At 75.5% G+C, this 41636-nt stretch carries 37 protein-coding genes, 2 pseudogenes and 1 other annotated feature; of the genes and pseudogenes, 18 read left to right on the top strand and 21 right to left on the bottom strand.

The features are described from left to right. Positions 1-182: 182 nt before the first annotated feature. The 4 genes from ACI8AC_RS19875 to ACI8AC_RS19890 are packed head-to-tail and all read right to left on the bottom strand — an operon-like array spanning position 183 to position 5681. Positions 183-974 (bottom strand): SDR family NAD(P)-dependent oxidoreductase, encoded by a 792-nt coding sequence (locus ACI8AC_RS19875; protein WP_456899561.1) that lies wholly within the window; start codon positions 972-974, stop codon positions 183-185. Between the two features lie 36 nt (positions 975-1010). Further along, positions 1011-2129 carry a carboxylate-amine ligase gene (locus ACI8AC_RS19880; protein WP_456899562.1) on the bottom strand — a complete coding sequence of 373 codons (1119 nt, stop codon included), beginning with the start codon at positions 2127-2129 and terminating at the stop codon, positions 1011-1013. Then, positions 2126-4099 (bottom strand): alpha-amylase family protein, encoded by a 1974-nt coding sequence (locus ACI8AC_RS19885; RefSeq protein WP_456899563.1) that lies wholly within the window; start codon positions 4097-4099, stop codon positions 2126-2128. The genes ACI8AC_RS19880 and ACI8AC_RS19885 overlap by 4 nt, the downstream gene beginning before the upstream one ends. Positions 4100-4109: 10 nt before the next feature. Continuing rightward, entirely contained in the window at positions 4110-5681 is a 1572-nt protein-coding gene (locus ACI8AC_RS19890) for an AMP-binding protein (protein WP_456899564.1), read from the bottom strand. Between the two features lie 86 nt (positions 5682-5767). On the opposite strand from ACI8AC_RS19890, the gene ACI8AC_RS19895 reads away from it, so the two are divergent. Continuing rightward, entirely contained in the window at positions 5768-6376 is a 609-nt protein-coding gene (locus ACI8AC_RS19895; RefSeq protein WP_456899565.1) for a TetR/AcrR family transcriptional regulator, read from the top strand. Between the two features lie 65 nt (positions 6377-6441). Beyond that, on the top strand, positions 6442-7395 hold the full coding sequence (locus tag ACI8AC_RS19900; RefSeq protein ID WP_456899566.1) for a S1C family serine protease: 954 nt from the start codon (positions 6442-6444) through the stop codon (positions 7393-7395). Between the two features lie 12 nt (positions 7396-7407). Here ACI8AC_RS19900 and ACI8AC_RS19905 read toward each other — a convergent pair whose 3' ends face one another. Further along, positions 7408-8199 carry a PIG-L deacetylase family protein gene (locus ACI8AC_RS19905; RefSeq protein ID WP_456899567.1) on the bottom strand — a complete coding sequence of 264 codons (792 nt, stop codon included), beginning with the start codon at positions 8197-8199 and terminating at the stop codon, positions 7408-7410. Positions 8200-8396: 197 nt separating this feature from the next. On the opposite strand from ACI8AC_RS19905, the gene ACI8AC_RS19910 reads away from it, so the two are divergent. Continuing rightward, positions 8397-9323: a GGDEF domain-containing protein gene (locus ACI8AC_RS19910; protein WP_456899568.1), complete on the top strand. Its 927-nt coding sequence runs from the start codon at positions 8397-8399 to the stop codon at positions 9321-9323. Here the strand turns inward: ACI8AC_RS19910 and ACI8AC_RS19915 are convergent. Then, positions 9320-10129 (bottom strand): SDR family oxidoreductase, encoded by an 810-nt coding sequence (locus tag ACI8AC_RS19915; RefSeq protein ID WP_456899569.1) that lies wholly within the window; start codon positions 10127-10129, stop codon positions 9320-9322. The two genes, ACI8AC_RS19910 and ACI8AC_RS19915, sit on opposite strands and share 4 nt — an antisense overlap. A gap of 87 nt (positions 10130-10216) precedes the next feature. On the opposite strand from ACI8AC_RS19915, the gene ACI8AC_RS19920 reads away from it, so the two are divergent. Next, entirely contained in the window at positions 10217-10852 is a 636-nt protein-coding gene (locus ACI8AC_RS19920) for a CAP domain-containing protein (RefSeq protein ID WP_456899570.1), read from the top strand. Positions 10853-10864: 12 nt separating this feature from the next. Here the strand turns inward: ACI8AC_RS19920 and ACI8AC_RS19925 are convergent, their stop codons facing one another. Then, the gene (locus tag ACI8AC_RS19925) at positions 10865-11053 is read right to left on the bottom strand and encodes a hypothetical protein (RefSeq protein ID WP_456899571.1); all 189 of its coding nucleotides are present in this window, start codon (positions 11051-11053) and stop codon (positions 10865-10867) included. Positions 11054-11111: 58 nt separating this feature from the next. After that, positions 11112-12083, bottom strand: a complete 972-nt coding sequence (locus ACI8AC_RS19930; protein WP_456899572.1) for a helix-turn-helix transcriptional regulator — start codon at positions 12081-12083, stop codon at positions 11112-11114. A 95-nt stretch (positions 12084-12178) separates the two neighbouring features. Between ACI8AC_RS19930 and ACI8AC_RS19935 the strand changes: the two genes are divergently transcribed. Continuing rightward, positions 12179-12742, top strand: coding sequence for a DinB family protein (locus tag ACI8AC_RS19935; protein ID WP_456899573.1), 564 nt, complete (start codon positions 12179-12181; stop codon positions 12740-12742). 1 nt (position 12743) lies between these two features. On the opposite strand, the gene ACI8AC_RS19940 is transcribed toward ACI8AC_RS19935, so the two are convergent. The 5 genes from ACI8AC_RS19940 to ACI8AC_RS19960 form a co-directional block, all read right to left on the bottom strand. Continuing rightward, a complete protein-coding gene (locus tag ACI8AC_RS19940) occupies positions 12744-13736 on the bottom strand; it encodes a hypothetical protein (RefSeq protein ID WP_456899574.1) in 993 nt (330 codons plus the stop codon). 69 nt (positions 13737-13805) lie between these two features. Next, positions 13806-14492 (bottom strand): hypothetical protein, encoded by a 687-nt coding sequence (locus ACI8AC_RS19945; protein WP_456899575.1) that lies wholly within the window; start codon positions 14490-14492, stop codon positions 13806-13808. Between the two features lie 259 nt (positions 14493-14751). Continuing rightward, positions 14752-15786 (bottom strand): L-glyceraldehyde 3-phosphate reductase, encoded by a 1035-nt coding sequence (mgrA, locus tag ACI8AC_RS19950; protein ID WP_456899576.1) that lies wholly within the window; start codon positions 15784-15786, stop codon positions 14752-14754. A gap of 28 nt (positions 15787-15814) precedes the next feature. Then, positions 15815-17011, bottom strand: coding sequence for a hypothetical protein (locus ACI8AC_RS19955; protein WP_456899577.1), 1197 nt, complete (start codon positions 17009-17011; stop codon positions 15815-15817). Beyond that, on the bottom strand, positions 17008-18198 hold the full coding sequence (locus tag ACI8AC_RS19960) for a type III PLP-dependent enzyme (RefSeq protein WP_456899578.1): 1191 nt from the start codon (positions 18196-18198) through the stop codon (positions 17008-17010). The genes ACI8AC_RS19955 and ACI8AC_RS19960 overlap by 4 nt, the downstream gene beginning before the upstream one ends. Before the next feature lie 145 nt (positions 18199-18343). On the opposite strand from ACI8AC_RS19960, the gene ACI8AC_RS19965 reads away from it, so the two are divergent. The 3 genes from ACI8AC_RS19965 to ACI8AC_RS19975 all read left to right on the top strand — a co-directional run bounded on the left by ACI8AC_RS19965 (position 18344) and on the right by ACI8AC_RS19975 (position 21807). Then, positions 18344-21046, top strand: a complete 2703-nt coding sequence (locus ACI8AC_RS19965; RefSeq protein ID WP_456899579.1) for a putative bifunctional diguanylate cyclase/phosphodiesterase — start codon at positions 18344-18346, stop codon at positions 21044-21046. Between the two features lie 78 nt (positions 21047-21124). After that, positions 21125-21379: a hypothetical protein gene (locus ACI8AC_RS19970; protein WP_456899580.1), complete on the top strand. Its 255-nt coding sequence runs from the start codon at positions 21125-21127 to the stop codon at positions 21377-21379. Next, positions 21376-21807, top strand: a complete 432-nt coding sequence (locus ACI8AC_RS19975; RefSeq protein ID WP_456899581.1) for a hypothetical protein — start codon at positions 21376-21378, stop codon at positions 21805-21807. Before ACI8AC_RS19970 ends, ACI8AC_RS19975 begins: the two co-directional genes overlap by 4 nt. Positions 21808-21812: 5 nt before the next feature. Here ACI8AC_RS19975 and ACI8AC_RS19980 read toward each other — a convergent pair whose 3' ends face one another. Further along, positions 21813-23189 (bottom strand): FAD-dependent oxidoreductase, encoded by a 1377-nt coding sequence (locus tag ACI8AC_RS19980; RefSeq protein ID WP_456899582.1) that lies wholly within the window; start codon positions 23187-23189, stop codon positions 21813-21815. Positions 23190-23250: 61 nt separating this feature from the next. Further along, positions 23251-25365, bottom strand: coding sequence for an AAA family ATPase (locus ACI8AC_RS19985; protein ID WP_456899583.1), 2115 nt, complete (start codon positions 25363-25365; stop codon positions 23251-23253). 99 nt (positions 25366-25464) lie between these two features. Between ACI8AC_RS19985 and ACI8AC_RS19990 the strand changes: the two genes are divergently transcribed. After that, complete coding sequence (locus ACI8AC_RS19990; RefSeq protein ID WP_456899584.1) at positions 25465-25620, top strand: hypothetical protein; 156 nt, start codon at positions 25465-25467, stop codon at positions 25618-25620. Positions 25621-26275: 655 nt separating this feature from the next. Here the strand turns inward: ACI8AC_RS19990 and ACI8AC_RS19995 are convergent. Next, positions 26276-26539 carry a hypothetical protein gene (locus ACI8AC_RS19995; protein WP_456899585.1) on the bottom strand — a complete coding sequence of 88 codons (264 nt, stop codon included), beginning with the start codon at positions 26537-26539 and terminating at the stop codon, positions 26276-26278. Between the two features lie 154 nt (positions 26540-26693). Then, positions 26694-27290: a sensor histidine kinase gene (locus ACI8AC_RS20000; protein ID WP_456899586.1), complete on the bottom strand. Its 597-nt coding sequence runs from the start codon at positions 27288-27290 to the stop codon at positions 26694-26696. A 2149-nt stretch (positions 27291-29439) separates the two neighbouring features. On the opposite strand from ACI8AC_RS20000, the pseudogene ACI8AC_RS20005 reads away from it, so the two are divergent. Beyond that, positions 29440-30694: pseudogene (locus ACI8AC_RS20005) on the top strand (IS3 family transposase). Continuing rightward, positions 29724-29852, top strand: a sequence feature (AL1L pseudoknot). (Overlaps the previous pseudogene by 129 nt.) A 29-nt stretch (positions 30695-30723) precedes the next feature. Beyond that, entirely contained in the window at positions 30724-31047 is a 324-nt protein-coding gene (locus tag ACI8AC_RS20010) for a hypothetical protein (protein WP_456899587.1), read from the top strand. 104 nt (positions 31048-31151) lie between these two features. Here ACI8AC_RS20010 and ACI8AC_RS20015 read toward each other — a convergent pair whose 3' ends face one another. Beyond that, positions 31152-31412 carry a hypothetical protein gene (locus ACI8AC_RS20015; RefSeq protein WP_456899588.1) on the bottom strand — a complete coding sequence of 87 codons (261 nt, stop codon included), beginning with the start codon at positions 31410-31412 and terminating at the stop codon, positions 31152-31154. Between the two features lie 267 nt (positions 31413-31679). Between ACI8AC_RS20015 and ACI8AC_RS20020 the strand changes: the two genes are divergently transcribed. The 7 genes and pseudogenes from ACI8AC_RS20020 to ACI8AC_RS20050 all read left to right on the top strand — a co-directional run bounded on the left by ACI8AC_RS20020 (position 31680) and on the right by ACI8AC_RS20050 (position 36886). Then, on the top strand, positions 31680-33578 hold the full coding sequence (locus ACI8AC_RS20020) for a hypothetical protein (protein WP_456899589.1): 1899 nt from the start codon (positions 31680-31682) through the stop codon (positions 33576-33578). 122 nt (positions 33579-33700) lie between these two features. Beyond that, positions 33701-33826, top strand: coding sequence for a hypothetical protein (locus ACI8AC_RS20025; RefSeq protein WP_456899590.1), 126 nt, complete (start codon positions 33701-33703; stop codon positions 33824-33826). A 6-nt stretch (positions 33827-33832) separates the two neighbouring features. After that, on the top strand, positions 33833-34384 hold the full coding sequence (locus tag ACI8AC_RS20030; RefSeq protein WP_456899591.1) for a diacylglycerol/lipid kinase family protein: 552 nt from the start codon (positions 33833-33835) through the stop codon (positions 34382-34384). Positions 34385-34742: 358 nt separating this feature from the next. Beyond that, positions 34743-34973, top strand: a complete 231-nt coding sequence (locus tag ACI8AC_RS20035; protein ID WP_456899592.1) for a hypothetical protein — start codon at positions 34743-34745, stop codon at positions 34971-34973. A gap of 915 nt (positions 34974-35888) precedes the next feature. After that, positions 35889-36296 (top strand): helix-turn-helix domain-containing protein, encoded by a 408-nt coding sequence (locus ACI8AC_RS20040; RefSeq protein WP_456899593.1) that lies wholly within the window; start codon positions 35889-35891, stop codon positions 36294-36296. A gap of 108 nt (positions 36297-36404) precedes the next feature. Beyond that, a pseudogene (locus tag ACI8AC_RS20045) lies at positions 36405-36641 on the top strand (transposase); the annotation flags it as partial. A gap of 44 nt (positions 36642-36685) precedes the next feature. Next, the gene (locus ACI8AC_RS20050; RefSeq protein ID WP_456899597.1) at positions 36686-36886 is read left to right on the top strand and encodes a hypothetical protein; all 201 of its coding nucleotides are present in this window, start codon (positions 36686-36688) and stop codon (positions 36884-36886) included. Positions 36887-37312: 426 nt separating this feature from the next. Here the strand turns inward: ACI8AC_RS20050 and ACI8AC_RS20055 are convergent, their stop codons facing one another. The 3 genes from ACI8AC_RS20055 to ACI8AC_RS20065 form a co-directional block, all read right to left on the bottom strand. Next, positions 37313-40192 (bottom strand): vitamin B12-dependent ribonucleotide reductase, encoded by a 2880-nt coding sequence (locus ACI8AC_RS20055; protein ID WP_456899594.1) that lies wholly within the window; start codon positions 40190-40192, stop codon positions 37313-37315. A gap of 93 nt (positions 40193-40285) precedes the next feature. Then, positions 40286-40843 (bottom strand): transcriptional regulator NrdR, encoded by a 558-nt coding sequence (gene nrdR, locus ACI8AC_RS20060; protein WP_456899595.1) that lies wholly within the window; start codon positions 40841-40843, stop codon positions 40286-40288. Between the two features lie 359 nt (positions 40844-41202). Continuing rightward, on the bottom strand, positions 41203-41547 hold the full coding sequence (locus ACI8AC_RS20065) for a hypothetical protein (protein ID WP_456899596.1): 345 nt from the start codon (positions 41545-41547) through the stop codon (positions 41203-41205). Between the last annotated feature and the right edge of the window lie 89 nt (positions 41548-41636).

Consider the following 41636-nt stretch of genomic DNA (forward strand, 5'->3'; position numbering starts at 1 on the left):
GCCGGCGCCGTGAAATTACCCGAGCGGGGGGCGGGCCCGCGCCGCCCGGGGCGGAACGGCCAGCCGCCCCGCGGCCCGGGGGCCGTGGCGCAGGTCGTGCACGCCGGGGCCGGGGGGCGCGGCCAGGACCGCGCGCGGACGGCTCTCCAGCGTGCCGCCCGCCGCCCGCCGCCCGGGGGCGCTCACCCGCCGGACCCCGGCTCGGCCATCTGCCGGTGCGCCTTGGACTTGAGCCGGTCCGGGATCAGCCCGGAGGCCACCGCCTGCACCCGCGACATCAGCGACCCGGCGAAGACCTTCTGCTCGCCCTTCATGAGGGCCGTGAAGCCCTGCTCGGCGACCTGGGCCGGGTCGTCCTTCGGGCCGGAGCCGATCCGGGTGTCCTGCAGCTGCGCGCGGTCGAAGAACTCGGTGTCGGTCGGGCCGGGCATCAGCGAGGTGACGGTGACCCCGGTGCCGGCCAGCTCCTCGACCAGCGCCTCGGAGAACGACTGGAGGAAGGACTTGGAGGCGTTGTAGACGGCCTGGAACGCCCCCGGCATGGTGGAGGCCACCGAGGAGGTGATGAGCACCCGCCCCTCCCCGCGGGCCACCATGTCGCGCAGCACGTGGTGGGCCAGCCGCACGGTGGAGACCACGTTGAGGTCGATGACCCCCATCTGGCTCTCGAGGTCGTCCTCGACGAAGGCCCCGCCCCGGCCCACGCCGGCGTTGAGCGCGGCGGCCGCGAGCGGGCGGCCGGTGGCCTGCACCGCCGACCACACGGCCTCGACGCCGGCGATGGCACGCAGGTCCGCCTGCACCGGGGTCACGGTCGTCCCGCCGGCGCGCAGGGAGTCCGCGGCCGCGCCGAGCTCGTCGTCCTCGGCGTTGAGGACGAGGTCGAAGCCGGCGCCGGCGAACTGGCGGGCCAGCTCCAGGCCGATCCCGCTGGAGGCTCCGGTGACGAGGGCGAGGGGGCGCTGGTCGGTCATGCGCGTTCCGGTACCCCGGAGGACGGCGGGCACGCCTCAGCCGGCCCGGCCCTCCGCGACGACCGCGGCCACCACGGCCCGGGGGTCGCCGGTCCGGGCGAGGACGCGGCGCTGGCGGGCCGCCGAGGTGCCGCGGCGCTGCAGCCCGGTGAGCAGCTCGCGGACCTCGGCCCACTCCCCGTGCCCGCGCAGGTCCTCCTCCAGCTCGGCCAGCAGCGCCGCGACCGCCTCCCCCGCCGGGACCAGCCGCCGGGCCACGGGGTCGAACAGCTCGCCGCCCAGGCCGTGCCGGGCCGCCCGCCAGCGGGCCGCACGCATCAGCTCGGGCCGGACGTCGGGCACCGGTTCCCCCCGGGCGGCCCGGCCGGCGAGCACCCGCACCAGCGAGCGCACCAGCGCCGCGAACAGCACGGCGTCGTCCACCAGGGTGCAGACGTCGCCCAGCCGGAACTCCAGGGTCGGCCAGCGCACCGAGGGCCGGACGTCCCAGTACAGGTGGGTGGCGTCCTTGACCACGCCCGAGGCGACCAGCCCCTCGACCAGGGCCCGGAACCGGGCGCCGTCCCCGACCGGCTCGGGCGCGCCGGCGTTGGGCCAGCGGGTCCACCACTGGGTGCGGAAGCTCTCGTAGCCGGTGTCGCGGCCGCCGTGGAAGGGCGAGCTGCCGGTGAGGGCCAGCAGCACCGGCAGGTACGGGCGGGCGCGGTCCATGACCGCCACCGCGGTGTCCAGGTCGGGGACGCCGACGTGCACGTGGCAGCCGCAGATGTCCTGCTGCAGGGCCAGCAGCGCCCAGCGGTCGACGATGTCGCGGTACCGGTCGTCGGGGGTCAGCTCCTGGTCGCGCCACGAGCCGAACGGGTGCGTGGAGGCCGGGAGCAGGGCCAGCCCGCCGCGGGCCGCCGCGGCGGCGGCCGCCTCCCGGGCGGCGACGACCCCGGCCCGCAGCTCGCCGAGGTCGCGGCAGACGACGGTGCCGGTCTCGAGCTGGGAGGTGACGATCTCCGCCTTGACCAGGTCGCCGGCCGCACCGGCCAGCGCCTCGGCCGCGACCTCCGGGCTGCCGGTGAGCGCGCCGCTGCCCGGGTCGACGAGGTGGAACTCCTCCTCCACCCCGATGGTCTCCCCCGCGGCCGGGGCGCCGGGAGCGCTCACGGCTCGGCGAACCAGGCGAAGCCCAGCCCGGGCACGAGCAGCCGGCCGTCCCGGACGCCCAGCGGGCCGTCGCTGCCGTGCACCTGCTCGAACGTCCCGAACCCGGTGACGGTGTCGGCGTCGACCTCCTGGGCCGTCGGCGCGAAGTTGGCCAACCCGACGAACGCCCCGCTCCGGGGGTGCTTGCGGTGCCAGGCCAGGACGGCGTCGCTGCCGGCGTCCAGGAGCCGGGACTCCGTGCCCCCGCGCAGCGCGAGCAGGGACCGGCGCACCTCCCCCAGCCGGCGCAGCGCCCCGAACACCCGGCCCTCCAGCGTGGCCGGGTCGTGCCTCCGGGCCGCGGCCGCCCAGTCCATCGGCGGGCGGTGCATCCAGCGGTTGTCCGGGGCGCGCTCGGGGTCCTGGAGGTAGCCGGCGTCGTTGCGCAGCGCCAGCTCGTCGCCCATGTACAGCAGCGGGATGCCGCCCCAGGCGTGGATGACCGAGTACAGCAGCACCAGCCGGCGGATCCCGGCCTCCAGCGCCGCGGGGTCACCGGACTCCAGGGCCGCCTCGATGCCGCACAGCGACGCGGCGGACCCGGAGACGCGGGCGTCGCCGGTGACCTCGTTCTCCTGGAACAGCGCGCCGCGGGCGGAGGACCCGGGGAAGCGGCCGGAGTAGAAGTCGTTGAGGAAGCGGCGGTGGGCGAACCCGTCGAGGCCGACCGCCGCGGCGTCGGAGTCGGTGACCGCCCAGCCGATGTCGTCGTGACCGCGCACGTAGGTCACCCACGTCGCGGTCGGCGGGACCGGCCGCATCCGGCCGAGCGCGGCCCGGGCCAGCCGGGCGTCACCGGTGGCCAGGCTGCTCCACAGCAGCACCATGAGCGAGTTGTGGTAGGCCAGCTCGCACTCGGGCCGGTACCGGTCGTGGCCGCCGAGGTAGGCCACCAGGTCGTCGGGCGAGACGATCGCCTCGGCCTTGAACACCACGCCGGGCGCGGCCAGCCGGGTGGCGGCGTGCAGCAGCTGCAGCAGCGAGTGCCCCTCGGGCTGGTTCTGGCAGGTGGTGCCCAGGCGCTTCCACATGAACGGGACGGCGTCCATGCGGAAGACGTCGACCCCGCGGTTGGCCAGCCAGGTGATCTCGCCCAGCATCGCGAGGGTCACCTCGGGGTTGGTGTAGTCCAGGTCCCACTGGTAGGGCCAGAACGTCGTCCACACCCAGCCGCCGGCACCGCCGCAGGCCTCGGGCACCCAGCTGAACGAGCCCGGCGCCCGGTCGGGGAACACCTCCGGGATGGTGGCGTCGTAGGCGTCGGGCATCGACCGGTCGGGGAAGGCGGTGTAGAAGCCGGCGTAGGCGGGGTCGCCGGCCAGCCAGCCCTGCGCCCACGGGTGCTCGCGGGCCGTGTGGTTGAGCACCAGGTCGATGCACAGGCTCATGCCGCGCTCGTGCAGGGCCGCGGCCACCGCCTCGAGGTCGGCCATGGTCCCCAGCCGCGGGTCGACCGAGCGGTAGTCGGCGACCGCGTAGCCGCCGTCGTTCTCCCCCTCGCGCGGGCGCAGCAGAGGCATGAGGTGCAGGTAGGTGGTGCCCAGCTCGGCCAGGTGGTCGAGGTGGTCGGGCAGCCGGTCCAGCGTGCCGCAGAACCGGTCGACGTAGCAGACGTAGCCCTGCATCCGCGCCCGCTGGTACCAGGCCGGGTCGATCTCCCGGCGGCGGTCCAGCCGGCGCAGCGCCGCGGGCCGCTCCCGGGCCGCCGCCACCGCCGCCCGCAGGACCCGCTCGAACAGGGCGTCGGCCCGCTCGCCGTAGAGGACGGCCAGCGGCTCGTGCAGGTCGTGCAGGGCGAGGTCGGCGCGGGCGAGGAAGGCGTCGGCCTCCTCCTCGCCGAGCGCGGCGCCGGCGTCGGCGGCCAGCACCGGTCGCAGCCGCTGCCACGCCTGCGACGCCGCCTCGCGACGCGCGGCCGCCGAGACCGTCACCGCGCCAGTATCACGGGCCCGCCCCCGCGGCGCCCGCCGCGACCGGTCCGCCGGCCGGTGCGCCGGCCGGTGCGCCGGCGAGGCAGCGGCGGGCGAGCTTGCCGGCCGGGGACCGCGGCAGCGCGTCGGCGAGGACCACCTCGCGCAGCCGCTTGTGGGGGGAGACCTGCCCGGCGACCCAGTCGGCGAGCGCGACCGGGTCCAGCGGACCGCGCGGCACGACGTGCGCGACCGGGACCTCGCCCTGCACGGCGTCCGGCCGCCCGGCGACGGCGGCGTCGACGACCGCGGGGTGGCTGAGCAACAGCTCCTCGAGCTCCGCGGGGGCGACCTGCCGCCCGCCGACCTTGAGGAGGTCCTTGAGCCGGTCGACCACGTGCAGGTCCCCGGCGTCGTCGACCCAGCCGAGGTCACCGGTGCGCAGCCAGCCGTCGGCGGTCAGCAGCTCCGCGGTGGCGGCCGCGTCACCGCGGTAGCCCGGGGTCACGCCCGGCCCCTGCACCCAGAACTCGCCGCGCTCCCCCGGCCCGAGGTCCGCCCCGGTCGCCGGGTCGACGACGCGCAGCCGGTTGCCCGGCGCCAGCCGGCCGACCGCGCCGGGCGGCGTCCCGCGGGACCGGTCCGGCGTCGGGATGGCCACGCTCGTCTCCGTCATCCCGTACCCCTGGGCCAGCACGGCCTCGGGGAAGCGCCGGGCGGCGCGCTCCTGCAGCGCGGCCGGGACCGGCGCTCCCCCGGCGGCGAGGAGCTCGACGGAGGAGAGGTCGTAGCCGTCGACCTGCGGAGCGGAGGCCAGTGCCACCAGCAGCGGCGGCGGGACGGCGAGGACGGTGACGCGTGCACCCTCGACGGCCTCCAGGACGGCCGGCAGCGAGGGCCGCGGCAGCGGGACGACGGCCGCACCGCGGACCAGCGGGGCGGCCAGCGTGACCACGAGGCCCATCACGTGGGGGAACGGGGCGAGCGCCAGCACGACGTCCCGGTCGGCGAGCCGGAGCCCCCCGGCGATCTGCAGCGCACCCGCGGTGAGGTTGCGGTGGGTGAGGACGACGGCCTTCGGCGGGCCGCTCGTGCCGCTCGACATGGGCAGTGCCGCGACGTCGTCCGGGCCCGGCTCCGGCGGCAGCGCGCCGCGCGCGGCCGGCGGCTCGGCGTCCAGCGGCAGGACCGCTCCCACCCCGGTGCCCTCGGCCAGGGTCTGCGCCCGCGTGACGAGCGCCGGGTCGGCGACGACCAGGGTGGCCCCGGTGCGGTCGAGCTGGTGGCGGACCTCCCGGTCGGCCGCCTGCGGCGGGACGCCGGTGACCGCGGCACCCACCCGCTGGGTGGCGAGGGCCACCTCGACCCAGGGAGCCGAGTTGGGCGCCCACAGCGCCAGCACGTCACCGCGCCCCAGGCCGCGTCGGGACAGCAGTACCGCCCACCGCGCGGCGCGCTCCCCCAGCTCGGCGCGGGTGGCCAGCACCTCCCCTGCCGGGGAGAGCAGGGCCGGCGCCTCCGGCCGGCGGGCCGCCCCCTCGGCCACGAGGCGCGGCAGCGAGCGGTCCAGGGGTGGCAGGTCGTCGTACGGGCTGGTCCACACGGTCCACCTCCGAGGAAGGAGTTTTACACGTGTCAAAGCCTGCTCGGCGCTATGACACGTGTCAAGACAGGTGGGACGATGGCCCCGTGGCGACCACGGATCTGTCGGGACCGACCCGGGCGCGGATCCTCACCGCGGCCTGGGACCGGGTCCGCCGGGAAGGGCTGGAGGCGGTGACCCTGCAGTCGGTCGCCCGTGACGCCGGGGTGTCGCGCCAGCTCCTGTACTTCCACTTCGGCAACCGGGCCGGCCTGCTCCTCGCGCTGACCCGGCACCACGACCGGACCAGCGGCCTGCCGGGCCGGCTCGCCGCCGCCACGAGGCTTCCGCCGGTGCAGGGGTACGTCGCGGTGATCCGCGCCTGGCTGGCCTACCTGCCCGACGTCCTGCCGGTCGCCCGCGCGCTCGAGGCGGCACTCGTCACCGGCGAGGCGGGGGGTGAGGCGTGGCGCGACCGCATGGGGGAGCTCCGCGAGGTGCTGAGGGCCGCGGTGGCACGGCTGGCCGACGCCGATCGGCTGCACCCCGCCTGGACCGTGGACGAGGCCACCGACTGGACGTGGGCGCGGGTGCAGCCCTCGACCTACGCCCACCTGGTCGGCGAGCGGGGCTGGTCGGCCGCCGACCACGCCGACCGCACGGTGTGCTCGCTGCTGCGGGACCTGGTGCCCGACGCGTGTTCGCCGTCGGCGTGACGGGCGGCACGGTGGGCCGCGGAGGCGTTCCCTGGAGCCTGTAATAGTGTAATCAGGAGGTCGCCGTGACCGTTCCCCCGGTGTCCGACACCACCGCCGCGCTGGACGCCTACTCGCGCGTCGTCACCGCCGTCGCGGCCGAGCTGACCCCGCACGTCGCCGCCCTGCAGGTCACGGGTCCGGGTGGGCGCGGGGGCGCCGGCTCGGCCGTCGTCGTCCCCGGGGAGCGGCTGCTGCTCACCAACGCCCACGTCGTCGACCGGGCGCGCCGGGGCCGGGCGGTGTTCGCCGACGGCAGCGAGAGCGACGTCGACGTGGTCGGCGCCGACCCCCTCTCCGACCTCGCGGTGGTCCGCGCCCGGGAGGCGACGCCCGCGCCGGCGGTGCTCGGCGACGCCGCCGGGCTGCGGGTCGGCCAGCTGGTCGTCGCGGTCGGCAACCCCCTGGGCCTGGCCGGGTCGGTGACCGCCGGCGTGGTCAGCGGGCTCGGCCGCTCGCTGCCCACCCGCGACGGCCGGACCGCCCGGGTGGTCGAGGACGTCATCCAGACCGACGCCGCGCTCAACCCGGGCAACTCCGGCGGGGCGCTCGCCGACGCGGCCGGCCGGGTCGTCGGGGTCAACACCGCGGTCGCCGGGTGGGGGCTGGGCCTGGCGGTGCCGGTCAACGACACGACCCGGCGGATCGTCGACGCGCTGGTGCGCGACGGCCGGGTCCGCCGCGCCTACCTCGGGCTGGTCAGCACCCCGGCGCCCCTGCCCGCCCCGCTCGCCGAGCGCACCGGTCGACGGCGCGGCCTGCGGGTGGTCGACGTGGTGCCGGGTTCCCCGGCGGACCGGGCCGGGCTCAAGGCCGGCGACCTGGTGCTGGAGGCCGGGCGGGCGCCGGTCGCGGAGGCGCAGAGCCTGCAGCGGCGGCTGTTCGCCGAGGCGATCGGGCGGCCGCTGCCGGTGACGGTGCACCGGCACGGCGCGATGGTCGACGTCATCGCCGTCCCCACCGAGCTCACCGGCGGGTGACGGCCGGGCCGGTCAGGCGGACGACGCGGCCGCCATCGCCTCCAGCGCGATCGGCGGCGGGGCGGAGAAGTCGAAGGCACGGAGCAGCACCGCGTGCGGCACGCCCATCGCCCGGCCCTGCAGCGCGGTGATCCCGGTGATCATCAGCCGGGGCGGCGGGTGCCCGGGGATGCCGGCGAGGTACTCGCCGTGCGCCTCCAGCGAGGCGATGCCGCGCTCGAGCGCCTCGCCGCTGACGTCGACCCCGTGCGTGGGCCGCGGGTCACCGCCGACGAGCAGCCACCGGGCCGCGTGCGGCTCCAGGCCCTCGTCGAGGAGGTCGGGGAACACCCAGCGGTTGCCGGCGTCCCGGACCGCGTCGAGGGCGGCGAGCCCGGCGACCCGGTGGTCGGCCTGGTTGAGGCCGGCCGCGAACTCGACGTCCCACGACCCGACGAGGACGGCATCGGGCCGGGAGCCGCGGATCACCCGCGCGATGTCCCGGCGCAACCCCAGCCCGTACTCCAGCACCCCGTCGGGGTGGTCGAGGAAGGTCACCTCGGAGACGCCGACCGCCTCGGCCGCGCGCAGCTGCTCCCGGGTCCGCAGCTCGCGGGTCCGGTCGGGAGGGCAGGCGTCCATGCCCGCCTCCCCGCGGGTGAGGAGGAGGTAGGACACGTCGATGCCGCGGGCGGTCCACGCGGCGACGGCCGAGGAGGTGCCGTACTCCACGTCGTCCGGGTGCGCCACGACGCAGAGCACGCGGGAGAAGGCGTCGTCGGGGAACGGCGGGACGCGCACGGCGGCCGCACCGGGTACGGACATGGCGGCAGGGTAGGCGCCGCCCGGTCCCCGGGCGGCGCGGCCGCGCCCCGGGGGCGGGATCCGCTACCGGTCCCCGGGCGTCGCGACCGGGTGCAGCCGCCGGGTGACGGGGGGACCGGGCGGAGGCGTCACCCGTTGGGGCGGGGTGCGGTGACGCCCCGCTACGGGCGGTCCCCCGTCCGGCCGATCCTCCCGCCGTGCGAGGGGGACGGACGGGCGCTGCCGCGCTGCTGGCGCTGCTCTACGGGGTGAGCGCGGCGCTGTGCGCGGTCGGCGCGCTGACGCCGATGTCCTCCCGCACCCCCGTGCCCCTGCTGTGGGCCCTCGCCGCCACCGGCACGGCCGGTGCCGCGCTGCTGTGGCTTCGCCGTGACCGGCTGGGCACCGGGGCGGTGCACACCGCGGTGCTCCTCATGTCGGCGCTGGTCGGGCTGCTCGCCTGGCGGTCGGCCACCGCCGTGGGCGTCGTGGGCCTCGGGCCGGCCATGGTGACCCTGGGGGTCTTCAGCGCCCACTTCCTGCCCCGGCGCACGGCCCGGCTGCACGTCGGCGCCCTGCTGGTCCTCGCCGGCGCGGGGGCGCTGGCGGCCGAGCCCTCCGGCTTCCTGCCGGCCTGGCTGACCACGTCGGTCACCGTCGTGGCGCTCACCGAGGTGCAGGCCCACATGGCCGGCGAGCTGCACCGGGCCGCCGGGACCGACCCGCTCACCGGGCTGGCCAACCGCCGGGCGTGGGAGGCCGAGGCCGAGCGCGGGCTGGCGCACGCCGCGCGCACCGGCGAGCCCCTGACCGTCGCGGTGCTCGACCTCGACGGGTTCAAGGCGGTCAACGACACGGAGGGCCACGGCGCCGGGGACGCCCTGCTGCAGGCCCTCGCCCGCCGGTGGAGCGCGCAGCTGCGCCGGGCCGACCTGCTCGGCCGCCACGGCGGCGACGAGTTCGTGCTGTGCCTCCCCGACACCGACGAGGGCCGCGCCCGCGACCTGCTGGCCCGGCTGCGCAGCAGCCACCCGGCCGCGTGGTCGGCGGGGGTGGCGACCGCCCGGCCCGGGGACTCCCTGGACGAGCTGCTGCGCCGCGCCGACGCCGAGCTGTACCGGCACAAGCGCAGCCGCACCGCCTAGGGACGGCGCCAGTCGTCCGAGGTGAGGTGCGAGCCGGCCATCGGGCCCATCTGCAGCATCCCGCCGTCCACCGACCAGGACGCCCCGGTGACGTAGCCGGCCTCCGGTGAGGCGAGGAAGGCGACGACCGCGGCGACCTCGCGGGCGTCCCCGGGCCGGCCCAGCGGGACGCCGGGACGCTCGTGGCCCGCCGCGGTGGGGTCCTCGTCCTCCTGGCCGGTCATCGGCGTGGCGATCTCCCCGGGTGCCACCGCGTTGACCGTGACGCCGTGCTCGGCGAGCTCGATCGCCGCGACGCGGGTGAGCAGACCGAGGCCGCCCTTGGCCGCGCAGTAGGCCGCCGCGCCCACCCGGGGCTGGTGCTCGTGCACGCTCGTGATGTTCACGACCCGCCCGCCGCGGCCGGCGGCCACCATCCGGCGGGCGGCGCGCTGCAGGCACAGGAAGGCGCCGTCGAGGTCGGTGGCCAGCACCTCCCGCCAGGTCGCGTAGTCGGTGTCGAGCAGCAGGCTCATGTGCCCGGTGCCCGCGTCGTTGACCAGGACGTCGACCCCGCCGAGGGCGTCGGCCAGGTCGTCGACGACGTCCGCGGCCCCGGGCAGCCGGGTCAGGTCGAGGTGGCGCACCTCGGCCCGGCGCCCCCGGGTGCGCACCTCCTCGGCGGTGGCCTCGGCGGCGGCCTGCTCGCGGTGCCAGGTGAGGCCGACGTCGCAGCCGGCCTCGGCGAGGGCGACGGCCACGGCCCGGCCGATGCCGGACTCCGACCCGGTGACGACGGCGGTGCGGGGCTGTGCGGGAACGGTCATGCCCCGATGCTGCGCAGCCGCCGGGGGGTCCGCAGGTCGACACGGGACCGCAACGCCGGCGCGGCGGGACACGGGTACGGGACGGGGATGACCGCACGCCGAGCCCTGCTCCCCGCCCTCGTGGCGGCCGTGCTGGCCGTCGGCGGCTGCGTCGCCGTGGAGGTCCCGGTGTCCGGCCCGGACACGGGGACGACACCCGGGGCCGGCACCACCGTCTCGCCGGCCCCGCAGACCTCCGTGGCCGCGTCGCCGGCGGAGGAGGAGATGGCGCGGGCGATCCTCGAGCGGGTCGGCGCCGAGCGCGAGGCCCGCGGGCTGGCGCCGGTCGAGTGGGACGAGGACCTGGCCGCCGTGGCCCGCGCCTGGAGCGCCGAGATGGCCGAGCGCGACCAGCTCGCCCACCAGGACATCCGGGCGCTGCTGCAGCGGGACCGGCTCTCGGGCTTCCAGGGCCTCGGCGAGAACGTGTTCCGGGCGACCGGGCCGGTTCCGGCCGGGACGATCCACGCCGGCTGGATGCGCTCGGACCACCACCGGGCCAACGTGCTCAACCCGGGCTGGGACCGGCTCGGCGTCGGCGTCCACTGCGCCCCCGACGGGTCGGTGTGGGCCACCCAGGAGTTCGGCCGGACGGCCGGGGCCGACCTCCCCGCGGTCGAGACCGGGACGCCGCCGCAGGAGCCGATCGCCCGCCCGGCCGACGACGGGCCGACCTGCGGCTGAGCCACCACGCGCTCAGGCGGCGCGGGCGGTGGCGAGCCGGGCGTCGAGGAGGCGGTCGACCTCGGCCACGGCGTCGGCCACCCTGCGGGTGTTCGGCCCCGACGGGCTGTGCGCGTGGGCGCTGCGGGCCACGCCGAGGGCGATGTAGGCGACGGCGATCTCCAGGTCGAGGTCGTCGAGGCTGGTGACGGTGCGGGTCATCGTGACCTCCCCGGGTCGGAGGGTGCTCCCCTCTCGGTGCTCCCTGGCAGGGCGGACGTTACGGCGGGGGTACGACGGAACCGGCCCGCGCGAACCGCCGTCCCCACTCGTGCAGCAGGTCGAGCAGCTCCGGCGGCGAGACCACGGTGACCTCGGCCCCGAGGACCCCGAGCGCGTGCGCCGGCCACTCCAGGGCGTCGGTCTCCATCCGCACCCGGCTGCGCCCGGGCGCCTCCTCCTCGACCCGGACCCAGCGGCCGATGACCTCGCGCACCCGGTCGGCCGGCGCGTCGACGAGCACCTCCACGCGGTGGGTGCCGGCCATCCCCCCGATCCCGGCCTGCACGAAGGAGACCGCGTCCTCGGCCGGCAGCCGACGGGGTGCGGCCCGGGCCCCGGTGGGCCGGGGCGCGGTCAGCCGGTCGAGCCGGAAGCTGCGCCAGTCGCCGCGGCCGAGGTCGTAGGCGACCAGGTACCAGCGGCGGCCGAGGGTGACCAGCCGGTGCGGCTCCACCTCCCGGGTGGAGGGGCTGCCGTCGGCGGCGGTGTAGTCGAAGGCCAGCCGCTCCGTGTCGCGGCAGGCCTGGGCCACGGTCGTGAGCACGGCCGGCTCGACCACGTCGCGGGGCCCGCTCCAGCGGGCCTGCTCGGTCACCGCCCCGAGCGCCTCCACCCGGCGGCGCAGCCGGGCGGGCATCACCTGCACCACCGTGGCCAGCGCGCGCACCGAGGACTCCGCCGTCCCGGCGACCGCGCTCTGCGCGGCCGTCCGCAGCCCCACGGCCAGCGCGACGGCCTCCTCGTCGTCGAGCAGGAGGGGCGGCAGGGACGCCCCGGGCGCCAGCTGGTAGCCGCCGTCGACCCCGCGCTGCGCACGCACGGGGTACCCCAGCTCCCGCAGCCGCTCGACGTCCCGGCGCAGGGTGCGCACCGAGACGCCGAGCCGGCCGGCGAGGTCGCCGCCGGCCCAGTAGCGGCGCTGCTGCAGCAGCGCGAGCAGGCGGAGGGCGCGGGCGGCGGGACCGGTCACGCCGCCCATCCTGCCGAGGACAGCGGACAGGACCTGGCACCAATGGTCCCTAGCGTCGTGCGCACGGACACCGATCCCCGACGCGGAGGCCTCCGATGACCCACGACACGACCACGACGACGAGCCCCACGACGGCGGGCCCCACGACGACGAGCACCACCGGCGAGCGGGCCGACCTGCTGGAGACGCTGGCGACGCACCGCTACTTCCTCCGCCACACCGTCCAGGGCCTCACCGAGGAGCAGGCCCGGCAGCGCACCACGGCCAGCGAGCTGACCCTCGGCGGCCTGGTCAAGCACGTCGCGCACACCGAGGCCACGTGGGCGGAGTTCGTCCTGCAGGGCCCGTCGGTCATGGCCGGGCCGGACGACCCCGAGCAGGTGGCCCGCTGGGCCGAGGAGTTCCGGATGGGTCCCGACGAGACGCTGGCCGACGTCCTCGCCCACTACGAGGAGGTCGCCCGGCGGACCGACGACCTGGTCCGCACGCTGCCCGACCTGGACGTCTCCCACCCGCTGCCCGAGGCTCCGTGGTTCGAGCCGGGCGCGCGGCGCTCGGCCCGCCGCGCGTTCCTGCACATCGTCGCCGAGACCGCCCAGCACGCCGGGCACGCGGACATCCTGCGGGAGTCCCTCGACGGCCAGAAGACGATGGGCTGATCTACCCGGCCTCGCCGCCGACCCCGGCCGGCCCGGCCTCCTCGACCTCGCGGAGCCGCTCCCGCGCCCGGTCCCGGGCCGTGGCGGCCCGGGTGGCCGCGCGGCGGGCGTTCGCCCGGTGCCGCTCGGCCTGCTCGAGGTCGGCGGCCACCCGGGCGGCCGCATCCTCGGCGCGGGTCAGCTCCCCGGCCAGTGCGGCGACCTCCTCGCGGAGCTCGTCCCGCCGGGCACCGAGCGCGTCGACGCGGCGCTGCTCCTCCTCCGCGGCGGCCACGGCCTCCTCGGCCAGGGCGGTGGCCTCGGTGAGGGCCTGCCGCGCCGCGTCGACCTCCCGGCGGCGCCGCTCCTCGGCCGCCCGCCGGGCCTCCTCCTCCCGTCGACGGGCCTCCTCCTGCTGCCGTGCCTCCTCCCGCCGACGGTCCTCCTCCCGCTGCCGGCGGGGGTCCGCGGCGCGCGGGTGCACCGGCGGCGGGGCGGGCACCACCCGCAGGTCCGGCCGGGCGCCGGTGGTGCCCAGCCCGCTGTACGACAGGGCGGTGGTCAGCCGGCCGGCCAGCAGCGCGGCCCCGGCGTCCGGGTCGGCGAGGGCGGCCCGGAGGGTCCCGGTGACCTGCGTCTCGACCGCGGCGCTGACCCGGTGCCCCCGCTCCCGCGCCAGCGCGGCCGCCTGCCGGGTGAGCGCGGCAAGCAGCGCGGACCGCTGCCGGTCCAGCGCCCGCAGCTGGTCGCCGGCCAGGCCCTCCTGCGCCTCGCGCAGCAGACCGCCCAGCTCGACGAGCCCCGCCACCTCGGCCCGCCGCTCGCGGGCCAGCACGTTGCACACCCAGGCGGCCGTCGAGGGGCGCGGCAGCCGCCCGACCGCCGCAGCCAGGGCGCGGTCGCCCCCCGCCCGCACCCGCTCCTGGGCCCGGCGCCGGGCGGCGGTGAACTCCTCGGGCGGGACGTCGTAGAGCTCGTCGGCGAGCGCGTCGAGCTGCGCGTCCTCGGGGCCCACGCCGCGAATGTGCCACGGGCGGGACACCTGCGCGCGCAGGTGTCCCGCCCGTGTGCGTTCCGGCGCGGATCAGCTGCCGTTCATCATCGAGCCGGAATCCATGCCCTGGATGATCGTCCCGAGGTCCCACTGCTGGAACGTCTGCTGGAGCCACCGGCCCCACATCCGGACGTCCTCGCCGTACTCGCCGCCCAGCACGCCCTGCCAGATCTGCTGCAGCTGCTCCTGGGCCTGCCGCGGCTCCATGCCGACGACGCCCTGCAGGTCGTTGCGCAGGTCCGCGGGCAGCTGGTCCAGGAACTGCAGCATCCGCTCGGCCCAGTTCTCGACCTGCTCGCCGTACTCGCCGGCCACGGCGTCGCTGAAGATCTGCTGCAGCCGGTCGGCGCGCTCGTCGGCCGGCAGGTCCTGCACGGCCTCCAGGTCCTGCCGCAGGTCCTCGGGCAGCCAGTCCATGTGGTCCGCCGGGACGTCGACGTCGCCTGCGGCGTCCTGCGCCGCGTCGCCCGCCGCGTCGGCGGCGTCCTGGGCCGCCCGGGCCGCCTGGTCCGCCGCGTCCTGGGCCGCCCGGGCCGCGTCCTCGGCCGCCTGCTGCGCCGTCTCCGCCGCGTCCTGGGCCGCCTGGGTCGCCTCGCCGACCGGGTCGGCCGGCGCACCCACCGCCGTGCCCGGCCCGAGGACCAGGGCCGCGGCGGTCAGGGTCGCCGCCCCGGCGCCCACGACGGCACTTCGTCGTCCGTTCCTGCGCAGGTTCACGTGTTCTCTCCTCGCACATCGGGGTTCGGGCGCCGCGGGGCGGCGCCGGTGTCCGCTGGGGTGCGGGTGAGGCCGCTGCTCGACCGGCTCCCGTTCTGCCCCACTCCATGGATGCCCAGCGGACCGACACGGACCGATGTCGAGACGATGACTCTCCGATGACGCCCCCGGCGACCGTCCGCGGCCGCCGCGCGGCGCCCGCGGGTCAGCCCCCGGTGCGGGAGCCGTGCCGTCAGCTCCCGATGCGGGAGCCGTGCCGTCAGCTCCCGGTGCGGGAGCCGTGCCAGAGGTCGATGCCGCCCTCCACCGCGTGCCGGTCGATGCGGGCCAGCTCCTCCTCCGACAGGTCGGGGGCCCCCAGCGCCGCCACGTTCTGCTCCAGCTGCCGCACGCTGCTCGCGCCGATGAGCACGCTGGTGACCCGCGGGTCCCGCAGCGCCCACACGAGCGCGAGCTGGGCCAGCTCCTGGCCGCGCTCGCGGGCGATGCCGGCGAGGGCCCGCACGTGCGCGAGGTTCTGCTCGCTGAGCAGCTCCGGCGACAGGGACTTGTCCTGGCTGGCCCGGGAGCCCTCGGGGATGCCGTCGAGGTACTTGCCGGTCAGCATCCCCTGGGCCAGCGGCGAGAAGGCGATGCAGCCGGCCCCGACGTCGGCGAGGGTGTCGAGCAGCCCCTCGGTCTCGATCCAGCGGTTGAGCATCGAGTAGGACGGCTGGTGGATGAGCAGCGGCGTCCCCAGGTCGGCCAGGATCGCCGCGGCCCGGGCGGTGTCCTCCGGCGAGTAGGACGAGATCCCGGCGTACAGCGCCTTGCCGGCCCGCACCGCGCTGTCCAGGGCGCCCATCGTCTCCTCGATGGGCGTCGTCGGGTCCGGCCGGTGCGAGTAGAAGACGTCGACGTACTCCAGGCCCATGCGGGCCAGCGACTGGTCGAGGCTGGCCAGCAGGTACTTGCGGGAGCCGCCGCCCTGGCCGTACGGGCCGGGCCACATGTCGTAGCCGGCCTTGGTCGAGATGACGAGCTCGTCGCGGTACGGCCCGAGGTCGTCGGCGAGGTGGCGGCCGAAGTTGGTCTCGGCCGACCCGTAGGGCGGGCCGTAGTTGTTGGCCAGGTCGAAGTGGGTGATGCCCAGGTCGAAGGCGCGGCGCAGCACCGCGCGCTGCCGCTCGAACGGGACGTCGTCCCCGAAGTTGTGCCAGAGCCCGAGGCTGATCGCGGGCAGGTCCAGGCCGCTGCGGCCGCAGCGGCGGTAGGTCATGGCGTCGTAGCGGCCCTCGGCGGCGGTGAACGGCATGCCGGGATCCTGGCAGTGACCCACCGGTTCAGCCGAGGGCGGGCTCCAGCCGGCGCGGGTCGGGGATGACGGCACGGCCGGCCGGCGACCGCAGGCCGGCGACCAGCGCCACCCCCACCAGGACCGCGGCCAGGATCCCGGACACCACACCCAGGGACACCCCCTCGAGCAGCAGCGGCAGCGCTGCCGTGGCGGCGGCACCACCGAGCGCACGGCCGGCCGTGGCCGAGGCCAGCGCCCCGGTGACCCGCTCGGGGTCCCGGTCGGCGGCCGCGGTGTCGAGGAGCCCCTCGAGCAGGGTCAGGCAGATCCCGGACAGCATCTGCGCCCCGCAGAGCAGGACGACGGAGACCGGGGCCAGCGCCCAGCCGGCCACCGTGCCCGCGGCGACGAGCGACCAGGTGCCGATCCCGACGACCGCCCGCCGCTGCAGGGCGCCGGCCAGCACGGGGGCGACCAGCGACCCCGCGGTGAACGCGATCGCGGCTGCTGCGACGGCCGTGCGGCCGTGCACCTCCTCGGTGAGGGCGACGAAGAGCAGCGTCGGGCCGGAGGCGAGCAGCATGAGGCCGCACCCCGCCAGCACGGGCGGGGAGAGGTCCGCCCGGCGCCGGCGTCCCGCGGGCACGGCGGCGCGGGGCACCGGGGAGCGCCCGGCCACGACCACGGTCGGCACCAGCGAGAGGACGTAGCAGCACGTCACGACCGCCAGGACGAGGTCGCGCGCGTCCGGCCCGAGGGGCAGCAGCGCGGCCAGCGCGACGCCGGCCGCCTCGGCGGCGGCGATCAGCGAGCCGTACCACGTCAGCGCCGAGGCCCCGGGGCGCGCCGCGGCGACCTCGGCGCGCATGGCGGCGTACCCCGTCCACGCGGTGAGGTTCATCGCCCCGACGCAGAGGGCGACGAGGAGGACCGGGGCGCCGCCGAGCACCAGCACGACCACCGCGGCCCGCAGCGCCATCTCCGCCCCCGCCGCCGTCCTGAGCAGGAGGCGGCCGTCCAGCCGCTGCGCCACCCGCCCCGCCACCGGGGCCGAGAGGGCGACCCCGACGAGCATGGCGGCGCTGCAGAGCCCGACGGCCGGCAGGCCGTGGACCTCGGCGACGCGGAGGACCAGCAGCGTCCAGGCCACCGACAGGCACAGCGAGTCCACGAGCCCGGCCGCGACGAGGGCGGCCAGCCGGCGGCCCCCGTCCGCGGGGGTCGGCCGCGGCGGTGCGGTCACCGGGACCTGCGGTACCAGGTCGCCGGCGGGGGGAACCCGTTGAACGAGGAGGCGTAGCTCAGCGTGTAGGCGCCGGCCGACGCGATGAACAACCGGTCGCCCTCGGCCATGGTCACGGGCAGGGCGGCGCCGTAGAACATCGTGTCCGAGCTGTCGCAGCTCGGCCCGGTGACGGTGTAGGCCACCTGCTCGACCACGTCGTGGTCGGCGCGCGAGGACCACAGCGGGAACCGCCACTGGCCGACCGACTGCTGGGTCTCCATGAAGCCGTTGTAGGCACCGACGTCGACGTAGAGCCACTCCTCCCCCGCCCGCTCCTCACGGCCGAGCACGGTGGTCACCATGACGGCGGTCTCGGCGACCATGTGCCGGCCGGGCTCGGCGACGATGAGCGGCGGCTGGTAGGGCAGCAGCTCGTCGAGGCTCTTCTCGACCACCTCGCCGATCTGGTCGATGGTCGGCACGGGGTCGCCGTAGCGGGCCGGGAAGCCGCCGCCGATGTCGAGCATCTCCAGGCGGATGCCGTCGCGCTGCAGCTGCCGCATCAGGCGGGCCACCGAGGCCAGCGCCTGCCGCCAGGCCGACGTCGCCACGCACTGCGACCCGACGTGGAAGGTGAGCCCGTAGGGCTGCAGGCCCAGCCGCGCGGCCTCGTGCAGCAGGGCCCGCGCGTGGTGGGCCTCGGCGCCGAACTTGCGGGACAGCGGGAAGACGCTGCCGCTGTCGTCCACGCGCACGCGGATGTAGACGGCGCTCCCGGGTGCCTCGCGGGCGATCTTGTGCAGCTCGCCCTCCGAGTCGGCCGAGAACCGCCACAGACCGGCGTCGGCCGCCGCGGCCACGTGCGAGGCCGGCTTGACCGTGTTGCTGTACAGCACACCGGCCGGGTCCACGCCGATGTCCAGGAGCATGTGCAGCTCGCCGAGCGAGGCGATCTCGAACCCGCCGCCGACGGCGTCGACGGTGCGCAGGACCTCGGGTGCGGAGTTGCACTTGACGGCGTAGTGGGGGCGCACCCGCGGCAGCGCCGCGCCGAAGCGGCGGAAGCGGTCGGCCACCAGCCCGAGGTCGCCGGCCAGGAAGGGGGTGGGGACGTCGAGCCCGGCCAGCAGGTCCGGCGGCAGGGTCTCCGGCCAGGCCGCCGGGACGGCGGGCGCCGCGGCCAGGCCGGTCAGCGACGGGGTCATGGGTGTACTCCTCGGGACAGGGGGCGCTCCGTGCACCCAGCCGGTCTGTCGGCCGGGCCGGGACCGCTGTTGAGCCGCCTCCTCACGAGGGGTGAGCCGCACGTCCGAGGCTCAGGTTGTCGCCGCCGCGGTCGATGTGGTCGCCATGACCATGAGCTCGACAGCACCGGGGCGTGCCACGGTGGCCGTCGTCTGTGCGGGCCTCCTCCTCTGGGCGGTGGCCCTCGTCGTCGTCCCCGCCGACGTGTCCGTGCACGTCTCCAACGCGGGCCTCACGACCGCCGCCCTGGGCGCCGGCGCGGCGGGGCTGCTGCGTGCCCGTCGGCACGCCGGGCCGGTCCGTCGGTACTGGGCCCTGCTGGGCGCGGCCTCGCTGTCCTGGGGCGCCGGCATGGCCGTGTGGAGCACCTACGAGTCGGTCCGTGGCGTGGAGGTGCCCTTCCCGTCGCTGGCCGACCTGGGCTATCTCGGGCTCCCCCCGCTCGCGGCCGCGGCGCTCATGGCCCTCCCCCTGCGGGCACCGACCTTCAGCGGCCGGGTGCGCACGCTGCTCGACGGGTTGATGGTCGCCAGCTCGTTGCTGCTCTGCAGCTGGGTGCTCGTCCTGGCCCCGGTCGTGGCGGCCGGCGGCGACCCCCTGGGCCAGGTCATCTCGCTGGCCTACCCGGTCGGGGACCTGGTGCTGATCACCCTGGTCATCTACACGTGGACGCGCGCCCGTCAGCGGGGCAGCCGGCTGCCGATCGCGCTGCCCCTGGTCGGCAGCGGCCTGGTCGCCTTCGCCGTCGCCGACTCCGGCTTTACCTACCTCACCAGCGCGGGCATCTACAGCTCGGGCAGCCTGATCGACATCGGGTGGGGCGCCGGCTTCTGCCTGCTCTTCCTCGCGGCGGCCCTCCCGGCCGGCACGGACCTCGAGGACGTCGACGAGGAGGCACCGGCGCGGCCGCTGGGCAACCTGCTGCCCTACGCGGCCGTCGGCCTGGCCGTGCTGGCCTCCACGGTAGAGCTCCTCCGGCACGGCAACGGCGACATGTTCTTCTCCTGGACCCGGACGGCGCTGCTCGTGCTGCTGGTGCTCCGCCAGGTCCTGACGCTCAACGAGAACCACCACCTCACCCGCGACCTGGAGCGGCGCGTCGAGGAGCGCACCGCCGAGGTGCGCGCGAGCGCCGAGCGGTTCACCGCGCTCGTGCAGCACAGCACCGACCTCGTCACCGTCGTGGACCGCACCGGCGTCGTGCAGTACCAGAGCCCGTCCAGCCGGCGGGTGCTCGGCTACGAGCCCGCCGACCTGGTGGGGCGCAACCTCACCGACCTCATGGCCGCCGCCCAGGCCGAGGAGCTGCTCGCCGTGCTCGCACGGTCGGCCGGTGGCGCCGACCGGCTGCAGAGCTTCCAGTCCACCTGGCGCAACGCCGGTGGCGGCGAGCGCAGGGTGGACATCACCGTCACCGACCTGCTCGACGACCCCGCCGTCGGCGGCCTGGTCCTCAACACCCGCGACGTGACCGAGCGGGTGGAGCTGGAGCAGCAGCTCACCACCCAGGCGTTCACCGACGCGCTGACCGGTCTGCCCAACCGCGCCCTGTTCAAGGACCGGCTGCAGCACGCGCTGTCGCGGCGCCTCTCCGCTCGGGATCGGGTGGCGGTCTACTTCCTCGACCTGGACGGCTTCAAGGCGGTCAACGACACCCTGGGGCACAGCGCCGGCGACGCCCTCCTGGAGGAGGTGGCGGTGCGGCTGCGCGACGCGGTGCGCCCCGGCGACACCGTCGCCCGCTTCGGCGGCGACGAGTTCGCGGTGCTGGTCGAGGACCTGCCCGCCGACGAGGACGGCACCGTGCTGGCCGGCCGGATCCGGGAGGCCCTCGAGGCGGCCGTGCACCTGGACGGGGAGGAGGTGCACGTCTCGGCCAGCATCGGCATCGCCCACCGGGAGGACGCCGGCACCGACGCCGAGCAGCTGCTGCGCAACGCCGACCTGGCGATGTACCAGGCCAAGTCGGGGGCCAGCGGGTCGGCCGTCTACGCCAAGGAGATGCACGAGGGCCTGGTGGCCCGCGTCCGGCTGGAGGCCGACCTGCGCCGCGCCCTGGCCGAGGAGCAGTTCGAGGTGCACTACCAGCCCATGGTCTCCATGCGGTCCGGTGCGATCACCGGCGTCGAGGCGCTGGTCCGCTGGCGGCACCCGGAGCGCGGGCTGGTGTCGCCCGCCGAGTTCATCCCGCTGGCGGAGGCGACCGGGATGATCCGCCCGCTGGGGCTCTGGGTCCTGCGCGAGGCCTGCCGAACGGCGATGGGCTGGCACCGGGAGGCCGGGGGCAGCCGGCCGCTCAAGCTCAGCGTCAACGTGTCCGCCCGGCAGCTGCAGCACCCCGACTTCCCCGGGGAGGTGGCAGCGGTGCTGGTGGAGAGCGGGCTGCCCGCGACCAGCCTGACGCTGGAGATGACCGAGGGCGTCCTCGTGGACAACGGGCCGGCGATGCTGGCCACGCTCGGTGCGCTCCGGGAGACGGGCATCCGGCTGGCCATCGACGACTTCGGGACCGGGTACTCCTCGCTGAGCTACCTGCACCGGTTCCCGGTCGACATCCTCAAGATCGACAAGAGCTTCGTCGAGCGGCTGTCGACCGGCGGGGACACCGCCCTCATCAGCACCATCCTGCGCCTGGGCAAGACGATGCACCTCGAGACGGCCGCCGAGGGGATCGAGCACCCGCAGGAGATGCTCCTGCTGCGGCGCCAGGGCTGCACCACCGGGCAGGGCTACCACTTCTCCCGGCCGGTCCCGGCCGACCGGATCCTGGAGATGCTGGTCGACGCACCGGTGCCCGTCGGCGGTTGACCAGGACGGTCGTGTGCAACCGGCCTCGGGCGGGTAGAGGGCCGACGTCCACCGCCCGACCGCACCCGAGGGGACCGCATGACCAGCAGCACCACGACCCGTGACGCCGCCACCGGCAGCCGCGACATCAAGTCGCACGAGACCACCAGCTTCGCCGACCTCGGCAAGGAGATGTGGTCCTACCTGACCGGCAAGGGTGCCGCCATCAACTACGAGTTCGTCGACATGACGGTCGAGGTGCCGCGGGAGACCGGGCCGGAGGCGCCGCGCGCCACCTGGAAGCTCAACGGCACGCTGCGCATCACGACCGCCGAGAACGCCAGCCGCGGATGACGCCGGAGCCCCGGGACGCCCTCGACCTGACCGCCGACCTGGCGGTCGAGGTCGACGGCGTCCCGGTGCAGGTCCGGGCCGCCGGGTCCGAGGTGCAGGTGACGGCCGGCGACGTCCGGAAGCTGTTCGCCGGGGTCCGCCTGGCCGCCGGCGCCGCCACCCAGGCACCGCCCGGACGCGCGGAGCTGTCACGGGTGGCCGACACCCTGGCCGATCACGGGCTGACCGCCCGGCTCGACGGGCCCGCCGGGCGGGTGCTCACCCTCGGGGCGGACGTCGACTCGCCGGCCGGCCGCACCCTGCTCGGCACCCGGCACGCCCGCCTGCACCCCGCCGGGGCGCTGCGCAGCTCGGGGGCCGCCGGGCCGGTCGCCGCGGCCGCCGTCCTCGTGGTCGTCCTGCTGGCCACCCGCCGCCGGCGCCGCTGACCCGGTCAGCCACCGAGCGGGACCGCCGGCCGGTCGGCCGGGGCCGGTGCGGGGGCGCGGCGGCCGGCCGCCCGCACGCCCCGCCAGACGCGGGCGGCGACGGCCGGGGCGAGGAGGTGCTCGGGCCGGTCCAGCAGGTTGAGCACCCGCAGGAAGGCGCGGCCCACGACCGGGTCGTGCTCGGCGGCGACGTGCAGCCGCTCCAGGTAGGCGTTGACCGCGCGCACCCGCGCCGTCCGCCGCCCCGCGACGCCCGGGAACCGCAGGTCACCGCCCACCGACACGTCCCAGGGGACGTCGACGACCGCCGCTGCGCGCCGGGCGAACCGCCGGCCCAGGCCTCCCCCGCCTCCGGCCAGGCAGTCCCGCAGGGCCAGCGCCTCGAGGGCGGCCACCGTCATGCCCTGGCCGTAGACGGGGTTGAAGCTCGCGATCGCGTCACCGAAGGCCGCGTACCCCTCGGGGAGCCCCGGCAGGGCCTCGTAGCGGCGGCGGGTGCTGACCGGGTAGCGGAAGCGGACCGGGTCCGACAGCGGCTCGGCGTCCCGGACCACCTCGGCGACGGCCGGGTGCGGGAGCGTGGCCGCGAACGCCGTCCACCCGACCGGGTCGAGGGGGGCGGCGTCCCCGAGCATCCCGCCGAGGGAGACGACCCAGCGGTCGCCCTCCTGGGCGATCATCACGCCGCCCCGCGGGTCGGCGGGAGTGGCCGCGACGACGGCGCCGTCCGGGCCGCCCGGGTCGCGGCGGAACCACCGCGTGGCGTAGGCGAGGTCGACGCGCACCCGCTCGACCGGCGGGGCGGGGCAGCCCAGTGCCGCCAGCCACTGCGGCCCGCGGGAACCGCGCCCGGCCGCGTCCACCACGAGGTCGGCGGGCAGCACCGCCGCAGCGCCGTCCGCGGTCCGGTGCAGCACGTGCAGCCCGGTGACCCGCCGGCCGTCGGCCGAGGCGGCCAGACCGGTGGCGTCGCAGCCGTCCACCACGGTGACGTTGGGCAGCCGGCGCACCCGGGCGCGCACCCGGGCCTCGAGCAGGGGGCGGCTGACGCCCAGGCCGAGCAGCCCGGACGGCGCCCGGGCGAGCAGCCGCCCGTCGTTGACCCAGCGGAACTGCGACTGCAGGTCGGCGACCGGCACGCCGAGGCCGGTCAGCTCCTCGGTCAGCCCGGGGAACAGCTCCTCGAGGACCTCCCGGCCACGGGCCAGGAGGCCGTGCGCGTGCCTGCCCTGCGGCACGCCCCGTCGCGGGACCGGGTCGTCGGGCAGGACGTCGCGCTCGACGACGGTGACGTGGTCGCACGCCTCGCTCAGCACGCGCGCGGCGAGGAGCCCGCCCATGCTGGCCCCGACGACGACGGCGGACCCGGGGTACCCGGACATCTCTGCCTCCCTGAGGACGGTGGGAGGCCACGATCGGCCCGGCCGCTGCTCACCCGGCAGGTCAGGAGGTGCTCACCGGCTGCCCGCTGCCGTGCAGCTCGCGGTGCCAGAGCCAGGCGGTGACCCGCTCGACCCCGGCCGCCAGGTGCCGCCGGTAGGTGGAGAAGGGCAGGCCGAGGCGCTCGGCGGCGGCTTCCTGGGTGGGCACGCCGCGGAAGAAGGTCGTCGCGACCGCGCGGTGCAGCTTCCGGCTGCGCGGGTCCTCGGCCAGCTCGTCGGTGGCCTCGACCAGCAGGTCGGCGAGGGTCTCCTGCGGCGTCCGCCCGCCCGCGGCCTCCTCCACGACGCGGGAGCGGCACAGCGGGCTGCGCGCGAGGTCGCCCGGCCGCCGGACGCAGCGCAGCGCCTCCCGGACGGCCGCGGCGAACTCCGGCCCGGACAGGACCTGGCGCGGCGGGGCCGGCTCGGCGGCGGGCGGCCGCTCGGGGCCGAGGGCCAGCTCGTGGTCGGCCATCGCCTGGAACCAGGCCGCCGGTGGCACGGCCCGCCAGTCGTGGCCGAAGAGGGTGAACGTGCGGCGGCCGACGGTGACCTCGGCGGCCGGCGCCTGCCCGATGTAGGCCATCTGCGGCGCCCAGAACCCCGGGTCGGCGATCACCAGGAACGAGACCGCCGGGCCGGGGGACGACGTCCACTCGATCCCGCAGCGGACCTGCACGAGGTCCATCACCGGCGACGGGCGGTGGTAGGCCCCCGGGACGACGAAGGTCCGCAGCACCCCGAGGTGCTCCCCCGGCCGCAGCGGCCGCGCGGCGCCGACCGCACGCCACGCCGCGGCCACCACGGGGTCGGCCGCGAGATCGGCCGGGTCCGGCTCCGGCAGGCGCAGCCACAGGGAGAGGCCGGCGAGGTCCGGGCGGCCCGGTCGGCGGTAGACGCGGAGGGCCTCCGGCTGCCGGCCCAGCCAGTACCGCAGGACGTCGGCCGAGCCCGCCCCCTCCGCCGCCTGCGTCATGGCCACCACCGCGTCGGTGTCCGCCGGGCCGGCGACGTCCTCGTGGACGCCGTCGTCGACCGCCCAGCTCAGGAACGGTGCGAAGACGGGGTTCCGGCGGTGCATGAACATCAGGTCCAGCCAGCGACGCTGCAGCTCCCGGCTGCCGCCGTCCGCGGTCAGGCGCCCGACCAGGTGGCGGCGGATCCGCCGGTGCAGGTCGGCGTAGCCGTCGGGGTCGCGCCAGCGCAGGTCGGCGTCGAGGACGTCGCGGGCCAGATCGTGCGGGTGCAGCCCCTCGGCGCCCTCCTCGACGAACGACCGGGCCCGGAGCCAGTCGAACAGCGGTGCGGCGTCGTCCCCGAGGACCGCGCGGAGCAGCGACTCCGTCGTCACCCGGGCGTGCGCGCAGACCTCCAGGGCCGACCGGTGCCGGGCCGAGGACACCTCGTCGACGAACCGCCCCAGCAGCACGCGGACGACGTCCGGCGTCGCGGGCAGGTCCACCGGCGCAGTCCGCTCGACCACCGCGTCGGCGGCGAGGCACAGGGCGAGCGGGTGGCCGCCGGCGAAGGCCAGCAGCGGCGCGCGGTCCCGGTCGGGCACGCCGCGGACCGCGAGCAGGGCGTCGGCGTCCTCCGGCGGGAGGTTGCGCAGCCCGACCACGCGGAGCAGGTCCTGCCAGCCGGGGTCGAAGCGCCAGGAGTCCTCCGGCGGCGCCCGCCCGGCGAGGACGGTCACCGCCTGGATCGGCAGCCGCGGGAGGAAGTCCTCGCGCAGCCAGCCCTGCAACCCGCTGCAGCGCTCGAAGGTGTCCACGAGCAGCAGCGGGCGGGGGAGCTCCGCCAGGGCCTCCACCGGGTCCTGCCCGACGGGCAGCCCCAGCCGCTCCCCCACGGCGGCGGTGAAGCCGGCGGGGGACGGCGGGAACGCTCGGGCGTCCACGAGGACCGGCCGGACGCCGGCGGCCTCGGCGTCGAGGGCGAGCCGGCGCACCAGCGCGGTCTTCCCGATGCCACCTGGGCCGTGGAGGACGAGCACCGCGAACGAGGAGGCGTCGCCGTCGAGGGCGGCCGCCAGGAGCTCGCGCTCGGCCCTGCGGCCGACGAAGGACCGCTCCCCCGTCCGGCCCAGCCGTCCGGTGAGCTGCCCGATCCGGCCCGCGCGGCCGCCGGGGACCACGGCGGGCATGCTATCGACGCGGTGGGGCCTCCGGGCCCCCGGCGGGCGCGGGGAGCGCCTAGGGTGGGGGCGACGGACCGCTACCGGACGGGAGGCCCCGTGCTCCGCATCCTCGGGCTGCTGCTCCTGGCCTGGATCGTCATCACCGTGATCGGCTGGGTCGTCGAGGGCCTGTTCTGGCTCGCGGTGGTCGGGCTGGTGCTCCTCGTCGTCACCGCCGTGCTCGGCTGGGACCGGCAGCGCAGCAGGCGCTGAGGGCGCTCCGCGCTCGTGTCGTCACTGCTGACCGCCGCCGTGCTGCTCGCCGGTTGCGGGGGTCAGGACGTCGCCGACCCACCGGACGCCGGGAGCCACCCGGCACCCGCCGTCCCGACCGGGCCGCCGACCCCCACGCCGTCCGGACCACCGTCGCCACCCCGGTCGGCGAGCCCACCGCCGGCGGGAGCGGCGGAGCGCCGACCGACCCGGCACCGGCTCCGCACCGGCCGCCCGCGCTCCCCGAGGAGTTCGCGCCCACGCACGGCGAACGGGTCCGGGCCGTCCACCTCGCGGTGAGCGACCCGGACGACGCGCACGGGCAGCAGGTGCTCGCGGAGACCGCGGAGCACGTCCGCGCCGCCTCCGGCTACGCCGGTCCGGGCGTCGGGACGTCCGGTGCGACCAGGGCACGGCCGAGCAGCTGGGCGTCGACCCGGGCGACCTGCGCGTGGCCGTGTACTTCGGCAGCGCCGCCCGGGCCCGGGAGTTCGCCGCCGCCTACGACCGCCAGGACGTCGGCTCGGCCGAGGTGACGACGTGCTGCCTGGACTGAGCAGCCGGCACGGACCTCGGCCCGCACCCCCCCGTCGGCCGCCCACGCCCCCGCGTCGGCCGCCCCGCGGCCGGCCGTTCCGGGATGACGCGGGCCCGCTCAGGCGACGGCGGTCAGCGCGCCGCCCCCGCACAGCTCGGCGTAGGCCTCGTCGATCGTCACCCGGCTGGCGACGAACTCCCGGACCGTCCCCCCGCGGACGAGGTACCGGCGGTCGGAGCACTCGGACACGTCCGGCTCGAACACCGCCGCATCACGGAAGCGGAAGGCGGTCCAGCCCGGAACCACACCGCTCAGGTCGGCGGCGACGTCCCGGCCCAGCCACCGGCTCAGGAGGGTCACCTCGTCCACGAACTCGCCCATGCCCGCCCCTCTCGTGCCGTCCGCCGTCCTGACGAGGGGGATCATCGGGGACCGCCGTCCGGCGCCGCGAGCCTCAGCGGCCGAGGTCATCAGGTCGTCATGTGGTCGACACGTGCTCGACGAGCCGGGGCCACCGGGGCCGGGGGCGGGCCGGCTACGGCAGGGGGACGGCCCAGACCAGCTGAGCTCCGCCCGAAGGGGCCGGGTCCGCGACGAGGGAGCCCCCGCGCTCCTCCGCGCGCCGCGTGAGCGCCCCCAGGCCGTCGCCGTCCGGGATCCCGGCCGGCCCGACGCCGTCGCCGGTGACCCGGAGGGAGACCCCGCCCTCGGTGACGGTGACCGCGACCTCGACGGTGCGGGCGCGTGCGTGCCGGGCCACGCTGGTCAGGACCTCGCCGACGACGGCGAGCAGGTCGTCGACCACGCCCTCGGGCAGATCACCGACCGGACCGGCGATGCGCGTGGTCGGCGCCGCGGGCAACCCGGGCGCGACCGCGGCGATCGTGTCGAACAGCCGGGTGGCGAACCTCCCGGTGTCCGTCACGGGGTGGTCGCGGAGGGCGATGGCCACCGGTCGCAGCCGCCTGATGGCGTCGTCCAGACCCGCGGTGGCCGACCGCAGGCGTTCGGTGAGCGGACCGGGTCCCAGGCTCGCGGCGACGCCGTAGAGGGTCAGCCCGGCGGAGTACAGGTCGCGCACGACCGCGTCGTAGAGCTCCGCTGCGGCCCCGTCCAGGTCGTCGTCCCACATGACCACTCGCCTCGGCTCGGCTGATCAGCAGGCCCCGCCACCGCGGAACGCGCCGGGGGCCAGGGTCTCGGGACACGACGCTAGACCTCGCACGGCGCTCACCGGTACCGGGAGGTTCTGCAGCGGGCCGCCGAGGACGGGCCGTCCGGTCTGCAGCCCGCCCTCCCGCTCCCCGCACCGAGCCCGACCGGGGGCCGGCCCGGGCGCGGCCGACCCGGCGGCCCGTCGACCGGACGCGGTGGTGCCCGGGGTTCCCCCGGCCACGCCCCGGGACGCCGCCGGCCCGGCTCCTCGACGAGGAGCCGGGCCGGTGGAGGGCACGACCGGTGGTGACCACCCCGCCGTCCGGGCTGGGGGCACCGCTGTCCGGGCGGGGACGCCCCCGGCCGTCGACCTACATCGTGTGAACCATCAGGTTTGAAGGGCGCAGCTCAACTGGCACATGGCCTAGGACTGCCGGCCACCGATCACCCTGCCCCCGGCCCACTTCTCACCAGCAAGAGCTGGTGAGAAGTACGGGGTTGCGCCGGTCCACCCCGGGCAGCCGCACGCCGTGCGCCCCCGCAGGGGCTGCTGCGGAGGGGGGTGGACGCGGACTCGCATCGCCAGGGGGCCGACCTCAGAACAAGGCGGCAGGGTCGCGGGCAGGGGTCTCGCCGGGCCCAGTCAGGACTCCACGGGCCTCGGGGAGCACCGAAGAGCTTCTGGCGTGGAGCGCTGGCCGTATACGCGCGCTGAGGGTAGGCCGGCGCACATCGTCACTCCCGCTACTCCAGAGCGCGGCACGATCGGGTGTTCCTCGGTGTCAAAGGCCGCGCGTGGGGGCAACCGGACACGAGACTCAGCCGGTGCACAACGGCGGAATCCTCGACGGCGCAGCAGAGGCCCACGCACGCGCCCTGATCGACCAGGCGATGCTGCTCATCGGCGATGCGCTCAAGGTCCGGTTGGAGCCGCACCTGGAATCCGCGTTCGGGGGCCGGATTGGTCGACCGAGGTGCGCCCGCGACGCGGCCGCTTCGGACGGCGCGATCTGGCCAGCTACGCGCAGTGCCTACTCGACGAAGGCGAACTGCGAGCCACACGCCAGAACTTCCGGACGGCGCTCGGTGTGCCCTTACCCGAGAGAGCCGACCGGGCGCTGCGGTCAGCGCTCCGGGTCCGGAACACCTTCGCGCATCCCGATCAGCCCGCCTCGATCCGGGAGACGACGAACGACATCGGCCAGCTGCTCATCCTGGCCCGGACCCTGAACCTCGACTGCGCCGGCAACCTGCACCGGATCGAGCGGCAGGCGGAGACGCTGTCCGCCGGCGACGGCAACGGTCTGCTCCTGTCACCGCAGCAGGTGCAGCAACTGCAGGCGCGCGCAGAGCAGGCGGTGGCCGAGGCAGAGCACATGCGGCAGCAGTGGATGTCGGCCGACGCTGCGCCGGAGCACGCCCACGACCAGCTGGTGCGCACGCAGGACGACCTCGAGGCGGGCCCGCGCGGCGCAACGCGACGCCGAGGACCAGGCCGAGTCCCTTCGCCAGCAGCTCGCCGACGCCGGCGCCAACTCCGCCGCCACCGCCGACCTCGAACAGCGACTCGAGCGCGCGATGGCAGAGGCGGCGGCCCGGGCCGCGCAGCTGGTCGAGGCCGAGCAGCACCGGGCCGCGCTGCAGGAACGGCTCCAGACTCAGGAACAGGCGGTCGACGACGCGGCGCGGCGGGCGGACGCAGCCGAGGCCGAGCGCGAACAGCTGGCTCGGGAGCGTTGCCTTCGGCGGCACGTTGGCCGAGCTGCAGCCAGACGTCCCGGACGATCTGCCAGCTCGGGTTGCCGCCGTTCTGGCCCGGCTCACCCAACCGGAGGGCGACGTCAGCCGGCAGGAACAGTCGTTCCCCGATCGCGGGCAGGCCTGGCCGTTTCCGCGAGGCACGGAGGTGTGGAGGTTGTCTGCTGCCGCGCGGTCGTTGACTACAGTCGACGGCCACTGGCCGCTCGACGAGCTCCTGGACGCCGAGCTCGCGATGGAGATGGTCGAGTCGTTCCTCGCGATCCGGCCCGAGGGCGGGCGCGTTTGGGTCGACGAGGACGGAGACGCCGTCACCTTGAACCGCCCCGGGATTGATGGAGGCCTCCAACCCCCGAAGGATGGAAGTCATGGCGGCACCGCGGAAGTACCCCGAGGAGCTGCGTGAGCGGGCGATCCGCTTCGCGCTCGACCTGGTCGACGGGGCGGAGAAGCTGAGGGTCAATGCCGCCTGCAAGCGGGTCGGCGAGCAGCTGGGGATCGTGCCGGACTCGCTGCGGAACTGGGTGTAGCAGGCGCGCATCGACGGCGGCAGCGCGCCGGGTCTGACCACCGACGAACGGGCCCGGCTGGCCGAGCTGGAGCGGGAGAACCGCGAGCTGCGCCGGGCGAACGAGATCCTCAAGAGCGCGTCGGCTTTCTTCGCGGCGGAGCTCGACCGCCCGTATCGGCGCTGATCGCCTACATCGACGCGCACAAGGAACGGTTCGGGGTCGAGCCGATCTGCCGCGCGCTGGCCGAGGCCGGCGCGAAGATCGCCCCGAGCACCTACTACGCCTCCCGGACGCGGCCACCGTCGGCGCGGGCCGTGGGCGACGAGCAGCTCACGGGCGAGATCGTCCGGGTGCACGAGGCCAACCTGAGCGTCTACGGCGTCCGCAAGGTCTGGCGACAGCTGAACCGGGAAGGGATCCCGGTCGCCCGGTGCCGGGTGGAGCGATTGATGCGCCAGCTCGGCCTGGCCGGCGCGGTCCGCGGCAAGGTCAAGCGCACCACCGTGCCCGCCGAGGTCGCCGCCCGCCCCGGTGACCTGGTCGACCGCGACTTCACCGCACCGGCGCCCAACCGGCTGTGGGTGGCCGACCTGACCTACGTGGCGACCTGGTCGGGCTTCGTCTACGTCGCCTTCGTGATGGACGTCTTCTCCCGCCGGGTCGTCGGCTGGCGGGCGTCGACCAGCCTGCGCGCGGACCTGGCCCTCGACGCCCTCGAGCAGGGACTGTGGACCCGGGCCCGCGACGACCGCGACGTAAGCGGCCTGGTGCACCACTCCGACCGCGGACGCAGTACCTCGCCATCCACTACACCGAGCGCCTCGACGCGGCCGGCGCGGTCCGCTCGGTGGGCAGCAAGGGCGATTCCTACGACAACGCCGCCGCCGAGTCCCTCATCGGCCTGTACAAGACCGAGCTCATCCGCCGCCGCGGCCCGTGGCGCGGTCTCGACGACGTCGAACTGGCGACGCTGGAGTACGTCGACTGGTTCAACCATCGACGGCTGCACGGCGCCTGCGGCGACATCCCGCCCGTCGAGTTCGAGGACAACTACTGCCGTTCGATCGCCGGCCTCACCGAGGACCTCCCGGCAGAACCGAGCCTCCACTGAACTCGGGGCGGTTCACCTACATCAACGGGATGCTCACCTACCTGGGGTGCCTCAGCCCCGACCCCGAGGACCCACGGTGGAACCCGCCGATCGGCACGCCATATCCGCGCGGTCAGCGGCGCTACACGGTCACCGCGACGACCGTCGAGCGGGGCCCCGTCTGCCTGGCCGACATCATCGACCCCGCCCGGGCACAGGCGGTCCGAGACCGGCTGCTCGCCGTTCGCCCGGACGGCGGCGCGTTCCGGATGAACTCGACCGGCGCCCTGACCCCCTACCTGGACGGCGGCTGGGTGTTCGCTGGCCGCGTGCGAGCCGACGAGTGGTTCCCCGGGGACATCACCGGGCTCTGATCGGTCTGGACGGGGGGCGGACGGCGGGCGGACGGCACGCGCCCTGATCTTGCGCCCCCTCGCGTTGCGGGTAGAGCTGAACGGCCCCGGACTGCTGCCGACGATTAGGCGTTCGGCTCGAGCGCAAGCATGTCCTCGTGCCGGTCGCAGGAGTGCGCCCACGCGTAGTCGGCCAGGGCGAAGGTGTCCGCGTCAGGGACCTCGACGTGGAACACCGCTTCGACCTCCCCTTGGTCCTCCACCAATTCGATCCTCCAGCGCACCGCGTCCGCCGCCCCCTTGGCGGCGTCGAAGCGGCGCCGGTGCTCAGGGATGATCAGCAAGCCCGGCGGCACCGTGCCTCGCACGAAGCTGGTGTAGTGCAACGGGCTGTCATTCGGCACCAAAGCCGCGACGCATCGCGGTGCGGATGCCGTACGTGGCGACTGAGCGTCACGCCGGCGTCATCGCCAGCTCACCGCAGGAGGGCGAGGCCTTGCCCGCGGCACATGGCGCGAGGACGATTCCGGTTGCTCCACGCCCGAACGACTAGGGGCGCCCGACCACTTCCACCGGTGACCCCGGGCCGGATCCCGATCGCCATCTCGGGAGGCGCCATGCTGCCGCTGCGAGAACCGCACACGGATTCCGGCGTGCATGCGGCGAAGAAGTGGTTCCTCGACAACGGGGTGCCTCACTTCCTCGAGCACTACCACACCGAGGACCGCTGGCGGCAACTCGTGCCACCGATGATCTTCCTCGTCGCGTTCGAGGTCGGGATGGCGATCTGGCACACGCCGACGCTCCTGCAACTGCTCACCGCGCCGCCGTTGATCCTGGCCTACTTCGCCTATTGGCGCTGGACATTGCGGGACACCGCACCCGTGGGCCGCCACATCCGCCCCCGGTACGTGCGCCTCTTCGCGATCTGCGCCGTGATCGGCGGCGGGCTGGGCCTCCTCCTGCTCGTCTACTTCAACCGTGTCGGCATCGACGTCCAGCTCAACAACGAGACGGTCGACTTCCTGACGATCCTGCTGCTCCTCCTCGCCTCGCTCGCGCTGACCGGCCCGGGAGCCAGCACGGCGTCGCTGCGAACGGCGCGACTGCTCGTGTGGTGCCTCGCCGCGGCGGTGCTGCTCTTCGCGGCCGAGGGCACCGTGCTGCCCCCGCTGCGTGACGTGGTGCAGACCGCGCTCGGCACCGAGGCCTTCCTCCCACTCGCGCTGCCGTGCCTCGTCGTGGTGCTCCCGCTGAGCTACGCCTGCCTGCGGGTCGGCCGCGCCTCGCCGACGGATCCGGCCGGCTACACGGACGGGGCAGCCATGATCATGCCGGCCGCCCCGTTGCTGCTCATCCTCCTGGCCGCGGAGACGGCCACCCTGCCGCACACCGCCCTGGAGCCGTGGTCGTCCGCGGTGGTCCTGGTGGCGGCCGGGCTGCTGGTCGCCTGGGCCACCGGTCGCGCCCGGCGGCGGTGCGACGACGAGGGCCGCGCGGAGCAGGTGCTGATCGGTGCCGGGATCTACGCCGTGATCCTCCTGACGGTCGCACTGCTCGCCTATCCGGTCATCGTGGGCTTCTACGGCCGGCTCTCGCTCACGACGACGTCCACGCCCGTCGAGGGCTGGGCGGCATTCGGCGTCGCCGCGCTGGTGCACGTGGGATATGTCGTCGCCACGCTGGTCGTGGTCAACTTCGGACTGGACCGGCTGGCGGTGTGGGGCGCCCGTGAGGCGCGCAAGAACGTCACACACCTCGGGAACGGCCTGGCCGAGGGCCTCCCCCTCCTCCTCGTCTTCGTCACGTTCTTCACCTTCAGCGGGGAGACCTGGCAGATCGCCCACCTGACGTCGTCGAAGGCGTACGTCGGTCTGCTCGCCGTGCTCGGGCTCGCCGTGGTCCTCGTGCTGCTCTGGACGGCCGCACAGCGCGTCCCGAGGAATCCGCGGTACCCGACGTCGGACCTGGTGACGTACGCCGACAAGGCCGCGAGGGGCGAGCCGGAACTCAGAGCGATGGTCGAGAACTGGAAGCTGCAGGTGGCAGACACCGAGGAGCAGGAGATCCGGCTGGAGGGACGGACACGGCTCAACGCCGTCGCCGTCTTCGCGATGTACGAGGCCCTGGTCCTCGTCCCGCTCGCCTGCCTCACGGCGGGGCTGCTCTTCCTGATCTGCAAGCTCGCCGTCCGCCCGACCGTCGCAGCCGGCTGGATTTTCGGCGACGGCCAGGAGGCGAGGGGCGTCGTCTGGCGGGACGACGTGCTGCCGGGTCCGTGGGTGCGGGTGGCCGTCGTCCTCGCCGTGTTCGCCCTGCTCTACGTCGCCGTGACGATGCACCGCGACGACAGCGAGAACTCCCGGTTCTTCGCCGGCGCCTCGAAGGCCGTGACCCAGCGGCTGGCGATGTACGCCGTCTACCGCTCGGCGCTGGCGGCCTCGGACGACTCGCCCGACGCCACGGCTCGGGCGGCGGGCGAGCAGCCGGAGGACGCGGCGGCAGAAGACGCGGAGCAGGACGCGGAGGCCACGCTGACCTCGGCTCCTTGACCCCGGCGACCCGCCGCTGGATGGTCGGGCACCTCCCCCCTCGGGGTTCCCTCGGAGAAGGAGGAGCCCATGCGTCGACGGACCACCGGCCGCCGGGCCGCTGCGGCGCTCGCGTCGCCGCGGTGGTCTGGACGCTGACCGTGGCGGTCACCGCCTCGTTCGACGACTTCCCCCGCGGGCTGCTGTTCCTCGGCTGCGGGCTGCTCGCCGCCGCCGGGGCGTGGGAGGCCGTGCTGCGGCGCGGCTGAGGCCGGGTGGCCGCGCTCGCCGTCGCGGCCGTCGCGCTCGCCGCCGCCGTCCTGGTGCTGGCCGACGACGGGTTCCTGCGGCTGCTGCTGCACCTCGCGCTCGGCGCCCTCGTAGGGCACGTCGCCGCGCGGATCGCGTTCGACCCGCACGTGGCCCTGCCCCGGGTCGACCCGCCCCGGCGGCCGGTGCTGTTTATCAACCCGCGCTCCGGGGACGGCAAGGCGGCCCGGTTCCGGCTGGACGACGAGGCGCGGGCGCGGGGCATCGAGACGGTCGAGCTCCGCCCCGGCGACGACCTCGAACGTCTGGCCCGCGACGCCGTTGCGGACGGCGCCGACGGCCTGGCCATGGCTGGGGGCGACGGCTCGCAGGCGGTGGTCGCGGCGGTCGCCGCCGAGACCGGCCTGCCCTACGCCTGTATCCCGTCGGGCATGCGCAACCACTTCGCCCTGGACCTCGGGGTCGACCGCGACGACGTCGTCGGCGCCTCGACGCCTTCGTCGACGGCGGTGAGCGGGTGGTGGACCTGGCCGAGGTCAACGGCCGCGTCTTCGTGAACAACCTGTCGCTGGGCGTCTACGCCGAGGCCGTGCAGAACGTCGGCTAGCGAGGGGCGAAGATCCGCACGCTGCTCGCCACCGTGCCCACCGTGGTCCGCCCCGGGCAGGGCGGACCCGACCTGCGCTGGACCACGCCGGGCGGGCGGGTCAAGCGCGGTCCCGCCGTCGTCCTGGTCAGCAACGGCCAGCACCGGCTCGGCGGCGCGGCCGGCGCCGGGACCCGCCCCTCGATGGAGGAGGGCCTCCTGGGCATCACCGTCCTCGACCCGCGCAGCTCGACTACCCCGGGCCGGGCGGCCAGCTGCCGTGGCGGCAGGTCACGGCGAGCGAGTTCCGCGTCGACGCCGACGGGCCGGTGCCGGCGGGGATCGACGGCGAGGCCGCCGTGCTGGAGGCCCCGGTGCACTTCCGCAGCCGGCCGGCGGCGCTGCGCGTGCGCATCGCCGATACGCACCCCGGCGCCTCTCCGTCGGCCATCGACCCGGTGGGCGCGCTGGCCGCGCTGCGCGCCCTGGCCGCGATCGCCGCCGGCCGGGACCCCCGCCAGGCGCGGTCCGAACCGCGCCGGCCGGTCCCCGCCGGCTGAGTCGGGCCAGGCGGTCCCGCACGGGGATGCGGACCGCACGCCTAAGCGGTTAGCAACCGCCTTGGCGTGCGCCAAGTGACCGCGAGACGCCGAGCACAGGCGGACCCCGCCGAAGTCGGTCACCGTGCCGCCCGCCGCGACGTACCCGGCCAGCCGGCCGAACAGGTACGGCTGTCCTTGGTCCAATGCGGGGAGCGTCTTCCAGGACGCCGGTAGACCAGAGACGCGCACCCCCAGCACTCCCGCTTGCGTCCGGGCCGGGGATTGGCCGCACCGCTCGAAGTAGGGCAAGAGAGCAGCGTCCTTGTCGCCCCACAGGTCGACCCGGGCGCCCTTGCCCGCCTCGCGGTGCCCGTCGCCGAAGGCGAAGCCGGCGGCAACCCCGAACGGAGACGGGGTCGTGCGCAGCCACGTCGGGTGTGGCAGCAGCGCAGCCAGCGCCATGCCAGAGCGCAGATCAGTAGTCGCCAGTAGACGGGAGTAGTTCCGCGCCGCCGACCGACCGTCGACTGAGGCGTACCAACCGTGCTCCGGGGTGACGCGGATCATCTGCCGGGCCTTGTCGCGGACCGAGGTGACCTTAAGCACGCGGTGTTGACCATGCGGGCTGATCTGGGCGGGGATCCAGTGCCCGTCGCCACGAACTGGCTTGGAGTTGGGCTGGGTGGGCGTGCGCGCCGTGAGCACGCGCTGCTCGTCGCCAACGCCGTCGGCGAAGGAGATGACGCCGTCACGGGTCAGCGATCTGGTGTCGCCTGTGAAGCCCACTCGTCGCCTCTCCTCGATTGAGAGCACGGTATGGCCTGCGTCCGACACTGCCGAAGCCACAACTGCACGGTCACCGCGGCGGGCGGCGCCTCACAGCGGTGTGCTGATTGGTTGACGGCATGCCGGCGACGGAGTAGCCCGGACCGTATGCGGGCGTACTCGGTGGATCTGCGTGAGCGGGTGGTGGCCGCGGTCGACAGCGGCATGACCCAGGAGCAGGTCGCGGCGGTGTTCGGGGTGTCGGTGCGCAGCGTGGAGCGCTATCTGGCCCGCCGGCGGGCCACCGGCAGCCTGGCGGCGACGCAGCAGCGGCACGGGCCGGTGCCGGCGAAGAAGGCGCGGCTGCAGGCCTGGCTACCGGCCCGGCTGGAGGTCGCCGCCCATGCCACGCTGGCCGAGCATGCCGCGGCGTTCACCGCCGCCACCGGCATGAGCGTGTCGCTGCCGACGATGTCGCGGGCGATCTCCACCCCGCCCGCCGACGATGCCGCGCAGGCGCTGACCCCGTCGGGGCGGGCGCGGCGGCCGGGCCGGCCGTTGAAGGGAAAAGCCTGAGCGCCACCGAGCGCGACGAGACCGCGCGCGCCGCGTGGCGCACCGAGATGGCGCCGATCGACCCGGCCCGGCTGGTGTTCGTCGATGAGTGCGCCCGCGCACACCTCGATGACCCGCCGACGCGCTCGAGCGGCGCGGGGCCAGCGGGCCCGCGGGCGGGTGCCGCGCAACCGCGGGCCGGTGACCACGCTGCTGGCCGGGCTGGGTCTGGCCGGGATGGCCGCGGCGATGACCGTGGAAGGCGGCACCGACACCGCGGTGTTCGCCGCCTATCTGGAGCACTTTCTGCTGCCGGCGCTGCGGCCGGAACAGATCGTGGTGGTCGACAACGTCGGGGCGCACAAGCCCGACCGGATCCGTGCGCTGATCGAGGCGGCCGGCTGCCTGCTGTGTTCCTGCCCGCCTACTCGCCGGACCTTTCTCCGGTCGTGGAGGCCTTCAGCAAGCTCAAGACGCTCATCCGGGCGGCCAACGCCCGGACCCGGGCGGCGCTGGACGCCGCGATCGCCGCCGCGCTGGCAGCGGTCACCGCCGCCGACGCCGCCGGCTGGTTCGCCCGCGCCGGCTACCCCACCCGACAACCAGCCTGATCACCGCTGTCGGCACGGTCGGCAGCCACGTGCACGTCGACCTGCACCTCGACCCACACCGAGCGCCTGCGCGGCGAGCCGCCACAGCGGGCCGAAGCAGGGGCAGTCGCTGCACACGTGGACGACGCCGTCAGCGTTGACGCGACGGTTCGAGTGCTCCCCGTAGGCCCGCGGCGAGCTGGCGAATCGTGCGGCGGCCGGCCATGACCTCGGTGAGGTGGCGACCCCCGTCGTGTGCCCCCGGCCGGGAGAGCGCGCGGCGTCGGGCGTCGGCGATCGGGAGAGCGCGCAGCGGTCGGGGTCGCGGGTCGGGGCGAGGCCGAGCAGGGCCGCCCCGGCCGCACGAGGCGGCCGGGGCGGCAAACCATTAGGTTTCCGCCGAAAACGTGATGGTCGCTTCGTCGGAAACCTGATGGTTCACACACATCAGCTGCAGCCGCTGGTGGAGCCGCAGCCCTCGCAGACGTAGCAGCTCCCGGCCGGGCGCATCTTCGTACCGCAGGTCATGCACAGCGGCGCGTCGGTGACGTTCCCGGTGACCAGCTCGAACAGCTCGGCGGAGGAGTGCGCCTCGGTGACCGGCTTCTCGGCCTTCACCTCGGGCTTCGCGGGGGCCTCGGTCGGCACCGAGCCGCGCAGCGCCTCGACGTCGACCTCCTCCTCCTCGACGACCTCGGGGGTGGAGGCCGAGCCGCCGTAGCTGCCCGACACCTGGGCCGCCCGCTCCTCGGCGGTGAAGATGCCGAGGGTCGCGCGGGTCTCGACCGGCAGGTGGTCGAGGGCCAGGCGGCGGAAGATGTAGTCCATCACCGACTGCGCGATCCGGATGTCCGGGTCGTCCGTCATGCCGGCCGGCTCGAACCGCATGTTGGTGAACTTCTGGATGTAGGTCTCCAGCGGCACACCGTGCTGCAGCGCGATCGAGATGCCGATCGAGAAGGCGTCCATGACACCGGCCAGGGTCGAACCCTGCTTGCCGAGCTTGAGGAACACCTCGCCGAGGCTGCCGTCCTCGTACATCCCGGCCGTCATGTAGCCCTCGGCGCCGGCGACGCTGAACGACGTCGTCATGCTCTGGCGCTTCTTGGGCAGCCGGCGGCGCACCGGGTGCGACGTGGTGGCGACCGGGGCCGCCTCCACCTCGGCCTTGGCGCCACCGTCAGCAGTGCTCTTCTTGGCCTTGGCGTCGGACAGCGGCTGGCCGACCTTGCAGTTGTCGCGGTAGATCGCCAGCGCCTTGAGACCCAGCTTCCAGCCCTGGAAGTAGATGTTCTCGACGTCCTCGACGGTGGCCGACTCCGGCATGTTCACCGTCTTGCTGATGGCACCGGAGATGAACGGCTGCACCGCGGCCATCATCCGGACGTGGCCCATCGGGGAGATGGCCCGCTCACCCATCGCGCAGTCGAAGACCTCGTAGTGCTCCGGGCGCAGGCTCGGGGCGTCGACGACGTGACCGTGCTCGGCGATGTACTCGACGATGGCCTCGATCTGCTCGTCCTGGTAGCCCAGGCTGCGCAGCGCCCGCGGGACCGTCTGGTTGACGATCTGCATGGACCCGCCGCCGACCAGCTTCTTGTACTTGACCAGCGAGAAGTCCGGCTCGATGCCGGTCGTGTCGCAGTCCATCATGAAGCCGATGGTCCCGGTGGGGGCCAGCACCGAGGCCTGCGCGTTGCGCCAGCCGTTCTCCGCGCCGATCGCCAGGCACTCCTGCCACTGGGCCGTGGCGGCCTTGAGCACGTCGGCGTCGTCGGCACCGACCGGGCGGATGGCGTCGTTGGCCGCGGCGTGCTTGCGCATGACGCGGGCGTGGGCGTCGGCGTTGCGGGCGTAGCCGTCGTAGGCCCCGACGATGCCGGCGAGCTCGGCCGAGCGGCGGTAGGCCGTCCCGGTCATCAGCGAGGTGATCGCCGCCGCCAGGGTCTGGCCACCGCGGGAGTCGTAGGCGTGGCCGGTCGCCATGAGCAGCGCACCCAGGTTGGCGTAGCCGATGCCCAGCTGCCGGTAGGCCCGGGTGGTCTCGCCGATCGGCTCGGTCGGGAAGTCGGCGAAGCAGATGGAGATGTCCATCGCCGTGATGACCAGCTCGACGGCCTTGACGAAGGTCCGGGCGTCGAAGGTGCCGTCGTCCTTGAGGAACTTGAGCAGGTTCAGCGACGCCAGGTTGCAGGAGCTGTTGTCCAGGCTCATGTACTCCGAGCAGGGGTTGGACGCGTTGATCCGGCCCGTCTCGGGGTTGGTGTGCCAGTCGTTGATCGTGTCGTCGTACTGGATGCCGGGGTCGGCGCACTCCCACGCCGCCTGGGTGACCTTGCGGAACAGGCTGCGGGCGTCGACGTTCTCGATGAGCGAGCCGTCGAGCCGGGCGCGCAGCCCGAACTCGGTGCCGTCCTCCACCGCGCGCATGAACTCGTCCGAGACCCGGACGGAGTTGTTGGCGTTCTGGTACTGGACGCTGGTGATGTCCTTGCCGCCGAGGTCCATGTCGTACCCGGCGTCGCGCAGCGCGCGGATCTTGTCCTCCTCGCGCGCCTTGGTCTCGATGAACTCCTCGATGTCGGGGTGGTCGATGTCGAGGACGACCATCTTCGCCGCGCGCCGGGTGGCCCCACCGGACTTGATGGTGCCCGCGGAGGCGTCGGCCCCGCGCATGAAGCTGACCGGACCGGAGGCGGTGCCGCCGGAGGAGAGCAGTTCCTTGGACGACCGGATCCGGGACAGGTTCAGCCCGGCGCCGGAGCCGCCCTTGAAGATCAGCCCCTCCTCCCGGTACCAGTTCAGGATCGAGTCCATCGTGTCGTCGACGGCGAGGATGAAGCAGGCGCTCACCTGCTGCGGGGCGCTGGTGCCCACGTTGAACCAGACCGGGGAGTTGAAGCTGAAGTACTGGTGCAACAGCATCCAGGTCAGCTCGTGCTCGAAGACCTCGGCGTCACCCTCGGTGGCGAAGTAGCCGTGCTCCCGCCCGGCCGCCGCGTAGGTCAGCACCACCCGGTCGATGAGCTGCCGCAGGCTCGTCTCCCGCTGCGGGGTGCCCACGGCGCCCCGGAAGTACTTGGTCGTGACGATGTTGGTGGCGTTGATGCTCCACTCGGCGGGGAACTCGACGCCGCGCTGCTCGAAGTTGACGGAGCCGTCCCGCCAGTTGGTCATGACGACGTCCCGGCGCTCCCAGGCCACCTCGTCGTACGGGTGCACCCCGGCGGTCGTGAAGACCCGCTTGACCTTCAGGCCCTTCCCCCGGGTCGGCGCCTTGGCGGCGCGACGCGTGCGGCCTGCCAGTCGGTCCTCGGTCTCGGTCACGGAGCTCTCCCTGTGTCGTGGGCGGTGGTGCGGGTGCGACGGCGGCTGGGGAAGAGAGCCGCCCGTGTGTGTAACCGGTGGTGCTGACAGTTCTCAGGTGCCGGCGGCGCTGTCGGCGGAGGCGGCCTGGGACCGCCCACCGCCCCGCCGGCGGACCGGCGGGAGCGGGTGCTGCATGCCGGGCAGCGGTGGGGTACCCGCGGCGACGTGGCGGGCCCGCAGCTCGGTGATCTCCTTCTCGAAGTCCTCCAGCGAGGTGAACGCCCGGTACACGCTGGCGAAGCGCAGGTAGGCGACCTCGTCGAGCTCGCGCAGCGGCCGGAGGATGGCCAGCCCCACCTCGTGGCTCGGCACCTCCGCGACCCCGGTCGCCCGGATCGCGTCCTCCACCTCCTGCGCCAGCCGCTGCAGCTGGCCCTCGTCGACCGGCCGGCCCTGGCAGGCCCGCCGGACGCCGGCGACCACCTTGGTGCGGGCGAACGGCTCGCTGACACCGCTGCGCTTGACGACCGCCAGGACGGCCTCCTCCACCGTGGTGAAGCGCCGACCGCAGGCGGGGCAGGACCGGCGCCGGCGCGTCGTCGCGCCCTCGTCGGCCTCGCGGGAGTCGATGACCCGGCTGTCCGGGTTGTGGCAGAAGGGGCAGCGCACGTCCTCTCCCCTCCTCCCGGACCCGCACCGCCGGCCCCCCGTCCCACCCCCCGTCTGGACGCCCCTGGGGACATCCGGTGGACGTCGTGGGGAGCGGCTGTGGGCGGCGTGTGGACGGACTTACAGCGGTGCAACTACTAGATCTAGGGGGACCCTAGGTCGGGCTCCACTAGATGTGCAAGTCGACGCCCGCGTGTCCTGTTCCGTCGAGACCCGCCCGTGACCAGCCGCGACCACGCGTCGCAGCCGTCACACGGACACGCCGCGACACGCCGCGACCGCCGCGCGGTCACCCCGCGGGGCGGGTGGTGCCCGCCGCCCCGCGCGACGACGAGCCCCGAGGGCCGGGGCCCCGCGGCTCAGGCGCCGCGGGGCCCCGGCAGGCGCGGCCGGGAGACGCGGTCGCCGAGCCGGATCGGGCGGGTCAGCCCGTCGAGCTCGTCCGCCCGGCGCGGGGTGGGCGGTGCGGACGAGCCGCCCGAGGGGGACGTCACGGCCGGGAGCACGGCAGCGGGGAGCACGGCGGTGGGCGGAGTGGCGACGGGGAGGTCGGACGGCAGCTCGGCCGCGCGGCCGCTCCCGCCCGGCGCCGGGACGGACGTCTCGACCGACGCCGCCGCGGCGCCCATCCCGGCCGGGACGGGTGTGACGAGGACGACCCCTGTGTCCGGCTCGGCGGCGCGGTGGCGACCACGCCCGGCCACCGGCGCGCGGTGCCGGCCCGCAACCCCCGCCCGCGGCCCCCGCGGCCCCGGCCCGCGGCTGTAACCCCCCGGCGCCCCGGGCCCCCCGG

This window comes from Geodermatophilus sp. SYSU D00758 (genome assembly GCF_054049955.1).

Coding starts and splice junctions, on each gene's coding strand:
- ACI8AC_RS19875 (WP_456899561.1), bottom strand. CDS start 974: ATGACCGACCAGCGCCCCCTCGCCCTCGTCACCGGAGCCTCCAGCGGG.
- ACI8AC_RS19905 (WP_456899567.1), bottom strand. CDS start 8,199: ATGTCCGTACCCGGTGCGGCCGCCGTGCGCGTCCCGCCGTTCCCCGAC.
- ACI8AC_RS19915 (WP_456899569.1), bottom strand. CDS start 10,129: ATGACCGTTCCCGCACAGCCCCGCACCGCCGTCGTCACCGGGTCGGAG.
- ACI8AC_RS19920 (WP_456899570.1), top strand. CDS start 10,217: ATGACCGCACGCCGAGCCCTGCTCCCCGCCCTCGTGGCGGCCGTGCTG.
- ACI8AC_RS19925 (WP_456899571.1), bottom strand. CDS start 11,053: ATGACCCGCACCGTCACCAGCCTCGACGACCTCGACCTGGAGATCGCC.
- ACI8AC_RS19935 (WP_456899573.1), top strand. CDS start 12,179: ATGACCCACGACACGACCACGACGACGAGCCCCACGACGGCGGGCCCC.
- mgrA (WP_456899576.1), bottom strand. CDS start 15,786: ATGCCGTTCACCGCCGCCGAGGGCCGCTACGACGCCATGACCTACCGC.
- ACI8AC_RS19960 (WP_456899578.1), bottom strand. CDS start 18,198: ATGACCCCGTCGCTGACCGGCCTGGCCGCGGCGCCCGCCGTCCCGGCG.
- ACI8AC_RS19965 (WP_456899579.1), top strand. CDS start 18,344: ATGACCATGAGCTCGACAGCACCGGGGCGTGCCACGGTGGCCGTCGTC.
- ACI8AC_RS19970 (WP_456899580.1), top strand. CDS start 21,125: ATGACCAGCAGCACCACGACCCGTGACGCCGCCACCGGCAGCCGCGAC.
- ACI8AC_RS19975 (WP_456899581.1), top strand. CDS start 21,376: ATGACGCCGGAGCCCCGGGACGCCCTCGACCTGACCGCCGACCTGGCG.
- ACI8AC_RS19980 (WP_456899582.1), bottom strand. CDS start 23,189: ATGTCCGGGTACCCCGGGTCCGCCGTCGTCGTCGGGGCCAGCATGGGC.
- ACI8AC_RS19995 (WP_456899585.1), bottom strand. CDS start 26,539: ATGGGCGAGTTCGTGGACGAGGTGACCCTCCTGAGCCGGTGGCTGGGC.
- ACI8AC_RS20000 (WP_456899586.1), bottom strand. CDS start 27,290: ATGTGGGACGACGACCTGGACGGGGCCGCAGCGGAGCTCTACGACGCG.
- ACI8AC_RS20010 (WP_456899587.1), top strand. CDS start 30,724: ATGCTCACCTACCTGGGGTGCCTCAGCCCCGACCCCGAGGACCCACGG.
- ACI8AC_RS20040 (WP_456899593.1), top strand. CDS start 35,889: ATGCGGGCGTACTCGGTGGATCTGCGTGAGCGGGTGGTGGCCGCGGTC.